Annotated in this window: 43 protein-coding genes and 1 tRNA gene (2 of these 44 cut by a window edge); 32 read left to right on the top strand and 12 right to left on the bottom strand. The window is 58.8% G+C overall.

Features of this window, described 5'->3' with window-relative positions:
* The 4 genes from F5897_RS03365 to F5897_RS03350 form a co-directional block, all read right to left on the bottom strand.
* On the bottom strand, positions 1-62 hold the 5' portion of the coding sequence (locus tag F5897_RS03365) for an MFS transporter (RefSeq protein WP_221221274.1). Its footprint begins 1,240 nt before the window's first position; 62 of the gene's 1,302 nt are visible here — the first part of the coding sequence; the start codon lies at positions 60-62; its stop codon lies off the left edge, out of view.
* Between the two features lie 160 nt (positions 63-222).
* Positions 223-786, bottom strand: a complete 564-nt coding sequence (locus F5897_RS03360; protein ID WP_183304462.1) for an NADPH-dependent FMN reductase — start codon at positions 784-786, stop codon at positions 223-225.
* Positions 787-886: 100 nt separating this feature from the next.
* The gene (locus F5897_RS03355; protein ID WP_183304461.1) at positions 887-1,180 is read right to left on the bottom strand and encodes a type 1 glutamine amidotransferase family protein; all 294 of its coding nucleotides are present in this window, start codon (positions 1,178-1,180) and stop codon (positions 887-889) included.
* A gap of 150 nt (positions 1,181-1,330) precedes the next feature.
* On the bottom strand, positions 1,331-3,721 hold the full coding sequence (locus tag F5897_RS03350; RefSeq protein ID WP_183304460.1) for an HtaA domain-containing protein: 2,391 nt from the start codon (positions 3,719-3,721) through the stop codon (positions 1,331-1,333).
* 406 nt (positions 3,722-4,127) lie between these two features.
* Between F5897_RS03350 and F5897_RS03345 the strand changes: the two genes are divergently transcribed.
* The gene (locus F5897_RS03345; protein WP_183304459.1) at positions 4,128-5,576 is read left to right on the top strand and encodes an amidase family protein; all 1,449 of its coding nucleotides are present in this window, start codon (positions 4,128-4,130) and stop codon (positions 5,574-5,576) included.
* Here the strand turns inward: F5897_RS03345 and F5897_RS03340 are convergent.
* Together F5897_RS03340 and F5897_RS03335 are read right to left on the bottom strand one after the other, a co-directional pair.
* Positions 5,573-12,040, bottom strand: coding sequence for a ZmpA/ZmpB/ZmpC family metallo-endopeptidase (locus F5897_RS03340; protein WP_183304458.1), 6,468 nt, complete (start codon positions 12,038-12,040; stop codon positions 5,573-5,575). The genes F5897_RS03345 and F5897_RS03340 overlap by 4 nt on opposite strands.
* Positions 12,041-12,316: 276 nt before the next feature.
* Positions 12,317-14,056 carry an SGNH/GDSL hydrolase family protein gene (locus F5897_RS03335; protein WP_183304457.1) on the bottom strand — a complete coding sequence of 580 codons (1,740 nt, stop codon included), beginning with the start codon at positions 14,054-14,056 and terminating at the stop codon, positions 12,317-12,319.
* A gap of 295 nt (positions 14,057-14,351) precedes the next feature.
* Here F5897_RS03335 and F5897_RS03330 point away from each other — a divergent pair, with 295 nt between their 5' ends.
* The 11 genes from F5897_RS03330 (at position 14,352) to F5897_RS03280 (ending at position 28,523) form a co-directional block, all read left to right on the top strand.
* Complete coding sequence (locus F5897_RS03330) at positions 14,352-14,939, top strand: 50S ribosomal protein L25/general stress protein Ctc (protein WP_124825053.1); 588 nt, start codon at positions 14,352-14,354, stop codon at positions 14,937-14,939.
* Between the two features lie 221 nt (positions 14,940-15,160).
* Positions 15,161-15,751 carry an aminoacyl-tRNA hydrolase gene (pth, locus tag F5897_RS03325; RefSeq protein WP_183304456.1) on the top strand — a complete coding sequence of 197 codons (591 nt, stop codon included), beginning with the start codon at positions 15,161-15,163 and terminating at the stop codon, positions 15,749-15,751.
* Complete coding sequence (gene mfd, locus F5897_RS03320; protein ID WP_221221273.1) at positions 15,748-19,482, top strand: transcription-repair coupling factor; 3,735 nt, start codon at positions 15,748-15,750, stop codon at positions 19,480-19,482. Before pth ends, mfd begins: the two co-directional genes overlap by 4 nt.
* Before the next feature lie 294 nt (positions 19,483-19,776).
* On the top strand, positions 19,777-20,772 hold the full coding sequence (dhaK, locus tag F5897_RS03315; protein WP_183304455.1) for a dihydroxyacetone kinase subunit DhaK: 996 nt from the start codon (positions 19,777-19,779) through the stop codon (positions 20,770-20,772).
* The gene (gene dhaL / locus F5897_RS03310) at positions 20,773-21,408 is read left to right on the top strand and encodes a dihydroxyacetone kinase subunit DhaL (RefSeq protein WP_183304454.1); all 636 of its coding nucleotides are present in this window, start codon (positions 20,773-20,775) and stop codon (positions 21,406-21,408) included.
* Positions 21,409-21,514: 106 nt separating this feature from the next.
* Positions 21,515-24,055 carry a phosphoenolpyruvate--protein phosphotransferase gene (ptsP, locus tag F5897_RS03305; protein ID WP_183304453.1) on the top strand — a complete coding sequence of 847 codons (2,541 nt, stop codon included), beginning with the start codon at positions 21,515-21,517 and terminating at the stop codon, positions 24,053-24,055.
* Positions 24,052-24,768, top strand: coding sequence for a MazG nucleotide pyrophosphohydrolase domain-containing protein (locus F5897_RS03300; protein WP_183304452.1), 717 nt, complete (start codon positions 24,052-24,054; stop codon positions 24,766-24,768). The genes ptsP and F5897_RS03300 overlap by 4 nt, the downstream gene beginning before the upstream one ends.
* Before the next feature lie 37 nt (positions 24,769-24,805).
* On the top strand, positions 24,806-26,101 hold the full coding sequence (gene hisS, locus F5897_RS03295) for a histidine--tRNA ligase (RefSeq protein WP_183304451.1): 1,296 nt from the start codon (positions 24,806-24,808) through the stop codon (positions 26,099-26,101).
* A 68-nt stretch (positions 26,102-26,169) separates the two neighbouring features.
* Positions 26,170-27,450 (top strand): phosphopyruvate hydratase, encoded by a 1,281-nt coding sequence (gene eno, locus F5897_RS03290; protein WP_124825061.1) that lies wholly within the window; start codon positions 26,170-26,172, stop codon positions 27,448-27,450.
* Positions 27,451-27,523: 73 nt separating this feature from the next.
* On the top strand, positions 27,524-28,027 hold the full coding sequence (locus tag F5897_RS03285) for an FtsB family cell division protein (RefSeq protein ID WP_124825062.1): 504 nt from the start codon (positions 27,524-27,526) through the stop codon (positions 28,025-28,027).
* A gap of 4 nt (positions 28,028-28,031) precedes the next feature.
* Positions 28,032-28,523: a DUF501 domain-containing protein gene (locus F5897_RS03280; protein ID WP_124825063.1), complete on the top strand. Its 492-nt coding sequence runs from the start codon at positions 28,032-28,034 to the stop codon at positions 28,521-28,523.
* A gap of 51 nt (positions 28,524-28,574) precedes the next feature.
* On the opposite strand, the gene F5897_RS03275 is transcribed toward F5897_RS03280, so the two are convergent.
* The 4 genes from F5897_RS03275 to F5897_RS03260 all read right to left on the bottom strand — a co-directional run bounded on the left by F5897_RS03275 (position 28,575) and on the right by F5897_RS03260 (position 31,468).
* Entirely contained in the window at positions 28,575-29,357 is a 783-nt protein-coding gene (locus F5897_RS03275; RefSeq protein WP_183304450.1) for an SdpI family protein, read from the bottom strand.
* Positions 29,350-30,048 carry a hypothetical protein gene (locus F5897_RS03270; RefSeq protein ID WP_183304449.1) on the bottom strand — a complete coding sequence of 233 codons (699 nt, stop codon included), beginning with the start codon at positions 30,046-30,048 and terminating at the stop codon, positions 29,350-29,352. The genes F5897_RS03275 and F5897_RS03270 overlap by 8 nt, the downstream gene beginning before the upstream one ends.
* Before the next feature lie 218 nt (positions 30,049-30,266).
* Positions 30,267-30,827 carry an SdpA family antimicrobial peptide system protein gene (locus F5897_RS03265; protein WP_183304448.1) on the bottom strand — a complete coding sequence of 187 codons (561 nt, stop codon included), beginning with the start codon at positions 30,825-30,827 and terminating at the stop codon, positions 30,267-30,269.
* Positions 30,828-30,832: 5 nt separating this feature from the next.
* A complete protein-coding gene (locus F5897_RS03260) occupies positions 30,833-31,468 on the bottom strand; it encodes a sporulation delaying protein family toxin (protein ID WP_183304447.1) in 636 nt (211 codons plus the stop codon).
* Positions 31,469-31,691: 223 nt separating this feature from the next.
* On the opposite strand from F5897_RS03260, the gene F5897_RS03255 reads away from it, so the two are divergent.
* The 13 genes from F5897_RS03255 (at position 31,692) to F5897_RS03195 (ending at position 50,244) form a co-directional block, all read left to right on the top strand.
* A complete protein-coding gene (locus tag F5897_RS03255; RefSeq protein ID WP_183304446.1) occupies positions 31,692-33,035 on the top strand; it encodes an FAD-dependent oxidoreductase in 1,344 nt (447 codons plus the stop codon).
* Positions 33,036-33,346: 311 nt separating this feature from the next.
* Positions 33,347-34,834, top strand: a complete 1,488-nt coding sequence (locus tag F5897_RS03250; protein WP_183304445.1) for a DUF1846 domain-containing protein — start codon at positions 33,347-33,349, stop codon at positions 34,832-34,834.
* A gap of 113 nt (positions 34,835-34,947) precedes the next feature.
* Complete coding sequence (gene leuS, locus F5897_RS03245; RefSeq protein ID WP_183304444.1) at positions 34,948-37,446, top strand: leucine--tRNA ligase; 2,499 nt, start codon at positions 34,948-34,950, stop codon at positions 37,444-37,446.
* Between the two features lie 175 nt (positions 37,447-37,621).
* The gene (locus F5897_RS07860; protein ID WP_183304443.1) at positions 37,622-38,770 is read left to right on the top strand and encodes a ComEA family DNA-binding protein; all 1,149 of its coding nucleotides are present in this window, start codon (positions 37,622-37,624) and stop codon (positions 38,768-38,770) included.
* Positions 38,771-38,776: 6 nt separating this feature from the next.
* Entirely contained in the window at positions 38,777-41,398 is a 2,622-nt protein-coding gene (locus tag F5897_RS03235; RefSeq protein WP_183304442.1) for a ComEC/Rec2 family competence protein, read from the top strand.
* A gap of 26 nt (positions 41,399-41,424) precedes the next feature.
* Positions 41,425-42,723: a mannose-6-phosphate isomerase, class I gene (gene manA / locus F5897_RS03230; RefSeq protein WP_124825071.1), complete on the top strand. Its 1,299-nt coding sequence runs from the start codon at positions 41,425-41,427 to the stop codon at positions 42,721-42,723.
* Positions 42,724-43,716, top strand: a complete 993-nt coding sequence (holA, locus tag F5897_RS03225; RefSeq protein WP_124825072.1) for a DNA polymerase III subunit delta — start codon at positions 42,724-42,726, stop codon at positions 43,714-43,716.
* 250 nt (positions 43,717-43,966) lie between these two features.
* On the top strand, positions 43,967-44,227 hold the full coding sequence (gene rpsT, locus F5897_RS03220; RefSeq protein ID WP_124825073.1) for a 30S ribosomal protein S20: 261 nt from the start codon (positions 43,967-43,969) through the stop codon (positions 44,225-44,227).
* A gap of 146 nt (positions 44,228-44,373) precedes the next feature.
* A complete protein-coding gene (gene lepA, locus F5897_RS03215) occupies positions 44,374-46,227 on the top strand; it encodes a translation elongation factor 4 (protein ID WP_124825074.1) in 1,854 nt (617 codons plus the stop codon).
* The gene (locus tag F5897_RS03210; RefSeq protein ID WP_183304441.1) at positions 46,224-46,982 is read left to right on the top strand and encodes a DUF1990 family protein; all 759 of its coding nucleotides are present in this window, start codon (positions 46,224-46,226) and stop codon (positions 46,980-46,982) included. Before lepA ends, F5897_RS03210 begins: the two co-directional genes overlap by 4 nt.
* Positions 46,982-48,214 carry a radical SAM family heme chaperone HemW gene (gene hemW / locus F5897_RS03205; RefSeq protein WP_183304440.1) on the top strand — a complete coding sequence of 411 codons (1,233 nt, stop codon included), beginning with the start codon at positions 46,982-46,984 and terminating at the stop codon, positions 48,212-48,214. Before F5897_RS03210 ends, hemW begins: the two co-directional genes overlap by 1 nt.
* A 122-nt stretch (positions 48,215-48,336) precedes the next feature.
* Positions 48,337-49,440 carry a molecular chaperone DnaJ gene (gene dnaJ / locus F5897_RS03200; RefSeq protein ID WP_183304439.1) on the top strand — a complete coding sequence of 368 codons (1,104 nt, stop codon included), beginning with the start codon at positions 48,337-48,339 and terminating at the stop codon, positions 49,438-49,440.
* A 33-nt stretch (positions 49,441-49,473) separates the two neighbouring features.
* On the top strand, positions 49,474-50,244 hold the full coding sequence (locus tag F5897_RS03195; RefSeq protein WP_183304438.1) for a 16S rRNA (uracil(1498)-N(3))-methyltransferase: 771 nt from the start codon (positions 49,474-49,476) through the stop codon (positions 50,242-50,244).
* 149 nt (positions 50,245-50,393) lie between these two features.
* Here F5897_RS03195 and F5897_RS03190 read toward each other — a convergent pair whose 3' ends face one another.
* Both F5897_RS03190 and F5897_RS03185 read right to left on the bottom strand, forming a co-directional pair.
* The gene (locus F5897_RS03190) at positions 50,394-50,546 is read right to left on the bottom strand and encodes a zinc transporter permease (RefSeq protein WP_124825079.1); all 153 of its coding nucleotides are present in this window, start codon (positions 50,544-50,546) and stop codon (positions 50,394-50,396) included.
* The gene (locus F5897_RS03185) at positions 50,543-51,022 is read right to left on the bottom strand and encodes an ArsR/SmtB family transcription factor (protein ID WP_343048775.1); all 480 of its coding nucleotides are present in this window, start codon (positions 51,020-51,022) and stop codon (positions 50,543-50,545) included. The genes F5897_RS03190 and F5897_RS03185 overlap by 4 nt, the downstream gene beginning before the upstream one ends.
* Before the next feature lie 60 nt (positions 51,023-51,082).
* Here F5897_RS03185 and F5897_RS03180 point away from each other — a divergent pair.
* The 7 genes from F5897_RS03180 to F5897_RS03150 all read left to right on the top strand — a co-directional run.
* Positions 51,083-51,167: transfer RNA gene (locus F5897_RS03180), tRNA-Leu, on the top strand.
* 148 nt (positions 51,168-51,315) lie between these two features.
* On the top strand, positions 51,316-52,392 hold the full coding sequence (locus F5897_RS03175; protein ID WP_183304437.1) for a branched-chain amino acid aminotransferase: 1,077 nt from the start codon (positions 51,316-51,318) through the stop codon (positions 52,390-52,392).
* A complete protein-coding gene (locus tag F5897_RS03170; RefSeq protein ID WP_183304436.1) occupies positions 52,392-53,192 on the top strand; it encodes a fumarylacetoacetate hydrolase family protein in 801 nt (266 codons plus the stop codon). Before F5897_RS03175 ends, F5897_RS03170 begins: the two co-directional genes overlap by 1 nt.
* A 61-nt stretch (positions 53,193-53,253) precedes the next feature.
* The gene (gene rlmN / locus F5897_RS03165) at positions 53,254-54,717 is read left to right on the top strand and encodes a dual-specificity RNA methyltransferase RlmN (RefSeq protein WP_246332218.1); all 1,464 of its coding nucleotides are present in this window, start codon (positions 53,254-53,256) and stop codon (positions 54,715-54,717) included.
* A gap of 7 nt (positions 54,718-54,724) precedes the next feature.
* Positions 54,725-55,675 (top strand): LysR family transcriptional regulator, encoded by a 951-nt coding sequence (locus F5897_RS03160; RefSeq protein ID WP_124825082.1) that lies wholly within the window; start codon positions 54,725-54,727, stop codon positions 55,673-55,675.
* Positions 55,676-55,751: 76 nt separating this feature from the next.
* Complete coding sequence (gene gltX, locus F5897_RS03155; protein WP_183304435.1) at positions 55,752-57,266, top strand: glutamate--tRNA ligase; 1,515 nt, start codon at positions 55,752-55,754, stop codon at positions 57,264-57,266.
* A gap of 40 nt (positions 57,267-57,306) precedes the next feature.
* Positions 57,307-57,671: the beginning of an NAD(P)/FAD-dependent oxidoreductase gene (locus F5897_RS03150; protein WP_183304434.1), read on the top strand. It continues 586 nt past the right edge of the window; only the first 365 of its 951 coding nucleotides appear in the window; it begins with the start codon at positions 57,307-57,309; the stop codon falls past the right edge of the window.

Below are 57,671 nucleotides of genomic sequence, written 5' to 3'. Positions count from 1 at the left end.
ACAACCGTGCCAAAGGCCGCAACTGCCATAGAGCGTCTTCTAGCGGTTTCGGCTTTGTGCATTGTCTCTCCTGGATTTGAGGTATTCGTTGTAAAAATCCTAGAGAAAGAAAATTAGGTTTAGCTGAGCGCAGCCAGCCGTAGCGGCATATCGATTTACCTGCCTTGGAAAGCTGAGGGGAGGAAACAGCGTGCTGCTTCCTCCCCGGCATTGCGTGAGAAGTTAGTTCTTCTCGAGCAGCGCTACCACGTTGTCAACGTATTTCTGCAGGAACTCTACAGTTGATTCGTTGTTGATTTTGCCGTTTTCGTCAAGCAGGGTTGGGCTTTGGCCGAGGAACACCTCAGGCTGGCCCGGCAGCACCATGTCGAAGTAGCTCAGCGCCAGACGCAGAGTTTTCTGCGAAGAGTAACCGCCCATGCGCCCGACAGAGTGGCTAATAATGCCGGCAACTTTGTTCTTCCAGGCAACGTCAGAGTTCGGCTTAGACCCGATGTCAACCGCATTTTTGAGGCACGCTGGCACTACACGGTTATTCTCCGGGGTGACAAAAAGCACGCCGTCTGAAGCTTTAATGGTCTCGCGGAACTCAGTGTATTCCGCAGGTAGCTCAACATCGGTAACCTCTGGGTCATCGTAATCGAAGTTATAGAGAGGTAGATGTCCGATCTCTACGATCTCAACCTCGTAATCGGCAGGGAACATCTCGATAACGTTGTTAGCAATCTGCCGCGCGAAAGAACCACGACGCAGAGAGCCGATTAGCACACTAACTTTTTTTGACATATGAAATCTCCTTCCACATCCAGTGTAGAGATTTTTGCTCAGATGCGCCTGACAACACAACACAAAATGCTGCCAGTCTTACAGTTGGGTGCTGCCAGTCTTACAGTTGAGTTGAGACCTCAATGGTTTTATGCGCGGTTGCTTGTGCTGAAGCCGGATTCTGTCCGGTTACTAGCCTGCCGTCAACTTTGACGTAGGGAACAAAAGGCAAAAAGTTTTTAGAATATTTAGCGCCGAGCGTTTGCATTCTCTGCTCCACATTGTACGGCACCAGTTTACTGACTCCCGCCAGCACCTCCTCCGTCCACGAGAATCCAGTCAGATTTTTACCTGCAACTAAAAGGGTGCCGTCAGAAAGTGTGGTTTCAAGCAGACCGCAGTAGCCGTGACACACCGCAGCTACGACACCACGCTTTCATAGTGATCAACATTCGTTGTAACAAGCAGAATAGACTTCGATTTCATTGCTTCAGTTTAACGCCATATTCGCATATATGATTGGGGCGTGGTCGCAACAGCGCCAAGCCCCAATCAGTGGTTTGCTCTAGCGAGATGCTGTTTTGCTGCGGCTAACGGTGAGCGTAACAGCGCCAGCCAGCAGCACAACTGCCAGCAACAGCAACTGTGAGGTGGTGTTGTCTGTGCCAGTTGCCGCGAGCTTATCGTCAGCCGTTGCAAGCTTAGCGCCGTCAGCGGTTAGCTTAGCCTGCTGTCCGGGGCTTGCGGTGCCAGGATTTTGTGGCTGCACCGGAACATCCTGGTTGCCGGCCGCTGCGCCGGTGCCCGCACCTGCGTCCGCTCCGCTGCCGGTGTCGCTTGAGCCTGCGCCGGCTGATCCACCAGCAGCAGCCGTCACGGTAAAGGCGAGGCTCGCGGTGAGCGCGGTGTCAGCCTGGGTTGCGACCACGGTGTGCGCGCCAGCAGGAGCCGCGTTTGGCACCTTGGTCTGTAGGGTTGCAACGCCCGCATCGTTCGCGACCGCAGTGCCCAGTGGCAGCGGGTCAGAGTGCAGCTCGAAAACTACCTCTTTGCCCGCGACAAAACCACTCGCGGTGAGAGTAACAGCGTCACCCGGGGCGGCGCTCGTCACGGTAGCGGTGAGCTCCTGGGCGCGAGGGCACACCGAATCGGCAACCTTGCCACCGACAAAAATTGCCTTCGGTGGCTTGTTAGCGTCACCCGCGGCGCCGCTCGCATACCACCACGGCCGCATTGACGGATCAAAGTTGTCGATAAACTCAGCTGGCCAAGAAGACGCCGCAACTGAGCCGTCGGCCCGGGTGTAAGGTCGATCTTGCCACTCTGGCTCACCGTAGATGACCAGTTCACCGTTGCTCTCCATCACATCTACGCTCTTGAAGGTCGCCACCGGCACTCGCTTGAAACCCTCCGAGTGGGTGTCTGCGGCAACCGCCCAGTAAATGTCCATGGTGAGGGTCGCAGTTTTATCTGCCTTCACGGTCAGCTGCGGGTTACCCCAGGTGCTGACCAGCTCTGGTACCAGGGTTTCGTAGTGTTGAATGTGGAAGCCGGAGCCCCAGCTCAGCTGAGCCTCGCCAGTGAGCGGGTTGTACCAGCCAGATCCACCAGCCCATACGTATTCGCCCTGCTCGTTTTTGGTGACACCCTCACGTGCGCGTACTTTCCAGGCAGCGGTGTAGTCGTTGACACCCCAGCTCAGGGTCGGCTCAGTTACGTTCACCGCGCACACCGCGGCCGCAGTGTTAGGTGCTGCTGCCGGGCCGCTCCACGGCTCTGCAGTTTCTTCTGGAACAACCGGGGTCTGACCCGGGGTTTGCGGACGCTCCATGAAAATCGGTACAGCTCCAGAACGGTTGAGCACTGAAATACGGGAAGTATCTGTGAAAGGGTGTGAAACGTAGAGGCTTGTGCCAGCTGCGTTAGTTGCTAGGCCCCAGGTGTTTGCAGCTCCCGCACCGGTGCCAGCAGTAACTCCGGCCTGGTTGAAGTCAATGATGACGCGCTCGTCCCAGGTGTCAGGGGAAATCATGCTGACGGTGTTGTCGTGGCCGTTGCTAGTATAGAGCTCACCGGTGGCAGGATTGACGCTGAGATCGTAAACATTTTTACCTACGGTGAGGAAGTTTTCGCCCACAAACAGGCGCAGCTTGGTGTCAAAGGTGAGAATGCGATCCCGCTCCCACTGATCCGCTAGAGTTGCACGCATCAGAATGTATAGTTTGTGATGTTCCGTGTCAAGCTCCAAGCTCAGCGGGCGGCCGCCGATTTCAACATCGTCAAATACCTGGCTTGCTAATGGGAGTGCGAGATCTTGCACCCAAGCGTTGGTTTGAGTGCTGAAAGCAGTTAGTATTTTGGCGCGAGCCTCGGCAATCCAAAATACTTTATTTTGAGAATCGTAGACCACATCTCGCACAGAAGGGTATTTCTCATTAGAGACTGAAATCAGCGGTGCCACAGTTTTAGTAGCAACATCTACCGGATAGAGGCCTTTAGAGTCGTAAACGTAAACCGCACCGGTGTCGGTGTCAACTGTGACACCGCTAACAAATTTCGGAATGCCGCTGAAAGTTTCGGAGGCGCCAGTCGCGGTATCGATAACGCTAAAAGCACTGTTGCGGTAGTGTGCAACGTAAATCTTTGAAGCATCTGGGCTGAGCGCAAGTGAGCTTGGCGCAGCAGCAGGGAGTTCCCAGAGTGTGGTGCTTGGTTGATTAGTGGTGGTGTCGAGCCAGGTGATAGCGCCGTTGGTGCCTTCGCCGCGATCCACCACAATATAGGCGCGGTTCTTCGCGTCATCGAGCACGATATCGCGTGATACGCCACCGGCCGCAACCGTGGTCTCAAGGCTAAATTGTACTTCGTCAGATGCTTGCGCTGGTGTCAGCGTCATCAGCGCAGTGCAGCAGGCAAGCAGCACAGCCGCAAACTGCTTTTTTCGCCGAGAAAACATGCAAAACCTTTCATTAGATTATGTTTAAGCTCTCTCACAATACCCCAACATCAGATGAATGTAAATCTTGCTTAAATAAAATATGCTTTACTGCGGCGAGGCGGTATATTCACGCTAGTGAACAGACACGCTCGCATAACGCTTTTCGGGGTGTGGATCGCGCCGCCTGCTCTACGCCACCCGTACCGTGCAGGTTATCGCGCCGGCCCCTGCGGGTGTGCCCGCCTATGCTGCGCTCTCGCTTGCAGAGTACTTTCCGCTTGCAGGCGGCCCGCTTCGCCTTCCTCTGCCACCCGTGGCTTAGCACTTGCGTGCGCCTTCGCATACCTTTATGTACTTGCCGGTGGCCGCACTTGCGCGCCGTCTGCGGAACCGGCAAAATACTACCCAAGAGGAAGGAGCAGCGATGCCTAACTGGGGTGAGCTTGATATTCCGGGGTGGCGTGCCGCTGTGGCGGAGCGCGGCGCCGCAGCTGGGGTGGAGTATGCGCTCAGGCGGATTGCCGAGACGCAGGAGCTGAATGCCTTCACCGTGGTGCTGGATACTGCCGCCCGGGAGCGCGCCGCCCAGCTTGACGCGCTGCCCGCGGTAGAGCGGGGCGTGCTGCACGGAGTGCCGCTCGCGCTGAAAGACGAAAACGACCTCGCCGGCACCGTCACCAGCTTCGGCACAAGCGCCAACACCACACCCAAAACCGCGAACTCGCTGTTTGTGGATCGCCTGCTCGCTGCCGGTGCAATCATCATCGGCAAAACCACGATGCCTGCCTTCGGGGCGTTCTCGATAACCGAGTCGGAGGCTTTCGGGGTGACCCGCAACCCGCACAACCTGCGGCGCACGCCGGGTGGCTCCTCGGGCGGATCAGCGGCGGCGGTTGCTGCCGGGATTGTGCCCGCGGCGATCGGGGGAGACGGCGGAGGGTCGATCCGCATTCCCGCAGATCGCTGTGGTTTATACGGTTTGAAGCCGGAGCGTGGCAGTGTGCCGACCGCGCCGTATCCGCATCTGTGGCATGAGCTCGGGGTCGCGGGGCCGCTTGCGAAAACCGCGGCTGATGCACTGCTGTTGTGCCGGGTGATGGCAGGCGTCGAGGTGGCTGCACCCGCGGTGTCTGATGCTGTCGCGCCAGATGCTGCCGCGTCGCAGCCCTTGCCGCTTCCTGCGGAGTCGCAGTCACAGCCGCTTGCCGCACAGCCGCTTCCTGAACCGCCGCGGCTGCGTATCGGGGTGCAGCTGCGCCCCACCAGCCCGGGTGTGCGCTTGGCGCGGTCACACCGAGACGCGGTGCTCGCGGCGGCCGCCCGGCTCGCGGAGCGCGGGCACACGGTGGAGCAGGTTGCAGCGCGGCTGCCCGACCCGACGCTGCCTTTTATCGTGCAGTTTTTCCGCGCCATCGCCGACGAGATAGCGGGGCTTGATAACCCTGCAATGATTGAACGCCGGCACCGCTTCACCGGATTTGTGGGCAGGCTGATACCTGAACGACTGCTCGCCTGGGCGAAGGCGCGCAGCGCCAGTTTCGGGGCGGATCTCGCCGCCCAGCTGGGCCCCTACGACGTGCTGCTAACCCCAACAACCGCGGGCCGCCCGCGCCGCGCCGACAGTAACCGCGGCAAGAGCGCGCTCGGGGCGATGCTCGCCGCAACCCCGGACGTCGCCTACACCGCGGTGTGGAACGTCGCGGGAAACGCCGTGCTCGCCGTCCCCTACGGGCGCGCCACTGACGGGCTGCCGGTAAGTATTCAGCTGATTGCGGTGCAGCAGGAGCGCGCGGCTGAACCCGAAGCCGCCAGAGAAATCACTCTCGCTGCCGAGACGCTGTTGGTGCAGCTGGCACAGGAGCTCTCTGGTTAAGCCTCCGAGTCTTTCCCGCGTCGAGAGCCGAGTAACAGCCCGCCAAGCGCTAGTCCAAACACTGCTAGCAGCGGTAGCTGCGCTGCGGTGCTGCCGGTAGCGGCAAGCTGGGCAGGCGCCCCGCTCTGCTGCGCGCCAGCAGCGCTAGCCTGGGTAGCCCCAGGCTGAGCCGCGTCACCGGCTAACCACTCCGCTGGAATCTCGAAGTGTGGCAGCGCCTCTGCGGTTGGTGCGTTTTTTGGTGATTGTGGGAGCCACTCCGCCGGAATTTTGAAGTATGGCAGCGGTGCAACGGTTGGTGCGGTCTGCGGCACCTGAGAGATAAGCTGTTGGTTTGCGCCGGCTTCCTGCTGCAAGCGTAGCAGCCGCGCCAACTCCGCTTCAGCTTGCTTAAGCGCTGCCTCAGCCTCGGTCACGTGCAGCTGGCAAGTAGCCAAAGCCTCCCGACGTGCCGCAATCTCACCCTGCAACACCGCGACCTGCGCAGCTAACGCGGTGGCTTGCTGCTGTTGGGTGCGCAAATCGGCGACAAGCTGCAACAGGTGCGGATACCCCGCCGCAGCAGTGTCATCAGCCAAAAGTGCCGGCACCGTTGTAGCGCGTAACACGTCACGCTGCGAGGCTAACTGCTCTGCAACACGCGTTGTCTGCCGCAGCTGCTCCAGCGCTGCTTGCGCTGCTTCCCGGCGCATAGCAAGTTGTTTAGCCGCAGCCTCGGTGGCCTGCTCTGCAGCAGTAAAAGCCTCCACCGCCCGTTGGGCAGCCGCAGCTAATCCTTGCAATTTCTCAACCCGTGCAGTTTGTTCGGAATTCTCTGCCATGGCGAGGTCAGCCGCGGCAAGCTGCTGCTCCAAATGCATGAGTTGTGTGCGCAAAGTAGCTAGTTGCTCCCGCTGCTGCTGCACTGTCGCAGTTGTCGCGCTAGTGTGGTCAGCAACATCAGCAAGCTGCTTTTGTGCCCGCTCATTAGCGGTGGTGTGCTGCCGTAACTCCTGCTGCGCCGCAGTCACTGCTTGCTGAGCTTCACTAATCTCTGTCTGCAAAGCAGTCAGCTGCTCACGCAAACGCTGCTGCCGGGCAGTCGCAGTATCCTTCAGTCGCTGCTGCGCAGTAATATCTTGTCGCAGCTGCTGGTGCTGGAGAGTGCGGCGGGAAACCTCAGCTGTCACCCGCTCTAGCTCACGGGTAAGCCCAGTGTGCGCCTGCTGCAACCGCTCCAGAGCAGCGGCTGCCCCAACTTTGTCAGCCCGCAGCTGGGTGCGAGCCTCAGAAACCGCGGCTATATCATCGGTAATCTGCTGCAAGCGGGCATCCAGCTGATCACGTTGCTGACGCAACTGCGCTAAGCGTTCCTCATCGCGCGGCTCCGGCAGTGCTGCGGTCGCAAAACGTGGATCGCTAACCTCCGCGGTTGGTCGCGGAGCCAAAGTCGCCACATAAGGCGCCTCAGGAGCCACCTCGACAGGAGCCACCCACGGGGTCAAAGCAGCATCACCGTCAGTGAAAATTGAAGACTTAAACTCGTCAGTCTGCCGCATCAGCGCAGAAAACACCGCAGCCTTAAAAGCGTAAACTCTTGACTGCCGGCGATTGTTTTGACGCTTCTTATTAAAATCGTCGGTCAGGAGTGCACGGAAGTGATCCACAATCTCCTGATAGTTAGTGAATCGCAGCTGCTGGCCCTCAAACTGCACCGTGATTGGCTTCAAGTGGGTTTGTGCGCGCTCTTTGTTAGCCTGATACGCGTGTTTACGGTAATCCTTCAAAGAATTAAACTGGCCGTTAAAGATTTTCGGCATAATGAAAGTGTCTGGCAGGTGCGGCTGCCCAGCGGCCCGCGCTGCTGCGCCGTATTTATCTGAGGTGTAAGGCACAAACCCCTCATGGTAGCCCTTCGCGGCTAGCAGTTCAAAAGCGTTACGCTTAAACGCGCTTTCCCCGGTGATACCGAGATTAGACTCTGCCGTGCCATACTGTGGCTCCAAAACCGGCACAGACCAGTAACCGTTTGCGCCCAAAACACCCGTCTGATTTTGACCGCGACGAATCATCAGCTCGTTCTCAATCAGATCGTTGATGCTGCGCAAATTCATGTTTGCGATTTCATCAGCAGTCAGCTTCTGATAAGAATTCAAATGACGGTTACCGTTAGCCTCATGGTTGCCTAACCGCATCAGAATGCTGGCGTGCTCTGCAGAGTTGCGCTCTAATAGCACCTCGGCTTCGGCGTTGTCGAGCAGGTACAGGGCATCAAAGTAGCCTTTATAGTACTGGTTTAAATCGGTGATTGTTTGGAACCGGTTTGGATTCTGGTTGTGCAGATAAGCCTGACCCTTATCAGTAAAGTAGGTCGACTGGTTAAACGCCCACCCGTCGTGACCGATAGTCCACGGATTTTGCAGCAGGTCGTTGGGGTAAACCTCAAACGACGCATTGGTGCGCATGCCCTCACCACCGAGGAAAATATAACGCTCCATATTGTGCACCATTTCGTGAGTGTAGGTCACAATACTGCCGTCACCACCGAGCACCGAAGCGCCTTCCATAAAAGTGCCCACGCGGAAAGAAAACCCGAGTGCACCGTAACCTTTAAACCAGCGTCCAGTAGGTCCGTAAAGCTCCTCGATCGCGCGAGCAGCATCTGGGCCGTACTCTTTGGAAGTGTGAAAACCATCCCACACCGGAATTGTGTTCACCAGGTTTTTACGCATGGTTTCGTTACCGATGCGATACCACATATCGTAGTATTCGCGATACTTCTGGGCATACTCGTGCACCTGCTGTTTCAGCTGCGCGATGCGAGCAGGGCGGTCGGCCTCAGAAACTTTTTTCTTGTCAATATAGCGATCAAAAAAGCCGAAACCGATTGCCGTAATATGCACCATAATAAACGCGGTGTCGGGGCTCACCGTCAGAATCGGCAGCAAATGTGATTTGTACTGGTTCACGTCACGCAGTCGCTGAGACAGTTGCACGTTAGTGTCAGGGGTGGCAAGCGACTTGGACTCAACCAAATAAACTTTAGTGGTTGCTTTAAACCAGTCATCAAAAGAGGTGTACTTTGTAAACTGCTGCCGCAAATCATCAAGCGCGTCAGCCAGTTCCTGCCTTCCGGTAGCCGCACCCAGCGCGCTGCGGTAGGTTTCAATATTGCGGCGCGGGTTCAAGAGATTGTAATTGCTGCCCAGCTCAATGAGCGCATCCAGCGGGCTCTTTTCAACCCCGTAAAAGTCACTGCGGAAAACAAAGAAATCTTGCAGATTGTTTACGTCAAAAGCAACGTCATACCATTTATTAACATAGGCTAACCCCAGCAGCAGCGCATGCTGGTTATCAAGCACTTTCCGCTCCAGCTCAGCTCGTGCAAAATCAGAGCCCGCTAGCACACTCTCACGCGCAATCAGCTTTGCCAGCTGTGCCGCCAACACACTGTGCTGTTTTTTAAACGGTTCGCGCAAGTATAGGCGACCCTGGTGCGCTTCCAGCACTTGCTGTTCCACCTCAGCGCGAGATGGTGCAGCAACACCTTTCTTCGCAGCCTCTTTGACGGCGCTATCGTAAGCACGATCAACTTGTTGTTGCCAAGCAGGTGTCGTGACTGTCACAGTGCCCGGAATTGATTCAAAAGTAATCTGCTGCAGCTGCTGTGCTAAACGCTGTGCTAGCTGCTCATCCGCGGCATCAAACTGTGCCGTAGTAAACGGTAAACCACCCGCCATATAGTAGTGCGTTAACTGGCCAGCCCTAGCATCACGGGTGTCACGTGCCAGGGCGCGGCGATCCACTGTACGATCCGCAAAATGCAGCAGCAACCCGTCAATCTGTGCCGCGTCACGCACAGTATCGATCGACACTCGACCCTGTACAGTGGCTAGTGCGGCACGTAACTCTTTGGTTACAAGCGGGTCATCATCGGCAAGCATATTGCCAGCTCGTACCAGTACATCGAGCGAAGCATAAGGCAGTAGTTTCGCGTAGTTACGGTATGCCTGGTAGCGTTCTGCCCGCGCCTCGGCGGAAGTAAACTCTTGACGCTCTGGCATTGTGCGCAGATTCGGCGCGGCACTGGTGCCATCTCGTAAAATAATCGCGTTATAGTACGAGGTTGCGTATTCTCCGTCAATATCGCGGTTATCGACTCTGTTGTCGGTGTCGCCACTTGACTCTCCAGTCACCGTAAACACCTGGCTGAGGTTCGCTTTAAACCCGCGGTCACCGTTGACTATGTGGCCGCCGGTAACTTGCATGACACTCACTGCGCGGCTAATGCGGCCGTGGCGGTTGCTTGACCAGGTAGAACCAACTAAGCCACCGACTTGACCATAGGATTGCGGGTTGTGGATCCGGCCTCCCGCGAAAGCCCCTTGCATGTTTGCGCCATCAATCAGGCTGCCAACCACACCGCCAACCCGGTTTGCTGTGCTATTGGCGAAAGATACGGTGATATCGCCCCGGTAAGCTACCCGCTGCATCCGCCCACCGGACAGAGAACCGACCAGGCCACCGGTGTTGGAACGCTGTGCGTCGTGGGTGGCGTGGATGTCAGCTACAACCGTGCTATCAGAGATGGTTGTGTTAGTCGCATCAGCGATTAGACCGCCCACGTTAACTCCGCCACGAATAGTGCCGCGGGTGATGTGCACCTGTGACAGGTTGGCGCCGTTGGCTCGCTGTGCGAGTGCCGCAGTGTTTTGTGTTGCGGTGGCGATATCCACGTTGTTTAACCGTAGATTTTGCACTGAGCTGCCGGCTGCGAGCGAGGCGAACAGCGGGCGTGACAGGCCACTGATTTGGAAGCCGCCGCCGTCTAGCGCACCGGTGAATTCTCGCTCTACATAGGCGGTAGCCGCACTCTCAAGAGCAACCTCATCGGCGTGCATATCGGCGCCGAGACGTAACTGGGTGGCTCCTGACCGCAGCGCTTCAAGAAGTGATTTGAAGTTGGTGTAAACACCCTGTTCGGCGGCGGGTTGTTCGCGCACCGCAACGGTTACTGTGCGGAGCCCAGCCGCAGCGAAATTGGCAGTAGCTTGAAAAACTGGGGTGCTGCCGCTGGTGTCGTGGGTGATGGCAGTGACATCGAGGGTGATGTCTTTGCCGTCACGGCTTTTTGCATGCAGCACATAGCCGCTGAGGTCTTGTGGCACCGAGGCGAGCTCAGTGACCCGGGTGAGGGTGCCGTTATCGTTGCGGTACAGTGCCAGCGGGCTGCTTGCGGTTGCTAGCGGTGCAATCAGCTCGGCTCTTGTGAAACTAGAATCACCAGGTTTGTTTTCTTCCGCCGCAATTTCTGCTTGTAATGCCTCTAGTTGTGAGGTGATATTTTGTTCAGCGGTTTCCAAATCGGCAATTTCATCGGTGAGCGCCTGAATCTGTGCTGTCAGGTCAACATCATGCTGTCGGGCAGCGGCGAGTTCTGTGGCTTTTTCCTCTAGCTGCGATGTGAGCTTGTTTAGCTGCTGTTGCGCCTGCTCCAGATGGGTGTTTTGCTCCGCTAGTGCGGCGTTTAATGCGGTCAGCTGCTGCTCCGCTGCTGCTGCTTCATGGGTGGCGGCGGTGAGCTCTTGGACTGTGGTGGTGGTTGCAGCCTCGTTGGTGTTTGAGATTTCGGCCAGGTGTTGCTGCGCAGCGCTCAGACGCTGCTCTGCCGCAAGCTGCTCGGTGGCTGCGGTCGCGGCACCCGCACGCGCCTGCTCCAGCGCCTGGGTGGCTTGCGCTAGCTCGGTTTCCGCGTTGGTTACTTGCTGTTGCGCTGCCGCAATTTCACCCTGCAACTGGTTGTGCCGGGAGTTGGCCTGAGCTTGCTGGGAAAGTAGATTTTCACGCTGTGTGGCGAGCTTGGAAAGGCGCTGAGTGAGCTCTGGTGCGGTTGGTTTGCGACCGTCAGGGAGGTGATCTTGCGGGGTGAGAGCAGCATCGTATGCGGAGGTTTTTTCGTCACGCTGCTGTGCTGCTTCTTGCTGGGAGGCTGTGTGATTATCGTGCGCTGTTTTAGCTTCGTCCGCGGCGCGCTGTGCCGCAACCGCAGCTTGCTGTTGCTGTGCTTGCTGCGCCGCAGCCGCGGCTGCCTGCTGTGTCGCCTCCTGCTGTGCGGCAGCCAGGTCGGCTGCTGCAGCATTTGCTGCTTGCTTTTCAGTTTCTCGCTGCGCTGCCTCTTGTTGCTGCAGTGTTTCTAGCTGTGCTGCAGCTGCTTGCTGTGCAGCTAATTTTTCGTCACGCTTAGTGGTAGCCGCGGCAAGCTCTGCTGCTTTGGCAGCAACATCTTCGCGAGCTGCAGTGATTTCCGTTTCGGTAGGGGTGCTGCTGCCGGAGTTGGTGTGAGTTACAGGTGAAAGTTCCTGAGCGGTTTCTGCAGTTGTCGCTACAGCGCTAGCGGAGCCTGCGGCGAGTGATGCGGTGACTACACTGCTAGCCAGCCCGAAAGACGTAAGTTTTTTAACCGGGCTAGATTTTTGGCTTGACAAAATACTTCCTCAACGGTTTCACACGTGCTTTTGAAACATAATTTTATCAGAATAAAAGCCTTCAAAACGGGTTCGCGGGCTGCCACACCAGACGCCTCAAAGCTGCCGCCAGCCTATGTGCCGCCAGCGACGTGGTGCGGCCTCCGTACCGCACCCGACCCCAAAGTTCGCGCGCTAAAATCCGCGCGCTAAAATCCGCGCGCTAAAATCCGCGCACTAAAGTTCGTGCGCCCAAAATCCTGGTGCCAAAACCGCGCGCCAAAAGGTGAGGTGGCGCTAGAGCGCAGCCAGCACCTCGCGGAGCTTCTGGGTGTAAAGCTGCCCCATCTGGTTGTGGCCGTGCTGGGTTAAGTGCACATAGTCTGCATACTGCGCGGAGCTGCCCCAGCCCGCAACCGAGATTGCCGGGATGCCGAGTGCGCGGGCGTGCGAGGTGACCAGCTGATCAATCTCGCGGCGGCGCGCGTGCGAAGCATCATCACGGCTCATTACCCCGTTTACCACAATCTGCACTCCCGGGTTGCGCTCCTGCAGAGTATTAACCAGCAGGTTAAAGTTCGCGATAATCTCCGCATCGCTCCTGCCCTGTGAAGCGTCATTGCCGCCAAGCGTCAAAACAATCAAATCATCAGCTCCCAGGCCGCGCGGTAGCAAAATCCGGTCACTGTGGTAAGCGCTTGGGATATTGTCGCCCAGCCACCCTGATCCAGCAGCGTAACCAACACCGCCATAGGCGCGCTCAACGGTAGCAAAACCGTTACCACGCACGCCCTGCTCTACCCAGGAATCCCAGTCAAGCTGCGAATCACCGAGCAGCACCGCAACTGGGCCCCCGGTGACCATCTCAGTGGAATGCACTCCCTGCCCGTCAGCATAAATGTTCTCGCGTTCAAAACTGTTTAACACGTGTCCTTCATCGGTGGCATAAGCGTCCTGAGTTGCCGGGCCAAACCGCTGCGGATCACGCTCCCACAGCCGAAACGCCTCATGCGTCACAGACGCGGCACCGGTGCGCGGATGCCACAGCAGCACCCCATGTTCAAAATGTTGCACATAAGAGCCTGCATAGGCATATTCGTCAGAAGTTGGCAGCCCTAAAACACTGTGCTCCGCACCCAGCTGCGAGTAGTGCGCCCACATCCCGTTGCGCACCCCACTAACTGCGCCGCGGCTGTCAACCCAAAACAGGGCACCGTTTTGGAAAGTCTGCTTAAACCCGCCCGGCACTGCTTGCTCACTCGCCGTCGGATAGCCATACTGGCTGCGTTCTGAACCGTGCCAGCTGTAATACTGATTCATGCCGAAAATCACCGGGTGTGCGTTAGTGCGAGGTGACCAAAAAATTCGACCGTGCTGAAAATTCTGTGCATAGCCGCCGGCGACCGGATACTCCCAGCTAGTGGGAAGCCCGAAACGGCTGCGTTCTGATCCAGCGGTGGAATATGCAAGGTGGATCCCGTTGCGCACCCCGACCGCACCGATACTGGCGCTCCAAAACAGGGTGCCGTTTTGGAAATTCTGCCGCATCACCCCGCCAGCGCCAGGATATTCATTGCTGGTGGGCAGCCCGAGCGGCCCGCGCTCACCACCCTGCGTCGCGTAGCCGCCGTGCATGCCTCGCGCCACTGCCCAGGCGGTGCCGGCTCGGGACACAATCACACCGTGTTCAAACCGCTGCACGCGCGAGCCGCGAGCACTGTCATATTCACGGCCGACTACCAGACCCAGCGACCCCTCTGCACCGCCACGCTCCCGGTAGCGGTCAAGTGTCGCGCCCGACTGTAGCGCGCCGATACCGTGACGGAAAGAAAAAGTGATTATGCCTTTTTCAAAATTTTGCGACCAGCGGTTGCCGCCGTGATTAAACTCTGGGCTCGTGGGTTGCCCGAATGTGCTGCGGTGTTGCGCATGGTAGGCGCCAATGGCGCCGTGTGTGGAGTGGTTTGCAGCAACCGCGGGAATCACGAAAAGCGAAGCCGCGGCCAGAGCGGCCAGAGTTTTGTTGAAAGAAATCATAAGCACCGCTTTCCTCGCAGCTAACTGCTTTAAGAATAACAAGCAGATTTGGACAACGCCAGAGAACCGCAGAAAGTGTTAAAGCGGATACCGGGCGGGTGTGCGGCGGCGGGCGGATCCACCCCGGCAAAAGTGGCTTGCAAAGCCGGCGGCAACCCAGTAAAATACATGGAGTACTTCGGCGAGGGAGGCTTTATAGCACTCCGTTATCGACGCGGGCGGCCTAAACTTTGGCAACTCGACTTCGCCAAAGGCGTAAACACAGTTTGGGCCCCGGCCCGTTAAGGAGTAAAACATGAGCAACGCAACTAAGCTCGTCGCGGAAGCACGCGAGTCATTCGGTAAGGGCGTAGCACGCAAGCTGCGCGCAGTTGGCAAGACCCCGGTGGTGCTTTACGGCCACGGCATCGAGCCAAAGCATCTCACCATCGAGACCCATCCGCTGAGCCTGGTAGTGCGTCACGCTAACGCTCTGGTTGAGCTTGACATCGCAGGCGAGACTCAGCTGGCACTCGTTAAAGACGTGCAGAAAGACCCAGTGCGTCAGGTAATCGAGCACGTAGACCTGCTGGTTGTTTCAAAGCGTGAAAAGGTTGAGGCAAGCATCCCAGTTGTGGTTGAGGGCGAGCCATTCAGCGGCACCATCGCGCTGCAGGAAGCAGCAAGCCTGCTGGTAACCGTGCCAGCTGTTGCTATCCCAGAGCACATCGTTGTAGACGTTGAGGGCCTCACCGAGGGCACCCAGATCCTCGCGAAAGACCTCAAGCTTGACGCTGACGTAGAGCTCGCGGGCGACCCAGAGGAGCTCGTAGTGCACGTGGCAATCCCTGAGATGGATGCCGAGATGGAAGCAGAAGAGGCAGCTGCAGAAGCAGCCGAGTAATCTGCGACATGCTTTCAAGAAGCCCGCGCTGCGTTTGGCGGCGTGGGCTTCTTACCGTTTATCTGTCTCTTTTAATCTTCAACCGCTGAAGCTGTGCGGTGCAGTTGCTACCCGGCCGTCGGGCCTGCGCGCAGCACATAATTAGTAGCGCATTAGCGCAGCAGCGGCACCCTATCAGCGCCCGCAGCGGCACCGTCCGCAAGTATTGCCAAGGAAGTAACATGAGCGACACCTGGTTGGTAGTTGGGCTCGGCAACCCCGGGTCAAAATACGAGGCAACCCGACACAACATCGGCGAAATAGCCGTCGACGAACTGGCGCGCCAGTGCGGCGTGAGCTTTAGCTCGCATCGCAGCAACAATCAGATAGCCTCCGGATGGGTACGGCCTGGCGGCGCCAAGCTGGTGCTGGCAAAACCAAACAGCTACATGAACACCAGCGGCGGGCCGGTGGCGGCAGCAGCAAAATACTTTGACATCGCACCTGAGCGGATCATCGTGCTGCACGACGAACTAGACATTCCTTTCGACACAGTACGGCTGAAACAGGGCGGCGGCCACGGCGGCCACAACGGGCTGCGCGACATCGCCAAAGCGCTCGGCGCCCCTAATTTTGTGCGGGTGCGGATCGGCATCGGCAGGCCGCCAGGCCAGCAGGATGTGGCAGACTTCGTGTTGAGCCGCTTTAGTAAACAGGAAGCTGCAGCGGTGCCGCTGCTGGTGAGGGATGCGGTGGATGCCGTAATTACCACCGTCGAATCGGGGCTGGTAGCGGCGCAACAGGAGTTTCATAGCAGAGGCGGTGCGCGATGACACTTGAGCGGCTGCCCGAACTGCTGCTGCGCGACAGCGCCTACGCTAACGCCGCGAGCTACACCGAAACCAGCTGCGATTTCAGTGCTCCGGAAGGGCTGAAAGCGCCGCTTTTGGCAACCCTCTATAGGGCGCGAAAGGCTGCGGGGCTTAACGGCGCCATGCTGTTAATCGCCGCTACCAGCCGTGAAGCTAACACCCTTAAACGCTCCCTGCAAACACTGCTGCCCGCAGCAACCGTGATGGAACTGCCGGCGTGGGAAACACTGCCGCACGAGCGACTCAGCCCCTCCCGCGAAACCACCGGTAAACGCCTCGTCACCCTCGCAGCGCTGCGTCACAAGCAGCCGCAGCAGGAGATGATTGTGGTGGCGTCTGTGCGCGCCGTCTTGCAAGCCATCTCGCCAACCGCAGCCACCGCTGAGCCGCTGCTGCTGCAGCCCGGCAGCGACGTCGGAGCCCTGTCAGAATTCGCGGCGCAACTTATCGCCCTCGGGTATGAGCGCGTCGACATGGTCGCCAAACGCGGCCAATTCGCGGTGCGCGGCGGCATCCTAGACATTTTTGTGCCGAGCGACAAAAGCGCCACCCGCATCGACTTCTTCGGCGACGAGATCGACACCCTGCGTAGCTTCGCGGTCAGCGACCAGCGTAGCCAGGCGGAGCTGCAAGAGCTCGCAATCTGGCCCGCCCGCGAACTGCTTTTGACCCCCGAGGTGCAGCACGAAGCGGCGCAGCTGGCGTTAAAAACCAGCGGCAAGCTGCAAGAAATGTGCAGCAAAATCGCCGCCGGGATCAGCTGTGAAGGTATGGAGAGTCTGCTGCCGCAGCTGGTGCCGCAGCAGTTCGCGCTGCCACAGCTGTTGCCGGCAGACAGTTTCACCGTGGTTCTGGCGCCGGAAAAAGTCACCAGCCGTGCGGTAAGCCTGGCACAGGCAAACGCTGAGTTCCTGGCAGCTGCCTGGGAGGTTGCTGCCGCTGGCGGTGACGCCGGTCTGGCCGCTGCGCTTGGCGCTGAGCATGACGGCGAGCATGGCGCTGACACCGCCGCAACGACCGCCGCAAAGCCACCAGTAGCCGGCGCGGCAGACGATACGGCGGGCGGATCCACCCCCCAAAACAGCGGGCTTTTCACGCTCACCGAGGTGCGCCAGCTGGCACCCACAACCTGGCACACCATTAGCCCTTTTGCGGTGGATCCAGCAGCCGCCACCGACTCCGACGCAACCGTGCAGATTCCCGCGACGCAGCTGCCCGCGGCCGTCGGCGGTGACCCCACGGCAAACCTGCTGCAGCTAGCCGCCGCCAAAACCGCCGCCGGATACACCGTGGTGTTAATCGCCGGGTCTGCCGGAGCCGCCCAGCGCGCCGCCGAACTGGTGCGCGAAGCCGAGCTGCCGCTGGAGACAGACAGCGAGCTGCCAGCCGCTCCCGCCGCCGGCAAAATCTACCTGGTGCAGGGCGAGCTCAGCGCTGGCTTCGAACTGCCGGAAGCAAAAATTTTGGTCATCGCGGAGGCAGAGTTCTTCGGCCGCAGCGTCTCCGACCGTAACCTGGCAACCGCAAAACCGGTGCGCCGCCGCCAAATGGTTGATCCGCTGGCGCTGAAACACGGCGACTATGTGGTGCACGACACCCACGGCATCGGTAAATTCTTGGAGCTGACACAGCTGGAAGTGCCCGGCGGCAACCGTGGCGAACAAACCACCCGCGAATACCTGGTGCTAGAGTATGCCGCAAGTAAGCGCGGCATGCCCGCAGACACCCTCTACGTGCCAACCGATCAGCTCGGCCAGCTCAGCCGCTATGTTGGTGCTGACGCCCCGACGCTCAGCAAAATGGGCGGCAGTGACTGGGCGAACGCGAAGAAGAAAGCCCGCGGCGCGGTGCGGCAGATTGCGATTGAGCTTGTGAAACTCTATGCTGCGCGGTCGAACGCTCAGGGCTTTGCGTTTAGCCCCGATACGCCCTGGCAGCTGGAATTGGAGCAGGTGTTCCCGTACGTTGAAACCGTCGATCAACTGCAGGCAATCGCCGACGTGAAACGCGATATGGAAAGCCCGCGCCCGATGGATCGCCTAATCTCCGGTGATGTCGGGTTTGGTAAAACCGAGATTGCGGTTCGTGCCGCGTTTAAAGCCGTGCAAGACAACAAGCAGGTGGCGGTTTTGGTGCCGACCACGCTGCTCGTGAAACAGCATTTTGAGACTTTCCAGGAGCGCTTCGCCGGATTTCCGGTGCGGCTGCGTGCGCTGAGCCGTTTCCAGACCGACAAAGAAGCAAAAGAGATTCTTGCCGGGCTGAAAAGCGGCGAGGTCGATGTGGTAATCGGCACCCATCGGCTGCTCGCCAAGGGCGTCGCATATAAAGACCTCGGGCTGATTATCATCGACGAGGAGCAGCGCTTTGGTGTTGAACACAAAGAATCCCTGAAAGATTTGAAACACAACGTCGACGTGCTGTCGATGAGCGCGACCCCGATTCCCCGCACTCTCGAAATGGCGGTGACCGGAATCCGCGAAATGTCGCAGCTGCAGACCGCGCCGGAAGACCGCCACCCAATTCTCACCTATGTTGGCCAGCGCAACGATGCACAGATTGCGGCGGCGATCCACCGCGAAATGTTGCGTGACGGACAGGTGTTTTATGTGCACAACCGGGTCAGCTCGATCCACCGTGTCGCAAAACGGATTGCCGAGAGTGTGCCCGAAGCCCGCGTGGCGGTGGCGCATGGCAAGCTCAGTCAGAGTGAGCTGGAGCAGGTCGTGGTTGATTTCTGGGAGCGCAAATATGATGTGTTGGTGTGCACCACGATTATCGAAACCGGCCTTGACATTGCGAACGCCAACACGATTATCGTTGACGGTGCCGACAAATACGGTCTGAGCCAGCTGCACCAGTTGCGTGGCCGCGTCGGGCGCAGCCGGGAACGAGCCTACGCCTATTTCCTGTACGAGCCGGAGCGGATGCTGACCGAGCACGCGCATGAGCGCCTGGAGACCATCGCAACCCACAACGAGCTTGGCAGCGGCATGCAGGTGGCGCTCAAAGATCTGGAGCTGCGCGGCGCCGGAAACCTGCTCGGAGGCGAGCAGTCGGGGCATATTTCCGGCGTCGGTTTTGACCTGTATCTGCGCATGATTGGCGAGGCAGTTGATGCTTTTAAGGGGCACGAGGCGCAGGAGGTGAAGGAGCTCACGATTGAACTGCCGGTCGACGCGCGGATCCCTGAGAGCTATCTCGACAGTGAGCGGCTGCGCTTGGAGGCGTATCAGAAGCTGTCGGCGGCGGCGAATCCGAATGCGACCCCTGACGGCATCAATCTGGTGGTTGAAGAGCTGGTGGATCGCTATGGCCCACTGCCGCCAGCCGTGTCACAGCTGGTGCAGCTCACCCGGTTGCGGCGGCTCGCGGCGGAGCATGGTGTGCAGCGCCTGTTGCTAGTTAATAATGAATTGCGGATCGAGCCGCTCGAGCTGCTAGATTCCCGGCAAATGCGGTTGCGCAGGCTCTACCCCGGCGCAGAATACCGGGCGTTGCCGCAGCGGGGTGCGACGGCCGACGCGCCACGGCACCACGTGGTGACGGTGCCGCTGCCGGAGGGGCTAAGCGGCGGCGGCCGTGGCAGTAGCCCGTTTGCGCGCGGCGCGAAGGCGGCGGATCAGGCGCTTGACGGTGACTTGGTGGCGTGGGTGCTGCGAGTTTTTGCGGCGCTGGTCGGTGAAGCCTGAAGCGGGGCGCGGCCTGGCTTGACCTCGGCGCTGTCTGCGCGCCCGCCCCGCCTGAGCTGAGCCCGAGCTCCCGTGCCGCCCACCGCACTCCCGAGCCGCGCCTGAGCGCAGCCTGAGTTGCGGCTTGGCAAAAGCTCCGTGAAAGCTGCTGATTAACCGCTAATTTTTGCGTTTGCTTGGCACTTGCTGAGAAGCTGCACAGTTTTGGTGCGTGCGGTTGCACAGCGCCGGTAAGGCGCGGGAGAATTGAGGTGCGAGCCACTTAGGGCGCTGCACTATTGCTAAGGAGACGCAATGAAAAAACTAATTAATGATCCAGATCGCGTCGTCGCGGAGGCGCTTGCCGGGGTAGCGGCTGCGCATCCGGAGGTGCGGGTAGATTTCGATAAACAGGTAATTTTCCGCGCTTCAGGGCCGAAGCAGGGCAAGGTTGCGATTATTTCTGGCGGTGGCTCAGGGCATGAGCCGCTGCACGGCGGCTATGTTGGCACCGGCATGCTCGACGCTGCGGTTGCGGGGCAGATGTTCACTTCGCCAACTCCTGACCAGGTTGCGGCTGCGATCACTGGTGTTGACGGCGGCGCTGGGGTGCTGCAGATTATCAAAAACTACACCGGCGACGTGATGAACTTCGAGATGGCGGCAGAGCTCGCTAACGCCGAGACTGGGGTAGAGGTGGCCAGCGTTATCGTAAACGATGACGTCGCCGTGAAAGACTCTCTCTACACTGCTGGTCGCCGCGGCGTGGGTCTCACCGTACTGCTAGAGAAGCTGGTTGGGGCCGCTGCGGAGCAGGGGCAGAGTCTGGCTGAGGTGCAGGCTTTGGCTGAGCGGATCATCGCGAGCGGGCGTTCTATGGGCGTGGCGCTGACCAGCTGCACGGTTCCAGCTGTGGGCCACCCGACCTTCGACCTTCCAGAAACCGATATGGAGATGGGCGTCGGTATTCACGGCGAGCCAGGCCGGTCACGGGTGCCGCTGGCAAGCGCGAAGGAAATCGCGGCGCAGATGGTTGAAGCAATCTGCGAAGACTACGATTTCGACGGTGACACTATTGTGATGGTTAACGGTCTGGGTGGCACCCCGTTGATTGAGCTGTACCTGATGTACGGTGAGGTGGCGCAGCTTTTGGAGGCGAGAGGCATTAAGATTGCCCGCAACCTGGTGGGTAACTACATCACCGCGCTTGATATGGCGGGCTGCTCTGTGACTGTACTGCAGGCTGACGAGGAGCTGCTTAAGCTGTGGGACGCTCCGGTTAATACCCCGGCGCTGAAATGGGGTAACTAAATGACTCAGACTCTCGATTTGGCAACGCTCACCGCGTGGTTTACCAACTTTACCGCGGTGGTTAACGAAAAACGCCAGTATCTGACTGACCTTGACGCTGAGATTGGCGACGCCGACCACGGCAGCAATATGGCGCGCGGCACCCAGGCGGCTTTGGAGAAGCTCACCGCTGAGCCTCCAAGCAGCGTCGCGGCCTTCGGTAAAACCGTGGGAATGACCCTGGTGAGCACTGTCGGCGGCGCCAGCGGTCCGCTGTTTGGCACGCTGTTCTTGCGTTTCGGAGTGACCGCGGGTGACGTCACGGAGCTTGATGGCGCCGCTTTCGCGGCTGCCCTAAAAGCCGGCATCGACGGTGTGGTGGCGCGCGGCAAAGCAGAACTGGGCGATAAAACCATGGTTGATGTGCTGCTGCCGGCGCATGAGGCATTCGCGGCTGCGATTGCTGCCGGAGATGATTTCGCGGCGGCCCTCGCTGCTACCGCGCAGGCAGCGCAGCAGGCGAGTGAAGCAACCGTGCCGTTGCTCGCGAAGAAGGGTCGTGCCAGCTATCTCGGGGAGCGCAGCGTGGGGCATCTTGACCCCGGTTCTGCCTCAACCGCGATTCTGTTTGAAACTCTCGCGGCTACTGTGAAATAAACTGCGGTGGCCGTCACTGGGGTTTTACCGGTGGCGGCCATCCTCTTTTTTCGGCGCTGAATCTGGCGCTAAACCCCTGTGGTTTTATTTTTAAGGAACTAACATTATGACAGTCGGAATCGTAGCGGTATCACACAGTTTGCCCTTGGCTGAGGCCGCATTGCAGCTGGCGTTAGAAATGATCCCGGGCGAGAAACCGCCGGTGGCGCTCGCGGCGGGCACTCCCGACGGCGGCTTTGGCACCGACGCGGTAGCGGTTTCCGAGGCGATTGCGACAGTGGATCAGGGCGACGGCGTTGTGGTGTTGGTGGATCTCGGTTCCGCAGTGCTCTCCGCCGAGATGGCGCTGGAGTTCTTGCCTGACCCTGAGGTGCAGGTGCAGATTGTGCCGGCGCCGTTCGTGGAGGGACTGTTAGCAGCCACCGTCCGTGCCGCAACCGGCGGGGATTTCGCCGCTGTTGCCGCAGCGGCACGCACCGCGCTGGAGCCAAAACTAGACCAGCTGGGAGCTGCAGATCCTGCGGCAGAACCGGCCGCCGTGCCGCAACACAACGCTACCGCCGAATCCGGTGCTGAGGCTGCCGTGACACCGGCGGCTACGCCCGAACCAAGCGCTACCGCCGAGGTGCGGCTGGTAAATCCGCTGGGCTTGCACGCGCGCCCGGCGGGTAAAATCGCGGCTCTCGCGGGTGGTTTTAATGCGCAGGTGCAAATCATTAACCAGCGCGGCAAGGTCGCCGCGGCGCTGAGCCCGCTCGCGGTTGCCGGGTTAGCGACGAAAGGGGCCGAAACCGTCACAATCACCGCAAGTGGCGCAGATGCTGCGCAGGCGGTGAAAGAGGTTGCGGCGCTGATTGCCGAGGGTTTTGATGAGGCGGATCCGGCGCTGCTCGCGGCAGCCTCCACATCGGCTGCAACCACGGCCGAGGTGATGCCCGGCGAGCCGGCCGGTGCTCCAGCAGCCACACAGCCCAAGCGCCGTCGCCCGCTCGGCGTGAGCGCGGGACGCGTCTACGGCCCGGTGCTGCGCATGGGAGAACCGCTGCGTGAGCCCGCAGCAACCACAATTGCTGACACTGCGGCGCGCGAAGCGGCGGCGCAAAAACTCGGTGCAGCGTTCACCGAGGTGCAAACCCAGCTGACCGCGCAGGCCGCCGCCGCCAGCGGCCACACCGCAGAAATTTTGCAGGCGACCGCGATGTTTGCCGCAGATCCTGCGCTGCGCGCCGCGAGCGAAGAGATGGTGCTCGGTGACGGGCTGAACGCAGCTGCCGCAGTGTGGCGGGTAGCGTCTGAGATTGCGACAGACTACGAAAAATCTGGCGGTGCGCTTGCGGAGCGCGCCAGCGATGTGCGCAGCGTGCGTGATCGGGTGGTTGCCGGGCTCACCGGGCAACCGCTGCCGGTTGTGCCGCAGTCGCCGCAGCCGTTTATTCTCGTGGCGCGTGACCTCGCACCCGCCGACACCGCCCAGCTCGACCCGCAAACTTGCCTCGGCATGATTTTAGGGGAGGGTGGGCCGACCAGCCACACGGCGATTCTGGCCCGCAGCTACGGCATTGCCGCGGTGGTTGATCCACAAGCATATGCGCAGCTGCAAGACGGTGACCAGGTGCTGCTCGACGGCAGCAGCGCGGAGGTTGTGCTGCGCCCGGACGCTGCGGCACAGCGCACCGCTCGCACCGAACCGCAGCTGCTCACCGAATTGCAGCCGCTGCAGGATCCCGGTGCCCTGGCATCGGGCGAACGGGTGCTGCTGCTCGCCAACGTGGGCGGCGCTAATGATGTGCCGCTGGCGGTGGAGCGCGGCGCCGAGGGGGTCGGGCTGTTCCGCACGGAGTTCTGCTTCCTGGGGCGCACCACGGCACCGACCTTCGCTGAGCAAAAAACCGCGTACGGCGAGGTTTTTGCCGGCTTTGACGGCGCAAAAGTTGTGGTGCGCACCCTCGACGCGGGCAGTGATAAACCCCTGCCGTTTGTCACCAATACCGCCGAAGAAAACCCGGCGCTCGGGGTGCGCGGCTGGCGCATCTACGCAGAGTACCCAGAAATTTTGGAGCAACAGCTGGCGGCTATCGCGGCGGCTGCTGCTGAGCATCAGGCCGAACCGTGGGTGATGGCGCCGATGATCTCAACCCCGGCCGAGGCCGCAGAGTTTGTTGCCGCCGCAACAGCTTCCGGGCTGCCAGCAGCCGGCGCGAAACTCGGGGTGATGGTCGAAACTCCGGCAGCAGCGCTCAGCGCGGCAGAAATCTTTGAAATCGTCGACTTCGTCAGTATCGGCACCAACGACCTGGCGCAGTACACCCTCGCCGCAGACCGCATGCTAACCGAGCTCGCTCACCTGAACTCTGCGTGGCAGCCGGCGGTGCTGCGGGCAATCGCGGCTGTCGGCGAAGCAGCTGCCGGGCGCCCTGTCGGGGTGTGCGGAGAAGCGGCGGCCGATCCACTACTTGCTGCTGTTTTTGTGGGTCTCGGCGTCAATAGTCTGTCGATGACCGCCACCGCGCTGCCGATTGTGGGCGGTGCCCTTGCGCAGCTAGATCTTGCAACCTGCCAGCGTGCGGCCGCGGCCGCGATCGCGGCGAATGATGCAGGCGCGGCGCGGGAGGCTGCGGCGGCAGTGCTGCAGGGCGCGCAAGCATGACGGCGGAGATTTCAGGGGTTGCGGAAGCAGCCGAGGTGGTGGCGCAGCTGGTCGCGGCTGATGGCTGCGCCTGGCATCGGGAGCAAACACACGCCTCGCTGATCCGCTACCTGCTTGAAGAAGCATACGAGGTTGCTGACGCGGTCGATCACGAGCTGGGGCCACAGGCACTGGCGGAAGAGCTCGGTGACGTGCTGTATCAGGTGCTGCTGCACAGCGCCCTCGCGAGCCAAGCTGAGGCGGGGTTTGACATTAACGCCGTGGGGGAACGGCTCGCGGCGAAATTGCGGGCCAGGCATCCGCACGTGTTCGGTGACCTCGGCCCGAAAACCGCTGCTGAGCTGACTCAAATGTGGGAGCAGCTAAAAGCCAGCGCGGCTGCGGGGGAGGGTGTGGCTGCGGGTGAAACTGCCGCCCCTCGCTCCGCCGCAGTTGGCGAGAGCGCCGCAGCCGCGCCGCAGTCTGTGCTGTTTCGCGGCATCCCCGCGGCGCTGCCAAGCCTGATGAAAGCCCAAAAGGTAGTGGAGCGGCAGCACCGTGCCGGGTTGGAGCCGCGCGCCGCACTACAAAACCTTGAAATTGACAGCGCTGCGGCAGCTTACGGCGCTGAAATATATGAGCTGGTGACGCGCGCCGCCGCAGAAGGCGTAGATGTTGATCAGGCGCTACGCGCAACCCTCGCCCAGGTAATCGTGGCAACCGCTGACGGTTAACCGGCGATGTCAGGCCCGGTTCTGGCAGAATAGAAGCATGGCTCAACAGGTAAATGCTCCGCGCGGCATGCGCGATTTTCTGCCCGCACAAAAAGCTAAGCGGGAACGGGTATTAGCGATTATCCGCGAGGTCTATGCGGCGCACGGTTTCGACGAGATTGAAACCCCTGTGATTGAGGATTATGCTAGGCTGCACGCCGGGCTCGGCGGCGATAACGAAAAGCTGTCGTTTTCGATTTTGAAACGCGCCTTGCAGCCGGCAGACTTTGCCGCTGCGAGTGATGCGGCCGAGCTGTGTGATTTAGGGCTGCGGTTTGATCTCACCGTGCCGCTGGCGCGCTACTACGCGACTAACCGAGCGCAGCTGCCGAGTGTGTTTCGCGCGGTGCACATCGGCCCGGTGTGGCGTGCCGAACGCCCGCAAAAAGGCCGCTATCGCCAGTTCGTGCAGGCAGACATCGATATTATCGGCGAGGCCGGGCCGCTCGCGGAGGCTGAGCTGATTACGGCCACCAGCACAGTGCTGCATCGGCTCGGACTAGCGGGCTGCGTGATCCGCATCAATGATAGAAGGCTGTTGCTGGCACTGCTTGGTTACTGCGGTTTCCCTGAGAGTGCCGCGGAACAGGTGCTAATAACAATCGATAAGCTCGACAAAATCGGGGTTGCTGGCGTGATCGCGGAGCTGACAGAGAGCGCCGCAGAGTTCGCTGCCCCCGCCGCGAAATTACGGCCGCTGTTGCAGGCTGTGACGGAGCAGCAGACCGCAATTGAACTCAGCGCCGCAGGGATTGCGGCGGTGTTGCCAGCAGATCTCGCGCCGGAGGTTGTTGCTGACCTGGTGGCGCTCGGCGAGATGGTTTTGCCGGGGTTGCCGAGCGGCGTGAAAATCGCTTTCGACCCGACCTTGGTACGCGGTATGGGCTACTACACCGGCACAATTTTTGAGATTGCGCACCCCGCATCCGGTAGTTCTGTCGGCGGTGGCGGGCGGTATGACGGCATGATTGGGCGCTTCTTGAGCGAGTCGGTGCCGGCGGTTGGCTTCTCTATTGGCTTTGAGCGGATCATCGACCTGGTGGCTTTGCCTGACGCCGCGGCCGATAACACCGTGGCGTTAATCGCCGATAAAGAATGTGCGGTGCGGGATCTGCTGGCGCTGAAACAGCAACTCCTAACGGCCGGCAAAACCGTGCGGATTGTGTGGCGACAAAAGAATATGAAGCCACTGTTTGCGCAGTTGCGCGCCGACGGTGTTACAACTGTCGCCAGTGTGCAGCCGGAAATGCGAGACAGCGCCGAGTTGAATTACCGGGAATTAGCAGCCTCCTAACACCTGCCGAGACGTTAAAGCATATCTAAATAGTTATTAGGCCTATTTTCAACTGTAAGGAGCAAATAGTGGCATTGATTGACGTGGTCATTGCGCGTGAGATTCTGGATTCACGCGGTAATCCAACCGTTGAGGTTGAAGTCGGGCTGTCAGACGGCTCAGTGGGCCGGGCTGCTGTGCCGTCAGGTGCTTCAACCGGGGAGTTTGAAGCTTACGAGCTGCGTGACGGCGACAAGTCACGCTACCTGGGCAAGGGCGTCACCAAGGCAGTTGATTCTGTGCACCGGGTACTGGGGCCAGCAATTGAGGGTATGAACGCAGACGATCAGCGCGCTATCGATCAGGCGCTGATCGAGGTTGACGGCAGTGAAAACAAAGAAAACCTCGGCGCTAACGCGATTCTTGGGGTGAGCCTGGCGGTTGCTAACGCCGCTGCGGTTGCCGCTGACCTGCCGCTTTTCCGCTATGTTGGGGGGCCAACCTCTTGCACTCTGCCGGTGCCGCTGATGAACATCATCAACGGTGGTGCACACGCAGACACCGGGGTTGACATTCAAGAGTTTATGATCGCGCCGCTGGGCGCAGAGACTTTCTCTGAGGCGCTGCGCTGGGGCGTTGAGGTTTACCACGCACTGAAAGCACTGCTGAACGAGAAAGGCCTCAGCACCGGTCTCGGTGACGAGGGTGGTTTCGCCCCTGACCTGGCAAACAACGCGCAGGCGCTTGATCTGATTCTGGAGGCGATTCGTCGCGCCGGTTTCACCCCGGGCACCGACATTGCGCTGGCGCTTGATGTGGCATCAAGCGAGTTCTGCAAAGACGGAGTTTACAGCTTCGAGGGTAAAGACCGCACTGCCGCCGAGATGACTGCCTACTATAAAGAGCTGGTGGCAAACTACCCGCTGGTGTCTATTGAAGACCCGCTCGATGAAAACGACTGGGAAGGCTGGGTGCAGTTGACCGAGGAGCTGGGCGACAAAGTGCAGCTGGTTGGTGACGATCTCTTCGTAACTAACCCGGTGCGTCTGGCAGAGGGCATCGCGGCAGGCGCAGGTAACAGCCTGCTGGTGAAGGTAAATCAGATCGGCACCCTGACCGAAACCGCTGACGCTATCAAGCTGGCACAGCGCAACGGCTACACAACCATCATGAGCCACCGCTCAGGGGAAACCGAAGACGTCACAATCGCAGATCTTGCGGTTGCTTTCGAGACCGGCCAAATTAAGACCGGAGCACCAGCTCGCAGCGACCGTGTTGCGAAATACAATCAGCTGCTGCGCATCGAAGAGGAGCTGGGCGAGGCAGCAGAGTACGCAGGCACCGCTGCGTTCCCGCGCTTTATCGCTTAATTAAACAAATATAACCTGCAAGAGAGCGGCGGCGCTGCCGTCGCTCTCTTCGCACTTTCACAAGGACACCGCAATGAGTTCAAAAGCTGAAAAGCTAGGCAAAGATATCGCCGAGTGGGCGCGCAGCTTGCGCTTCGGCTGGTACACCCTGCTCTTTTTCGGTGTCTTTGTCATCGGTATGGTGACGCTGTCGCACACTATGAGTGTTTACGTGCAGCAGCAGCAAGAAATTCGCACCATGCGCGAATCACTGCAGCGCGCCCAAGAGCAGGTTGCTGCACAAACCAAAAGCCTCGAAAACTGGCAAGACCCAGAATTCATCAAAGCCCAGGCTCGCGACCGGCTGTTCTACGTGCTTCCCGGAGAGTCGCAACTGGCAATCATTAAAGACATCGAGATTCCACGGGTGCGTGAGGGCGTGAGTAGCGCTGAGCTGACCCCTGCGAAGCAGCAGTGGACAAACAACCTGCTAGCCTCAGTTGTGGTTGCCGGGTTGGCGGCCGATCCCGCAGTGGAAACGCAGCAGGCGCCGCAAGCGCCGGCAGAGCAGCAGGAAGAAAAGAAGCAGGAAGAGTAAAGCCTTGAGTGACAAAAAATTTATCCCGCCTACCGCGGCTGACATCGCAGTTGTGAGTGAGCAGCTGGGGCGCCCCGCGCGCTCGGTGGTGGCGATTGCGGCCCGCACCGCGCAGGGTGTGCCAACAGTTGTAGCAACCGCGCCACGGTTGGAAGACGGCACCCCGTTTCCCACCTTTTACTACCTCTGCCACCCAGACGCTGTCGCTGCAGCATCACGCCTCGAAGCCGCGGGCTTCATGACTGAGCTCAACCAGCGCCTGCAAGAAGATGAAGAGTTGCGCGCCGCGTACGAGAAAGCGCATCACGCTTATATTGCGGATCGCGACAGCGTCGGCCAGGTGCCCGAGCTCGCAGGTGTCAGTGCAGGGGGTATGCCGGTGCGGGTTAAATGCCTGCACGCCCTCATCGGGCACGCTCTCGCAGCCGGCCCCGGCGTGAACCCGATCGGCGATATTGCGTTGGCTGCAAGTGGTTTTGACCCTTCGCGACTGTAGTTAAACCGTGTATGCCCGCTGCCAGGCGGCTGCAGAAGCGGTTGCGGGTATCTATCGCTCTTTACTCTTGGAGAGATTGAATTTAATCCCGTATGGGTTGGGCAGCAGCGGCGCCAGGGCGTAAAGCGCCGAGAACGAAGGTAACACGGTAATCAGGTTATAGCCGTTGCTGCCGTTGAGCAGTACGGCGATAATGAGAGAAGCGGTGGCTCCCGCGATTAACGCTGCAAAAGCCAGCAGCACAGTGCCAGCAATCTGATTTTTGAGGAACTGTAGCGTAAGACAACCAGCGACCGCAGCAGCGAGCACCATTAGAGAGCCGATGGTAAAGAAAGTGTTGGTCTGTGCAAAACCATCAGCTGTGCCGGCACTATTCCAGTGGATTGCGACCGTTGCTGCGACACTGTCGCCTAACAGGTAGCGGACGATTACCACCAGCAGCGGGTAGCTGAGGATGATGGCACCCGCGGCTAACTTCCTTCCTTCCAGGTTTGGCTTTGCGGCGCTGTCATTGCCGGCGGCACGCAGTGCGGTGATGATGTACAGCACTAGCAGGACTGCGATTACACATAAGAAAACCGCAAATGCCCAGGCGAAGTTAACCGTCAAAATCAACGTTAAAAGTGTGGTTGCTACCACAGCGACTGCGAACCGCAGACTGTGGGGCAGCAGTGCGGCGTGCACCTGTTGCCAAGCTGCTGCAGAAGCAGTGGTGCGGGCGGTGCGCAAACCAAAAAAAGGGTTTTGCCCTAGTTTCAACGCCAGCAGGTTAGCGATAAAAGGAAAAACTGCGAGCAACCCGATAACAATGATATATAAAAAGTTGTTATACAAGGTGAGTCTCCTCTTGTAGTGGGTTTTTAATTTTCAGATAAAGTGGTGTACTGGCGACTAGCAATAAAGCACCAGTCATGGAAATGAAAAATGTGGTTAAACCCATAATTATTGCGATAATAAAATGAAAATTAATAGCACAAGCGACCATAGTATATCTTAGAAGCTGATTTTTAGCAGCTAAAATTGAGAAGCTAAAAAGTAGTTCCAATAAAATTGTTCCCCAAGTTGTTATCGCGGAAACTATCGGCATTGATAGTATGTTAAGGAACAATCTCTCGGCATCAGCGGATATACCGAATCCGTCATTTTGCACCCAATACCACAGGGCAGTCCCATCGCCCCAGATAGGGTTGACAGCTTTGGCAATTGCTGCTTCGAAATAAACATATGATACTTGAATGTAAATAAAGCAATATAAAATGTTTATTGGAATGTACCGAAGTCTAGGGATATTTTGTTTAATAGTTAACCATGTGGTTAATCTATAATCGCAAATGCTCGAGATTGCTAATAGGGTAATCAGATTGACAATTAGTTGATCACCGCCTTCTATCCCAAGGGTGTTATTTGATACCGAAAAAGCAGCGTAGAGATGCAATAGGCTGCTTACAGCAGGCAATAATCCAAAAATTGCTGGAACGGTAATGATTAATAAAATTATTCGTGCGCCTTCTAGGTTGTTTTGCATTAGGCAAAATAATCCTAAGCGGGTGGCATCATGACAGTTTACGTAATAGTTCTCGTTTATCTGTGTTGAATGAAATAGTACACTCGAATCGTTTATAAGAAGCGTGAGAAAAGTGCTAAGAGCAAGAAGTGACCGTCCAGCTGATATAAATAAGTTGCTGTATGGTTGCCACCCGAAGTTGTTAATGATGAAATCTGCTATTTTTCGTCGGGTTGAGATCAGGGGCATGTTAGCTCCCCTAGGATAACTGATTGTTGCTTGGGAGTGTCAAAATACCTATAGGCGAAAGGAATTGGTTCTTGTTTTATCATTAAAAACTGTTTTCCGCAGGCTGTCTTGAATGCTATGGGGTTAATAGTTACTTGCACTGGTGTCGCATTTGTGACACATAAATCTAGGTTTTTCGTTAATGCGCAATCTTTCCAAGCCGATTTAGCAGTCATCTGTGAAACTATTTCGGTGGTATCACTAATAATCAAGCGAGGAGTTCTGTTCAAGCCAAATTGATATGCTGAACTGAACGTTGGGTTTTGAGTCCATTGCGTGAACTTGTTTTCGTTATCTTTGAAAGCTATTGAGAAGCTTGGTTCTCTTGCGTCCCTAGTGAAAAATCCCCATCCTTGCGGAAAGGCGCGGGAGATGTGATATGCGGGATTTGATTCGGGCTTAGGGAATAGAACATTTGAGGGGGCTTTGTTCGAGATGAAGAAAACCGCAGATAATACGGTAGTTGCAATGATAGTGCAGAAGAAAAAAGCTATCGCTAAGTTATCACGCATGGCGGTTAATTCAATGCTTCAGTTAATCTTTTTACAAATTCGTTCTCGCTTAGGGAGTACTTGTCGTCATAAAAAGGGTCTTCCGTGTTTTTGCCAATGCCGTTTTGATTGAAAGCGATGTTGTATCCGACGACAAGGTTACCTACCACAGCAAAAATAGCTGCGCCGAGAGCTGCAAAGGCGACAGAAACAACTGCGCAAACGGCGGCAAATCCGCACGACGGATACGTTTCTTGGTTCATAGACATATGTTTCAAATCTTCTTTTACGATGTCAAGTGTTGATGAATGTAGCGCTTTTATACCCTCTGCCACTACATAAGGGTTGCCTGAGCGAATTTTCATTATCGATTCAGATGTTGATTCAGACTCTTGCGTGAGAAGTGTATTTACCACGTGTTTCTCGAATGCTTCGTACCTTTCGAGTTGCTCTGCGCTAAGAAAATCCTCAATATTCACACCGTAGTCAATCGCTTCAGATAGAACACCTCTTTGAAAAATGACAGCTGTGATAATTTCAGAATCGCTGTAATTGATGTTTTGGTTTGCTTTACCAGGGGAGCTCAAGCTGTTGATTGCGACGACAGAGAGCAAACAAAGAGTGAGTAGTGTTGATATTAATTTAGAGAAGGTAGTAATCATGATATTCTCCTTTGAAAGACTGTGATTAAAAAAAATTATACAAAGGAAATGTGTAATAAATCAACAAGCATTTCGATGAATTTTGTAACTGTTTAATTGTCAGCGTGAAGCATAGTTTTCAATCAGAAATAGAACGTATGTTATGGCTTTTCCGGTAGGTCATGTAAACAGGTAAGATGGGAGTGTTATTGCTGTTTTGCACACGGAGATTTCAAGGAGTATCGTGAAGCAGATTCTTATTGTTGGTGGCGGCTACGCTGGTTTCTACACCGCTTGGAAACTGGAGAAGCACCTGCGCGCAGGTGAGGCAGAGGTGACGATTGTTGATCCACTGCCATACATGCAGTATCTGCCATTCCTGCCAGAGGTTGCTGCCGGTTCAATCGAGCCGCGCCACGCTGTGGTTTCACGCCGCCGACACCTGAAATCAACCCGCGAAATCAGCGGCAAAGTGGTTGGCATCAACCACGCCACCAAAACCGCAACCATCGAGCTGGTTGCCGACGGGTCACAGCAGGAATTTGCCTACGACGAGATTGTTATCACCACTGGCTCTGTGTCACGCACCTTCCCGATTCCGGGCATCGCTGACAACGCCATCGGCATGAAAACCATCGAAGAGGCAGCAGCCGTGCGTGACCGCCTCGTGGGTAACTTCGAGCGTGCAGCATCACTGCCAAAGGGCTCTGCGCTGCGCGACCGCTTGCTGACCGTAACCGTTGTGGGCGGTGGCTTTGCCGGCATCGAAACCATTTCTGAGCTGCGCGACTTCGCAACCCGCCTGCTCAGCCGCTACCCAGAAATCGACTTCGCAGAAACCAAGTTCCACCTGATTGAGGCTATGGGGCGGATCATGCCAGAGGTGAGCGCTGAGCTCGCCGAGTGGGTGGTAAAAGACCAGACCCGTCGCGGCGTTAATATTCACCTCGACACCCAGCTGCAGGATGCCACCGACGGCAACATCAAACTCTCAACCGGCGAAGAATACGAATCAGACTTGATCGTGTGGACCGCTGGCGTGATGCCACGTCCGTTCCTGCGCGGCACCGACCTGCCTATTGGACCACGCGGCCATGTTATCGGCAGCCCAACCCTGCAGGTAACCACCGAAGAGGGTGTTGTGGTGCCAGGTGCCTGGACAGCAGGCGACACCTCACAGACCCCAGACATTTCAAGCACCCCTGGCCCGGGCGGCTTCTGCGTGCCAAACGCGCAGCACGCTGTCCGCCAAGGCAAGCTGCTCGCGAAAAACATCGTGGCGAGCCTGCGTGGTGAAGGCCTGACCGAATACAACCACAAGAACGCCGGCGCAGTAGCAGGTCTCGGCCTGAACACTGGCGTGTTCCAGTCAGGTAACTTCAAACTCAAGGGCTACTTTGCGTGGCTCGCGCACCGCTTCTACCACGGCCTCGCAATCCCGACCTGGGAGCGCAAGCTGCGTGTGTTTAACGGGTGGATCGGCCACTTCTTCCTGAACCGCGACGGTGTCGGGATCGAAGCCAACAAGACCCCGCGCGCTAGCTTCGAAGAATTCGCGGCACGGCCGAAACCACCGGTTAGCGAGTAAATAACCGGTAGCAGACGAGAGAGGGCGGTTAAGCTGCGGCTTAGCCGCCCTCAGCCTTACCCGCGCCGAAAAATGCCGGCGCCAGACGCGAAGGAAAGCTTGAAGTTAGCTCGAAAGCAAAAAGAGAGAGATACGAAAACAATCTTAGCCCCATTTTTTGAGCGTCAACTGTGACTTTTAAAGACAAGCAGAAAAATACCGGTTTGGGGTGATCCGCCGCCGCAATAGTGCGTATTATTGATACGTTCAGTGCCAGGAAAACGGCTTGAATCAGAGCCGCAACAGGCACATCGGGTTAAGAGAGATACAAGATGCGCAAACAGGGTTTTAACCGAGACAAATACATCGCTCTGCAGTCAGAGCACATCGCGAAGCGGCGCCAAGAAATCGGCGGCAAACTCTATCTCGAAATGGGCGGTAAGCTGTTCGACGATATGCACGCCTCACGGGTGCTGCCGGGGTTCACCCCCGACAACAAAATCGCGATGCTGCACCAGCTCGCCGATGAGCTAGAGATCCTCATCGCAATTAACGCCAAAGACATTCAACGCAACAAAGTGCGCGCTGATTTAGGCATCACTTACGAAGAAGATGTGCTGCGCTTAGTTGATGTGTTCCGCGCCGCCGGGTTTTTGGTGCAGAACATTGTAATCACCCAGTTTGAAGATGGAAACAGCGCCGCCAAAAAGTTTAAAGAGCGGCTGCAGCGCCTTGGGCTGCACGTCGCGGAACACCGCGTGATTCCGGGATACCCGCTGGACACAGATGTGGTGGTTTCAGAATCCGGATTCGGGCAAAACGACTGGGTTGCAACCACCCGCGATCTCATCGTGGTCACCGCTCCTGGCCCCGGCTCTGGGAAACTCGCAACCTGTCTGTCGCAGATTTACGGCGATCACAAGCGCGGCATCACGTCCAGCTACGCGAAGTTTGAGACCTTCCCGATTTGGAATCTGCCGCTTGACCACCCGGTGAACCTCGCCTACGAAGCCGCCACCGCAGACCTTGACGACGTCAATATGATTGATCCGTTCCATCTGCAGGCGTACGGCGAGTCAGCGGTTAATTATAACCGTGACATCGAAACTTTCCCGCTGCTAAAAACCCTGCTCGAAAAACTCACCGGGTCTTGCCCGTATCAGTCGCCAACCGATATGGGCGTAAACATGGTGGGGCTGTGCATCGAAGATGACACCGCCTGCCGCAGTGCCGCGGAGCAAGAAGTGGTGCGACGCTACTATAAAGCGCTGGTGCAGGAAAAACGCCTCGAATTACAGCCGGAAGAGTCGGCGCGTGTCAGCCTGGTACTGACGAAACTTGGCATCACCCCGCAGATTCGCCCGGTTATCGAGCCCGCACAGCAGATTGCGGCCGCCACGGGCGCTCCGGCAGCCGCGATTGAGCTCGCCGACGGAACCATCATCACCGGTAAAACTAGCGAGCTGTTGGGCTCCTGCTCGGCTATGCTGTTAAACGCCCTGAAACACCTGGCTGGCCTGCCAGACGAGGCGTTGCTGCTGTCACCCGAGGTGATCCGCCCCATTCAAAGCCTGAAAGTTGATCACCTGGGGTCGAAAAACCCGCGGTTACACACCGACGAGGTGCTGATTGCGCTGAGCGTTTCTGCGGGCACTGACCCTGCTGCAGCGGCGGCGCTCGCCGAGATTAAAAACCTGCGCGGCTGCGACGTGCACACTACCACAATTTTAGGAACCGTCGACGAAACCGTGTTCCGTAATCTCGGGGTGGAGGTCACAAGCGAGCCGGCGTACCAGTCTAAAGCGCTGTTCCGCAAATAACAGCGCAGATTACCCGCTACGATAGAGATATTGCGTGTGTGGATCCGCGGCAGCGAAGCTTACCTGTCGCGGGTCTGCAATTTTTAGTTGAAGCAGCTGCAGCAAGAGGATACATGAACGAGCAAATTGAGTATGATTTTCAAGCCATCCAAGATAAGTGGCAGCCGGTTTGGCAGGAGCTGAAACCTTTCGAGGTGCAGAACGAGCCCGGCGACAAGCCGCGCAAATACGTGCTTGACATGTTCCCGTACCCTTCCGGCGATTTGCACATGGGACACGCTGAGGCGTTCAGCATGGGAGATGTTTTAGCGCGTTACTGGCGCGGCCAGGGCTGCGAAGTGCTGCACCCAATCGGGTGGGACAGCTTCGGGCTGCCAGCTGAGAACGCGGCAATTAAGCGAGGGGTGGATCCGAAAGAGTGGACCTACGCCAACATTGCGCAGCAAAAAGCGAGCTTTAAAACCTACGCGCCGAGTTTTGACTGGTCGCGTGTGCTGCACACCAGCGACCCGGAATACTACCGCTGGAATCAGTGGATCTTCCTGCAGATGTTTAAGCGCGGCCTGGCGTATCGCAAAGACAGCTGGGTGAACTGGGATCCGGTTGATCAGACCGTGCTGGCGAACGAGCAGGTGCTCGCTGACGGCACCAGCGAACGCTCTGGCGCTGTCGTGGTGAAGAAGAAACTGACGCAGTGGTATTTTAAGATCACAGAATACGCTGACCGTTTGCTTGACGATCTCGACAAGCTGGAGGGGCGCTGGCCGGCGAAGGTGCTGCAGATGCAGCGCAACTGGATTGGTCGCAGCCGTGGTGCTGAGGTTGATTTTGAGGTTGAGGGCCGCGCCGAAAAAGTGACGGTTTTCACCACCCGGCCGGATACCCTGCACGGTGTCACCTTTATGGTTGTGGCGCCTGATAGTGATCTCGCCGCGGAGCTGGCAGCCGGGGCAAGCGCTGAGGTGCAGCAGGCGTTTAGCGCATATTTGGAGCAGACACAGCGGCAAACCGAGATTGAGCGGCAGGCTGCGGACCGTGAAAAAACCGGGGTGTTCCTGGAGCGGTGGGCGATAAACCCAGTAACCGGGGAGCGGCTGCCGATTTGGGCGGGCGACTTTGTGCTTGCGGATTACGGGCACGGCATGGTTATGAGCGTGCCGGGGCACGATCCACGAGATATGGAGTTTGCGAAGAAGTTTGGGTTGCCGATTCGTCAGGTGCTGGCGGTGCGGGACGCTGACGGAGAGCTGCTGCCAGACCCTGCTGAGAGTTTCGAAGCGCTTGTTGGTGACGGTGAAATGATTAACTCTGGTGCGCTCAACGGGCTGCGTAAGGATGCCGCGATCGCGCAGCAGATTGCTGAGTTGGAGGCGGCGGGCACTGGCCGCGCCGCAACCACTTACCGGTTGCGGGATTGGCTGATCAGTCGGCAGCGTTACTGGGGCACCCCGATTCCGGTGCTGCACGGCCCTGACGGGCAGATGCAGCCGGTTGCGGAAGACCAGCTGCCGGTGCGTCTGCCAGACGCTGCGGGTCTTGATTTGAAGCCGAAGGGCAGCTCACCGCTGGGTGCTGCAACCGCGTGGGCGACCGTGACCATGCCTGACGGTACCGAGTGGCAGCGGGATCCAGACACCATGGACACCTTTGTGGACAGCTCTTGGTATTTCCTGCGGTTCTTTGATCCACACAACAGCGAAAAAGCCTTTGACTCAGCCGTTGCTAACAGTTTCGGGCCGGTTGACCAGTATGTTGGTGGCGTGGAGCACGCGATTTTGCACCTCCTGTACGCGCGGTTCGTGACCAAGGTGCTGCACGACCTGGGACATATTGACTTTGATGAGCCGTTCACCGAGCTGCTAAACCAGGGCATGGTGCTGCTTGACGGCGCGAAAATGTCGAAGTCAAAGGGTAACCTGGTGGAGTTTGCGGAGCAGCTGCAGCAGCACGGCGCAGATGCTTTGCGTGTGGCGCTGGTGTTTGCCGGCCCTCCTGAGGACGATATCGACTGGAAAGACATTTCGGTGCAGGGCTCTGCGAAGTTCTTGGCGCGCGCGTGGCGTTTGAGCCGTGACGTGACGAGCGCGGCGGGCGTTGATTTTGCGGCTGGCGACAGTAAGCTGCGCAGTCACACTCATCGGCTGCTCGCAGAAGTGCCAGAGCTGGTTGAAAACTTTAAGTTCAACGTGGTTGTGGCGCGGCTCATGGAGCAGGTAAACGTGACTCGCAAGGCGATTGACAGCGGGGCTGGCGCGGCTGATCCGGCGGTGCGAGAATCGGTTGAGGTGATTGCTCTGATGCTGAACCTGTTTGCGCCATACTGCGCCGAGGATATGTGGGCAAACCTGGGGCACGAGCCGACTGTCGCACTGGCTACCTGGCCACAGGCTGATGAGAGCTTACTGGTTGAAGACACTGTGACCGTTGTAGTGCAGGTTGATGGCAAGGTGCGCGACCGCTTGGAGCTCGCCGCTGCCGTGTCTGAGGAGGAAGCTACCGCGGCGGCGCTCGCGTCGGAGCGGGTCGCGCAGAACCTTGAGGGCCGCGAAATCGTGAAGGTTATTGTGCGCCTGCCGAAGATTATCAGCATCGCGTCAAAACCGGCCGCGTAGCGGCGGGGCGCCGCGGGGTGCTGCGCTGTGGTGCCGTGGCGGGTCGCGGTTGTGGTTGCGGCGGCGCGCCGCGAAGTGGTTGCGGCGGGCTGTGAGTAACCGCGAGACCTGGTAGTTATGCACAGGGGAGGGTGGATCCACCCTCCCTTTTGTGTATCCGCGGCAGACTGGCGATATGAGTAAGATCAGTCTGCTGCCGGAGCAGCATAAAAGCGGCTGGAATTTAAAGCAGCATTTTGAGAATTATCGCGGTGTGCGGTCGCCGGAGCAGGTGCGGTCGCCGGAGCAGGTGCGATCGCCGGAGCAGGTGTCGGCAGCGGATGCAGCCTTGCCTGGTGTGGCAGATGCTGCCTTGCCGGGTTTAGCTGCGTCAGGTGTAGGGGTGCCGGGTGCTGTAGTCGCGGGTGCGGTGTCACAGCATACCGAGATGTATCCGACCACAGACGGCATCACGCCCGATTTGCCAGAGCCAGACTGGGATGCGGTGGCGGCGCAGCTCGCAGAAAAAACCAGACTTGCCGCTTATGATGAGACTGAAATTAAACAGCTGCGGGAAATTTATCCGCCCGAAACTGCGGCGGCGCTGCTGCGCCCAGCATATACGCTGCGTGAGAGGATAGCGCTGCTGCCGCGGGGCGTGCTGGTGTTGATGGCGGCGTTGTTGAGCACGGTTATCGCGCTCGGAGTGTGGGTTGCAACCACACAGCTTACAACTCCTGCTGCTGAGGGGCAGGGGACCGCGGTGCCAGCAGATTCCGGCGGTGTAAGCGCCGGGTTTGCCGCTCCCGGAGAGTTTACCGAGCAACAAGGCGCCGCTGCGGCTAATGGTGGGGCGGCTGGTGTCGCTGCCGCAGGTAGTGCGTCCACGCCTGAGATTGTGGTGCACGTGGTTGGCGAGGTGCACCAGCCCGGGGTGTACACGCTGCCCGCGGGGAGTCGAATTACCGCTGCGTTGGAGCAGGCTGGTGGCGCCACGCCAGCAGCCGCGGTGGAAGCGTTGAATCTCGCGCGAGTGCTCGTAGACGGCGAGAAAATTACGGTGCCTAGTGCCGCACAGGTTGCGGAAGGCTGGGTTGCCGCAGACGCTGCAGGCGAGGGTGCGGGAGGTGGATCCACCACCGGCAATAGCCCCGGCAAAATCAATTTGAACACCGCCACCGTGCAGCAACTAGAGCAGCTGCCTAAAATCGGTGCCGTGACCGCGGCAAATATCGTTGCCTGGCGTGATGCGCATGGCGGGTTTCAGAGCGTTGAACAGCTGCTGGAGGTCGGCGGGATCGGGGAGAAAACCCTGACGCTGCTGCGAGAGCATGTCACCCTGTGAGCTGTGATGCATGCTTTTAAAATGTTGCGGTGGCTGAACCCGGGGGTGCGGCGACTGAACCCTGGGTTGCGAAGGCTAGTTTTCTTAGCTGTCACTGCCTGGGCACTGTGTCTTGCCGTGCTGCTGGGTGCTGATTTTGTGGCGCAAGACGCTGCCTGGGTGACTCGTGCCGCGACGTTTGCGACTTTTGCTCTGGGTGCGGCAGGGATCAGCGCGGCGTGCTTGTGGGTGCGACAACGCAGGCAGCTGCGATGGTTGTTGCAGCCTAGTGGAGCGCCGGTTAAAGGCAAACGATACCGTATCGCGCGGCTTGCAAAAACCAGCAAACTTGCCTCGGTTGCAACGGCTGTACTCCTGGGGGCGGCGCTTGTGGGGGCGCAGCTTGCCACCGCTTTGCAAGCGCGCAGCGAGTTTCTGGAGCAACATCGTGGCAGCACAAAAATCACCGAATTGCGGCTGCGGGTGAGCGGGTATCCGCAACACAAAGGCGAAAACTTTGCTGTGCTGCAGGCGGAAACAGTGCAAGAGCCTCGGGTCACGGTGCGGCTGCACTATGTTCCGGTAAAGATAGCTGCAGGGAGTGCGGGGCATGAGCTTTCAGGCCAAAAATCGGTTGGAGCTGCGCAGGCTGGTGACAACATAGCTGGCGAATTAACGCCGGGAGCAGAGATTACCGTCAGCGGCAATCTGCAGCCAGAGCCGGTATCGCGCGCTGCCGCGGCCACCGTGCGGGTATCTGAGCTGCGTTTAACAGTCGCCGGGCCCGCGGTTTTCCGCGGCACGCAGGCACTGCGACAGGGGCTGCTTGACTTTGCGGCGCAGCAACCGGGGCTGAAACTGTTGCCGGGGTTCACCTTCGGCGACACCCAGCTGCTTGATCCGGCAGACACTGAACAGCTGCGACGAGCAGGGTTGCTGCATTTAACCGCGGTGTCGGGCGGTAACTGCGCGCTGGTAATCGCGGCAGCCATGAAAACCCTGCAATGGTGCGGTGTCGGGCGGCGGCTGCGGCTCGCCGCCGCGCTTCTCGGGCTGGGCGGCTTCGCGGCATTGGTGGGGCCAGATCCATCACTGCAGCGCGCCGCCGTGATGGCGGCAATTATGCTGAGCAGTCGCTTCGGGACACAGCGCAGCGTTGGTATCGCGCATTTAGCGACAGCGGTGCTGGTGCTGCTGTGGTTAAACCCGTGGCAGGCGGTGCAACTGGGATTCGTACTGTCAGTTTTTGCGACCGCCGCGATTCTCAGCTGGGCACCGGCGCTGACCCGGGCACTGGGCGGCGAGCGGCTAAAAATTATTTCCCTGCCGCTCGGCATCACGCTGGCAGCGCAACTCGGGGTGGCGCCAATCCTAATTCTGCTCACCCCCGAAATTACACTCGCCGCGGTTCCCGCAAACTTAGCGGCGGCGCCGCTAGCCCCGGTGCTAACCGGTGGCGGGCTGCTTCTGCTGTTACTGTTACCGTTGCTTCCCGGCGCCGCAAACCTCATCGCCTTGCCCCTGCAAGCGGTCGCCTGGTTGCTAGAACGGATCGCCGCCGCGGTGACACAACTGCCCTTCGCAACGCTGCCCTGGGTGCCCGGAGTTGCGGGTGCGGTGCTGCTCGCCCTGTTAGAAATCTTGGTTGCGGCGCTGCTGCTGCACAACAGAGCGAGAAAGCGCGCCGCCTGGGGAGCGGCGTGGAAACCAGGCAGCTCTGCTCGCCGCTATTTACCAACCGTGCCGGTGGCGGCGGCGTTGACGATGCTCGCGCTGCTATTCACCCCACGGGTTTTCGGAGCCGCGCCTCCGCCAGATTGGGCGGTCGTAGCGTGTGACGTCGGGCAGGGCGACAGCCTGCTGATCCGCAACCCCGCACATCCAGCCAGCGTGCTGCTGATTGACACCGGAGACAATCAGCAAAAACTGCAGCGCTGCCTGCAGCAGTTCGGGGTAACTCACCTGGCTGCGATGGTTTTAACGCACGATGATAAAGACCATGTGGGGGCGGTGGATCTCGCCACAGCCTACACCGAGCACGCGATTATTGCGCCTCAGCCGGGAGGTGCTAAACGTAAGCTGTTGCGGCGGCTAGAGCAGGACGCAGTTGCCGAGGTCACTGCGGGAACAGAGATTACCGTCACCGCAGCCGGGCAGGTGAGTGTGGCCCCGGCTGTGAGTCCGGCAGCGACTCCAGAGAACACGCCGGTAGCCACTGCGGAAAGCGCTTCTGCAACAGCTGCGGTTAGCTGCCAGGTGCTGTGGCCCAGAAGCCGTGTTGTGACAGGCACTAATGAAGCGAGCCTGGTGCTGCACTGCAACCTCGGGCAATTGCGAGTGCTGCTGCTAGCAGACACCGGAGCCGCCCAACACGCCATGCTGCTCACCGAGTATGGTGCTGCGCTGGAAGCGGAAATCGTGAAGGCTGCGCATCACGGCTCGCGAGATCAAGACCCGCGACTGCTGCAGCTCAGCCGCCCAAAATACGCTATCTACAGCGCAGGAGCGGGAAACAGTTACGGGCACCCTACTCGCGAAGCGTTACAGGCGGGCATCGCCGCCGGCGCCCAAAACCTGCGCACCGACACGCAGGGCAGCATTGCAATCACTAATACCACGGTATGGACTAGCGCAAATGCAGCACAATAAAAGCTGAAAGAGGTTAAAGTAAAGGGGTGAGTTTAGAAAATCCGACCGGCCTATTGCAGCTTAAGAACAACGTTCTTAAGTATCACTGGGGTGTTCCCGGCGGAATCAGCAGCAAACTTGGTTACGCTCCGGAAAACAGCCCTGAAGCAGAACTGTGGATCGGCGCCCACCCCAAAGCGCCCAGCATTATCGCGACAAGCGCTACCACCGCGCAGCCGCAGACTCTGGAAGACCTAGAGCGGCTGAGCGGTAAAAAAATGCCGTACCTCTTGAAAATGCTGGCTGTCGGCGAAGCCCTGTCGATTCAAGCGCACCCCACCCTGCAGCAGGCAACCGCCGGTTTTGCAGCTGAAAACTCTGCAAACATTCCGCTTGATGCGCCGCACCGCAACTATCGTGACACCAATTCCAAGCCAGAGCTAATCGTGGCTCTCGCCGACGGTTTCGCGGCGCTGTGTGGATTCCGCAGTCCGCAAGAGAGCAGTCAGCTGCTGCGCTCGCTGTGCGACACTGCGCTCGCGGTCGATCCACACCTCGCAGACGCGGCAGCGGCGGTAACCAAGTTCTGTCAAAAACTGACGCACGAATCACTCAAAACGGCGGTGCTGTGGGCACTACGTGAAGACGCAGAAACCGCGGCATTCAAAAAAGATTTGCTGCTATCGCTGCAAAAACTGGCAGCTGCTGTAACCACTGTCGCGCCTCAGCAAGCACCTAAAGCGATTAAAAAATTACACGGTTTAGCGGGACTGCTGCAAAACCTCAGTAAGGGGTATCCGCAAGACAGTGGGATTCTGGTTGCGGCGCTGCTTAACGAAGTGCAGCTGAAAAGCGGCCAGGCGCTGTGGCTACCGCCAGGCACTCCGCACGCGTATTTGTGCGGGTACGGGGTAGAGATTATGAGTTCCAGTGACAACGTGCTGCGTGGCGGGCTGACTGAAAAACATATCGACCCGAACGAGCTGGCGAAGGTGCTGAATTTCAAGCACGGTGGCGCCCACCCTTTCACTCCGGTGGTTATCGGCTCCAACTACCGCTACAACCCCGATCCGGAGGGAATTTACGCGGCGCCGTTTGAGCTGGTGCGTGTGGTTTCCGAGTGCGCAGTGCAGGGAGTGGATCCGCTCAGCGTGCTGGTGGTTTCCGGCAGTTTTGAGCTTGCCTCGGGTGAGCACCGCGTCACTGCCGAGCGCGGCGACAGCTACTTTGTGCCCGGCGGCGAGGTGCAGCTGCGCGGCGCCGGCGAGGCGTATATTGCGGGAGGCGCATTACGTCGGGTCACCGCAAAAACTAGCCTGCTGCAGGGCGCAGCTAAGGAGGCTTAGATGGCCGCGAATAAAACCACAGCGGTGAAGTACAGTCAGGCCGCGCCGGCGCGTGTGGTATTGCTTCTGGGTAAGGCCGAGCCGTTAGCACAGCGCGCCGCCCAGCAGGTGCGAGACCAGCTACGGCAGCAGCACGACGCTTTAGAGGTGCATGATTTAGCGGCGGATCAGCTCGCCGCGGGAGAGCTGCTCACGCTCGCGAGCCCCTCACTGTTTGGAGAGCCACGGCTGCTCAGAATCACCGGGTGCGAACGCGCCAGCGCAGATTTTGTGGCGGATTTCACTCGGGTCGTGCCGCTGCTTGATGAGTTTACCTGCCTGCAGCTGCGGCACAGTGACCCGGTGCGGGGCAAGGAAATGCTGAAGTTGGCGCGCGAAGTTTCCGGCGTGCTAGAGGTAGACTGCGCTGAGCCGAAAAACCAGAACGAGAAATTCGAGGTGATGCGGCTCGAAGCGGCGCGCATCGGGGCGCAGCTTGATAGCGCTGCGGCGCAGCAGCTGTTACAGGCTTACAACGCTGACTTGGGGGAGCTGCTGGCGACAATCGCGCAGCTTGCCAGTGATGCTGGGGGGCGGATTACCGCACAAACTGTTGCGGAGCTCACCGCGGGGCGAGTGGAAACCACTGCTTTCGCGGTAGTGGATGCGGCGCTTGCCGGGAACGCGGCGCAGGCTTTGACACTGCTCAGACAGGCACTGTTGGCTGGTGCGGAGCCGATTCCGGTGCTGGGGGCGCTGGGTAAGGCGGTGCGTGACATGGCGCGAGTGCATGGGCGGCGGCAGAGCGCGGCGCAGCTCGCGAAAGAACTCGGGATGCCCCCGTGGTTGGCGGAAAAAGCGGTGCGGAACGCAGGAAGATGGCGCGAAGTAGACCTGGCGCGCACGGTGCAGTTGCTTGCCACGACTGACTTGGCGTTGAAAGGTGACGCGCGTGATCCGCAATACGCGCTCGAAAAGCTGGTTTTGACGGTGGCCCGCCGCGGCCGCGCCTAACTGGGGCAGTGGCGGCGGCCTGTCGCTATCTCTGTTGTGAAAAAACTGTACTTAACGCAGGTGGCCTAAGCGCCGGCACCCCAAAATATGACCCGACTCGGGCCAAAATCGCAATTGCTCTTAGCCCCTAATCTCTGCTAGAGTTATTTATTGACTTGCGTGTGGTCAAACCACACCACCGCGTTGGCCGCCCTCTCTAGCCGCGTGGAACGAGTAAAAAGTAAACCAACTTTAAAAGGACTACATAAACGTGGCAAATATTAAGTCGCAGATTAAGCGGATCCGCACCAACCGTAAGGCTACCGAGCGTAACCGCGCTTACAAGAGCGAGCTGAAGACCTTTGTTCGCAAGACCCGCGAGGCAATCGCGGCTGGTGATAAAGACGCAGCAGTAGCAGCTCTGCAGGTTGCAAGCCGCAAGCTTGACAAGGCAGTTTCTAAGGGCGTTATCCACAAGAACCAGGCTGCTAACCGCAAGTCAAAGCTTGCTAAGAAGGTAGCTGCGCTGTAAATAACCAGACAGACTGGTTTTTGCGCAAAGCGTAAAGTTTATAAAACCGCTCCCGGGGTGACCCGCGGGGCGGTTTTGGTTTTGGGGCAGTTTTTGCCGCCTGGCAGGGTTTTTTAGCAGTCTGACATGGCATAATTAGAAACAGTATGTCTCCGCGTAGTGTTAATCCACCAGTACCGTCCCAGACGGATCCAACCCGGATCCGTAATTTCTGCATTATTGCGCATATCGATCACGGCAAGTCCACGCTTGCTGACCGGATGTTGCAGATTACTGGCACCGTGCCAGAGCGTGAAATGCGCGCTCAATATCTTGACCGGATGGATATCGAGCGGGAGCGCGGCATCACCATTAAATCCCAGGCGGTGCGCATGCACTGGGATGTTGCCGGCAACAGCTACGCACTGAACATGATTGACACCCCGGGGCACGTTGACTTCAGCTACGAGGTTTCACGCTCGCTCGCCGCCTGCGAAGGCGCTATTTTGCTGGTTGACGCGGCGCAAGGCATCGAAGCGCAAACCCTGGCAAACCTGTACCTGGCGATGGAAAACGACCTGGAAATTATTCCGGTTATGAATAAGATTGATTTGCCGGCGGCTGATCCGGAGCGCTGCGCGGCTGAAATTTCCGCGCTGATTGGGTGTGACCCCGCTGATGTGCTGGCGGTTTCAGGGAAGACCGGCGTCGGCGTGGAAGCGTTGCTTGACCGGGTAGTTGAGCGCATACCGGCACCTGTTGGGCAAGCTGACGCCCCGGCCCGCGCCATGATTTTCGATTCGGTTTACGACCCTTACCGCGGGGTTGTCACCTACGTGCGGATGGTGGACGGCAAACTCACCCCGCGCGAAAAAATTCAGATGATGTCCACCGGAGCAGAACACGAGGCACTAGAAATCGGTGTTTCCTCTCCTGAACCTGTGGCAACTAAGGGACTTGCTGTTGGCGAGGTGGGCTACCTGATTACTGGTGTGAAAGACGTGCGGCAGTCTAAGGTTGGCGATACCGTGACCACTAAGCACGGCGCAGCCACTGATCCGCTACCAGGGTACACCGACCCGAAGCCAATGGTTTTCTCCGGGTTGTACCCGATTGACGGCAGCGACTATCCGGTGCTGCGTGAAGCCCTTGATAAGCTGAAGCTGTCTGATGCGGCATTGCAGTACGAACCAGAGACCTCGGTGGCGCTCGGCTTTGGTTTCCGCTGTGGTTTCCTGGGGCTTTTGCACCTTGAGATTATTAGCGAGCGGCTGCGACGCGAGTTTGACCTTGACCTCATCGCCACTGCCCCGAGTGTGGTTTACCGGGTAGTGCGCGAAGACGGCAAAGAGGTTATAGTCACCAACCCGAGCGAGTATCCCGACGGGAAAGTGTCCGAGGTGTATGAGCCGGTTGTGAAAGCCGCGATTCTGGCGCCAAAAGACTATGTCGGGGCGATTATGGAACTGTGCCAGTCACGCCGCGGCACTATGCTGGGCATGGAATACCTCGGCACTGACCGGGTAGAACTGCGCTATCAGATTCCGCTCGGAGAAATCGTGTTTGACTTCTTTGACCAGCTCAAGAGCCGCACCCAGGGTTACGCCAGCCTCGATTACGAGCCAGCAGGGGAGCAGGCAGCAGACCTGGTGAAGGTAGATATTCTGCTGCAGGGTGAAAAAGTTGATGCCTTCAGTGCGATTGTGCACCGCGACAGCGCTTATGGCTACGGCACCAAGATGGCCGAGCGGCTGCGTAAACTGATTCCGCGGCAGCAGTTCGAGGTGCCGATTCAGGCGGCTATTGGCGCTCGCATCATTGCCCGCGAGAACATTCGCGCAATTCGTAAAGACGTGCTTGCGAAGTGTTACGGTGGTGACATCAGCCGCAAGCGCAAACTGCTCGAAAAGCAAAAAGAGGGTAAGAAACGCATGAAGATGGTGGGCCGCGTAGAAGTGCCACAGGAGGCGTTCATCGCGGCGTTGTCTGGTGATATAGAGGGCAAAGAGAAGAATAAATGACACCGGCACGTCGCAGCAGCTACCGCCGCGGTAAACTCAGTTACGCTGAGGTTGGCGCGAGTCAGCTGCCTGATTTGCTACAGTTTCCGCCAAACGGCGCGGCCGCGTTTTGTGACGCGGCGAAGCTTGGCAGTGGGACGCAGCGTTTTGTCGCGGCGCAGGCGGCCCTGCTTTCGGGCGACGCGCTGCTTGCGGTGGGGTGTGAGCTGCCTGAAAAAGGCACCACACCAGTGCGGCAGGGGCAGCAGGAAGTGATTTACGGCGCAGACGGAGAAGCTTACCTGGCAACCGGCGAGCAGATAATCACAGCAACCGGGGCGCAGCGCCGCAGCTTTACGGTGGTGCGGATCGCGACCGGCGCACAGCAGGCTGTGCTGGTGCTGGGTACCGCAGACGAGGGTTCTTACACCGGTGAGGTCAGCCTTGCGGTGGAGCTGCGTGAAGACGATTCCGTGTGGGCTTTTGCGCGCGGCTTTTGGCACGATCACGCGAAACGCTTCCTGGGATTGGGGGAATCCGGTGCGCAGCAGGGTGCTACGTTTTGTGAACAGATTTTGCGGGCGCTGAGTCCTACCGCGCAGCTCACCTCCCGCGGTGAAGTTGATGCCGCGACGCTGGCGCGGGCGGGCATTACCCAGCTAACGGGACGGCACGAGATCGGGGTTGCCGCGGCAGAGCAGGATCCACAAATTATCGGATACGCTAAACGCACCACTGCCACGATCCCAACAACCGACGAAGCGGTGACACCCTAGTGCCGAGCGTGATGCTGCCCGGTGACCCGGTGCCGCGCGATGGCTCCCTGCCGCCGCAGGTTTTAGTGGGCGCAGCCGAGCGGGAGTTTTGCGCGTACGTGCACGTGCCCTACTGTCGCGTGCGATGCGGTTACTGCGATTTCAACACCTACACCGCAACCGAGCTCGGCACCACGAACCGCGCCGCATACGCTGGCGAAGTGTGTGCAGAGATAGATTTCGCGGCTGTAGCCCTTGACCGCGCCGGATTGCCGCGGCGCAACTTAGCGACTGTGTTTTTCGGCGGCGGCACTCCAACCCTGTTGCCCGCAGCCGACCTGGTGCAAATGCTGGCAAAGCTGCGTGACACTTGGGGTCTTGCAGCGGGAGCCGAGGTGACGACCGAAGCGAACCCCGATTCGGTCGACTACGAATACTTGCAGGAGCTGCGAGACGGCGGCTTTACCCGTATCAGCGTCGGGATGCAGAGTGTGGTGCCCGAAACGCTGCGTACTCTTGACCGCACCCATAATCCGGAGCGGGTGCCGCAGGTCGTTACCTGGGCCAAACAGCTCGGCCTGCAGGTCAGCGTGGATCTCATCTACGGCGCGCCCGGCGAAACTTTTGCGCAGTGGCAGCAATCGGTCGCGGCGGCGCTGTCATATCAGCCCGACCATATTTCCGCTTACGCGCTCATAGTCGAGGAGGGCACAAAGCTGGCGGCGCAGATTCGTCGTGGTGAGTACCCGCAACCTGACGATGATTTGCACGCGCAAATGTATGAATATGCGGATCAGGCCTTCGCAGCTGCCGGCTACACCTGGTACGAAATCAGTAACTGGGCTCGCGGCGAGGCTTACCGTTCGCGGCACAATCTGGCCTACTGGCAGGGTGCAGACTGGTGGGGCTTTGGTCCCGGTGCGCACAGCCACGTTGGCGGGGTGCGGTGGTGGAATGTGAAGCATCCGCGCGCCTACGCAGATCGCATCACCGCCGGCAACTCACCCGGGCACGCTCGGGAGGTGCTAGACGCGCAGACGCGGCACATGGAGCGACTACTGTTGGAGACGCGCATCAGTGAGGGGCTGCCGCTGAGCGCTCTGACCGTGCAGCAGCGGCAGCGGGTTGCGGAACTGGTTGCTGCCGGGCTGGTGGAGCCGCAGGCGGTGCTGCGTGACAAGCGGCTGGTGCCGACACTGCGCGGGCGATTGCTCGCTGATACGGTTATTAATAAGCTTATTGCTTTAGACTAGCTGTGGAGCTTTCTAAAGCAAGTGCTTGAGATTCATGCCGGGTTTAAGGCTGATTTTCGGTGCTGCACAGCAAAATTTAGGGCGCCGTTGCAAGCGCTCATCGCAGATCAGAAGAGGTTTAAATGGCGGATCATTACGAGACACTGGGCGTGAGCCGTGACGCGAGCGAGCAGGAGATTAAAAAAGCGTATCGAAAGCTCGCGATGCAGCTGCACCCGGATCGTAATCCCAGCCCGGAGGCCGCAGAAAAGTTTAAAGAGGTAACTCACGCCTATGATGTGCTGAGCGATCCAGAGCAGCGCCGGATGTATGACATGGGTGGCGACGGCGCGATGCCGGGGTTCGGTGACCTCGGTGACTTCTTGGGCAACATGTTCGGTGGTTTTGGTGGTTTTGGTGGTGCCGGGAAACCGCGCAGTCGTGTGCAGCGCGGAGAGGACGCGCTGATCCACCTCGAAGTGGAGCTTGCCGATATTATCTTTGGCGCGAAACGTGAGGTCAGCATTAACACCGCCGCGGTGTGCCCTACCTGTAACGGTTCTTGTTGCGCGCCTGGGACACAACCGCGCACCTGCGATATGTGTCAGGGGTCTGGTCATGTGCGTCGCGAGGTGCGTTCGATTCTTGGCACTGTGGTGACGAACCATCCGTGCAGCGCCTGCCAGAGCTACGGCACCGTGATTGATAACCCGTGCCACGATTGCGGTGGTAAAGGTCGGGTGCGCGAGCGGCGCACTATCGAGGTGGAGGTGCCGAGCGGCATCGAAGATGGCATGCGGTTGCAGATGCGCGGTGCCGGTGAGGTCGGCTTGGGTGCTGGGCCGAGCGGTGACCTGTTTGTGGAGTTTGCGGTGAAGCACGATAAGCTGTTTAGCCGCGACGGCAAAGACTTGCTGGCGACCGTAGAGGTCACTATGACTGATGCGGTTTTTGGCTGCGCCACCACGCTGCCAGGGCTTGACGGTGATGTCGCGCTTGAGATTCCCGAGGGCACACAGGCGGGCGATGTGATTACGGTGCGCGGCCGCGGCATTACAGAGCTACAGGGGGAGCGGCGCGGTGATTTGCGGATCGCGGTGCAGGTTGTCACCCCGACCAATTTGAGCCGGAAACAGCGGGAGCTGCTGGAGCAGTTTGCTACTGAGGTGGGCAATGTGCCGCCGCGTTTTGGGCAGTTTAAGCAGAGTTTCTTCGATAAGCTGCGCAACAAGTTCTTCGGGGCATAAGCGCGGGTTAAAAGCGGGAATACGAGCGGCAAAATGGCGCACCTTTACTATCATGAGCAACTGCCGCAGGGAGTTGCTGTTGGCGACACCGTGGTGGTGGCTGGCGCGGAGGCGCATCACGCGGTTAATGTGTCACGGCTGAAATCTGGTGAGCAGGTTTTGCTGAGCGACGGGCGAGGGCTGCGGGCCGCGGTTGAGATTGCTGCGGTGTGCGCTGGGAAAACGCCAGAGTTCAGTGCGGTGGTGCGGGATCTGGAGGTGTTGCCGCAAGAGTTGCCGCAGCTGGTGTTGGTGCAGGCGCTTGCGAAGGGTGGCCGCGATGAGCGGGCGGTGGAGTTGTGCACGGAGCTCGGCGTAGACGTGATTGTACCGTGGCAGGCTGCGCGCTCGGTCGCGGTGTGGCAGGGTGCTGTGAAGCAAGAAAAAGGCGTGCAGAAGTGGGCGAAAATTGCGCGGGAGGCGGCGAAGCAGGCGCTGCGGCCTCGCTATCCTGAGGTCACCGCGCCGTGCACGCTGCGTCAGCTTGAGAGCTGGGCCGGTGAGTCTGACACGCTGCTGCTGGTGCTGCATCCGTGGCAACAGCAACGCTGCACAGAAATTGTGCGGGAGGCGGTTGCGGCGGAGACTGCGCTTAAACGCATTGTGGTGGTTGTGGGGCCGGAGGGTGGCTTAACCGCTGCCGAGGTCGCGAGCCTTGCTGCTGCTGGGGCCCGGGTTGGGCTGCTGGGGGCAGAGGTGCTGCGCACATCTTCCGCGGGGGCGGCTGCGCTGGCGGTGGTGAACACTGTGCTTGGTCGCTGGTAGAAACTGGGTGCTGCTGGGGGCCGGTGCGCTGCGCTAAATGGCAACTGGGCATGAGCCAAGCGCAGTGTGATGCCGTGCGCTGCGACTGCTATAGCGGCATAAAAAATAGCGCAACCACCGGGTTTGATGGTTGCACTATTTTGAGTTTTTTAGTGCTCGTCGTAGTGGTCACCGTGCTCGGCGTGACGGTGGCCGTCGTGAATGTAATCCACGTGGTCGTCGTGCTGCACGGCCTCGTGGCCGCAGTCGGTGCCGTGCTCGTGCTCAGCTACGGTGTGCTCGCTGGTCTCGTGTTCAGTCATTTTGGGTTCCTTTCTAGAGTTTCCGCGGTGTGCGCTAGCGCATCGCAGACAATGTGGGTAACGTGGTCATCCGCCAAGCGGTAGATCACAACTTTGCCGTGTTTCTCTGATGCCACCAGGTCACTCTCGCGCAGGCTGCGCAGATGCTGTGACGCCAGAGGTTGCGAGATGCCGAGGTTTGTGACCAGCTCCGTGACGCTCGCGGGCGCCTGTGACAGTTGCAGCAGGATCCGCAATCGCGCCTCGTTGCCGAGCTGTTTAAAAAGAGCAGCCGTTTTCTGAATGCCCAGCTGGGTATCGACCTCGGTATCGGGGTGCGCTGTTGTGTTGTTTGGGGTTGTCACATCTCTAAGCATAGCATCATATAAATAAATTGCAATATGTTTATTTGTTGTTTTGCCGAGCATCTTCACCAGAGCGCTGGGAAAATGTTTCCCTCCAATTACCGCGGGGTTGTGCGGTGCGGGTTGATCCACACCAAAAATACTGACACGCCAGACTTGCGCCACCGTAGCTAAGCGTCTAAGCTTGCTTTTGCGGGTGTGGTGGAATTGGTAGACACGCAGGATTTAGGTTCCTGTGCCGCAAGGCGTGAGAGTTCAAGTCTCTTCACCCGCACCACTAAATAGGTGATGTTTAAGGCATCACCTATTTTGTTTTCCCCGAGGCGCCGCTCATCGCAGCGGGTGTCGGAGTGGCGCGGTAGTATTACAAGTAATAAATTCTGTCGCGCCAGTTCCTGGCAGCACCGTATTTCGCGAGGACTAAAATGCAATTTTCAATCACACAAGCGTCTCAGGTGGATCCGGCTCGCCGCAGCTCCGCACTCGCTAATCCCGGGTTTGGCACGCACTTCACCGACCATATGGTGAGCATCGTGTGGGAGAAAGAGACCGGGTGGCAAACCCCCGAGGTGCTGCCGTACGGCCCGCTCAGTCTTGATCCGGCGAACGCGGTGCTGCACTACGGGCAGGAAATCTTCGAGGGGTTGAAAGCCTACCGTCACCCTGACGGGAAAATTGCGCTGTTCCGCCCAGAGCGTAACGCGCAGCGCTTTAACAAGAGCGCACGGCGGCTTGCGCTACCGGAAATCCCGGAAGAGCTGTTTGTGGCGGCCTGCGCTGAGCTTGTGAAAATTGATCATGAGTGGGTTTCAGACACCCCCGGGCACAGCCTGTATCTGCGCCCGTTTATGATCGCCGACGAGGTTTTCCTCGGGGTTCGCAGCGCGCAGCGCGCCCGCTTTATCGTGATTGCAAGCCCGGTCGGGCACTACTTCCCTGAGGGTGTAAAGCCTGTGAAACTATGGCTCGCAACTGAGATGAAGCGCGCTGGCCACGGCGGCACCGGTTTTGCCAAGTGCGGGGGTAACTACGCCGGCTCCCTCGCTGCCACTGATGAAGCCTACGCGAACGGCTGCCAGCAGGTGCTGTTTACCGACGCCAGCGACAGTGACCGCATCGACGAGCTCGGTGGCATGAACCTGTTTCTGGTGCGCCGTGACGGCACCGTCATCACCCCCGAAACCAACGGCAACATTCTGGAGGGCGTCACCCGGTCGAGCCTGATCGAGCTGCTACGTGCAGCGGGGCACACCGTGGAGGAACGCCGTGTCACCGTGTCAGAGTGGCGAGACGGCGCTGCCAGCGGTGAAATTCAGGAGGCCTTCGCCTGCGGCACCGCCGCGGTAATTGCCCCAATTGGCAGTTTGCACGGGCTTGATGGCTTCGAGATTGTGTTGCCGCAGCAAACCGGCGAGGTTACTATGCGGCTGCGCGAAGAGCTCACCGGCATTCAGTTCGGGCTGCTACCAGACACTCGCAACTGGGTACAGCAGGTACGCTAATGAAGGTTGTTCGCTTTCGCGCCGCCGACGCGATTACCTTCGGTATCGTTGATGAGTCAGCCGACGGCACTGAGCTGGAGCTGGTCGAGCTGGTCTCTGACCCGATGCTGGGAGATTATGACACCACGGGAAGACGTTTCAAATTCCCGGAGGTGACAGTTTTAGCGCCGGTTATTCCACGCTCAAAAGTCATTGCGGTCGGGAAAAACTACCGGGAGCACATCGCTGAAATGCAAAACGTGACCGGCGGTGGGCAAACCGCGGAGCCGTTGCTGTTTCTGAAACCAAACACCAGCGTCATCGGCCCAGGAGACGCGATTGTGATTCCGCCGGTTTCTGAGCGGGTGGAATTCGAGGGAGAGCTGGCGCTCGTGATTGGCGCAGTCGGTAAAGACGTTCCTGAGGAGCGGGCGCTGGAAATCGTGTACGGTTTCACCTGCGCAAATGATGTGACCGCCCGGGATTTGCAGATTGCTGACGGGCAGTGGGCAAGAGCCAAAGGCTTTGATACTTTCTGCCCGCTCGGCCCGGTTATCGAAACTGACCTCAGCTATGACAACCTGCGACTGCAGACGCGGGTTAATGGTGAGGTGAAACAGGACGGTAACACTAAAGACCTGATTCATTCTCTGGCGCGCATTGTGTCTTACGCCTCTAGCGTCTGGACGCTGCTGCCGGGAGATGTGATTCTCACCGGCACTCCGGCGGGTGTCGGGCGGTTGCACCCGGGCGACACCGTAGAGGTTGAAATTGCCGGTATTGGAATTTTAAGAAACCCGGTGGTGGCAGCCACGGCATAACGGCTGCGCGGTAGTGGTAAAAGCCACGAGCGGGCGAGGAATTGAGAGACAGTAGAAAATTATGGATCCGAGCAAACTTAACCATGACACCCCTGGGGTGCGATATGTCCAGGGCGAGCTGCGCCAGACTAAAAAGCGCACCCGCACTGCGCTAACCGGGGCAGAGCGGGAAGCGATGCTTGCCAAAATGGCGCAGCGGCAACCAGCTGCTAAAGCCGCCGCCAAAACCGCTGCTGCGCGGCAGCCTGGCGGGCGCACAGCCGGGGTGCGCCCAACCCCCGCGGGGGAAGCCGCACGCCCGCAGATCCGCCCCCAGACAGAAGGGTGGAAGCAGCTGACCAACCCGGACGGTCGCCCAACTCTGCAGTTCGCCGAGCCAAAGGTTAAACAGCCGCCGCAACACCTTGCAGACCTCACCCCGGAAGAGCGGGGAGCAAAGCTGAAAGAACTGGGCTTTCCGGCATTTCGTGCAAAACAGTTAGCAACGCACTACTTCACCCACTACACCAGTGATCCAGCGAAAATGACTGATCTGCCGAAGCAGGGCCGTGAAGAGTTGGTTGCCGCAATGCTGCCACCGCTTTTGACAGAGGTGAAACGCCTCGTCACAGACGACGGCGCGACCGTCAAGTTCCTGTGGCGCCTGTTCGACGGGGCGCTCGTGGAGTCGGTGCTGATGCGTTACCCGGGCCGCATCACCCTGTGCGTGTCTTCAGAGTGCGGCTGCGGCATGAACTGTCCATTCTGCGCCACAGGGCAGGCGGGTCTAACCCGCAACATGAGCACCGCTGAGATTGTGGATCAGGTGGTGCAGGCCAATCGCATCATCGCCGAGGGCGGCCTCGGTCACGGGCGGCAGGCCGGAGGAGGCACCGATCCGGAGCGCGTCACTAACATCGTATTTATGGGCATGGGTGAGCCGCTCGCGAATTACAAACGGGTGATGCAGGCGGTGCGCACCATGATTGCGCCGGCTCCGGCAGGGCTGGGGATGAGCGCTCGTGGTATCACTGTGTCGACAGTGGGCCTGGCTCCGGCGATCAGAAAGCTCGCGAAAGAGGAGCTCCCGATTACTTTTGCGTTGAGTTTGCACGCTCCAGATGATGAGCTGCGCGATGATTTGATTCCTGTTAATAGCCGATGGAAAGTCGATGAGGTGCTTGACGCGGCGAAGGGATATTTTGATGCGACAGGGCGCCGAGTTTCGATTGAGTATGCGCTGATTAAAGACATGAACGATCACGCCTGGCGTGCTGATTTACTCGCCGAGAAACTTAATCAGCGCGGTAAGGGTTGGGTGCACGTGAATCCGATCCCGCTCAACCCCACTCCGGGCTCAATTTGGACCAGCTCAGAGCCGGAGGTGATGGCAGAATTTGTGCGGCGGATCAACGCAGCGGGGATCCCCACCACCCTGCGAGACACGCGCGGCAAAGAAATTGATGGTGCCTGTGGACAGCTGGTGGCAACAGAAGCAGATAAGCAGGCTGCGCTGGAGATAGCCGCGGCAACAGCTGTGAAGTAAGGTGGAGATGCAAATGGTTGAGCTGCAGCATTTACCAAACATTGATGTTACAGATTTGCGGATTTTGCACTCTTTGGAGTGCTGCGGTTCAATCGCCGGCGTCGGGGAGCAGCTGGGGATTAGTCAACCCGCGATTAGCCAGCGTATTAAGCGGCTGGAGGAACGGCTCGAAATGCCGCTGAGCGAGCGCGCAGGGCGCACAGTGCGTTTGACTCCGGCCGGAAAAATTCTCGCGGCGAGCGGGGAGCGCGTGGTGGCGGAGTTCGCGAGCGCCTTTGACAAAATCGCTGCGCTGCGAGACGATAAGGGCGGTTTTCTGCGACTTGTCGGGTTCCCATCAGCATCAGCCACCGTGGTGCCGGAGATGATGCGTGTGATGCGACAGCTGGCTCCGGGCGTGACGCTGCAGTACCGGGAGTCGGAGCCTCCCGGAGCACTAGAGCTGCTGCGCGCCGGGGAAGTTGATTGCGCGTTGATTTTTGATTACCAAAACACGGTGCCGCTGCCCGCGGGCGCAGAGTTTTTGCCGCTGTGGCAGGAAGAGCTGCGCTTAGTTGCTGCCGCCGATGATCCGCGTATCGGTGCGAAACAGACGGCACAGCTGCGCCGGTTCCGCCAGGACCACTGGATCGCAGGCTGCGAAAAATGCCGCGGCAATCTGATGACTGCCGCAGCTGAAGAAGATTTTGTGCCCGATGTGGTGCAGGAAACAGATAACATCCCGGCGATGGTGGCGATGGTTGCCGCTGGTGGTGCGGTGGCCTTGGTGCCGCAGCTGGCGCTTGCGGGAATGCGGCTGCTGCCACCGGAAGCGCAGGCGGTGCCGCTTGATCCGCCGCGGCGCCGCACCATCGGTCTTGCTTTTATGCACACCACGCACCAGAACCCCGCGGTGCGTTTGGCACGAGCGTTAGCGGCGCAGGTGGATCCGGCGCCCTGGCAGCTGCGCGCGGTGTAGTGTCGCGTCGCGTAACTGCGCAATCGCTGGCGTTTGTAGTGTGATTTCCAGCAGCTTTCGATAAAATGAACGAGTTATGGCTACACAGATTGAACCTCGTTTTTCTACCGCTACCGGCAGCGACGTCCGTGTGCGTTTTTGCCCGTCTCCAACTGGCACTCCACACGTGGGGATGGTGCGCACCGCCCTTTTTAACTGGGCCTATGCGCGCCACACTGGCGGCACTTTTGTTTTCCGTATCGAAGACACCGATGCTGAGCGCGACAGTGAAGAAAGCTACGGTCAGATTCTAGACTCCCTGCGCTGGCTCGGCTTGAACTGGGACGAGGGTATCGATGTTGGTGGCCCGCACGAGCCTTACCGCCAGTCACAGCGTGGCGAGATTTACGCCGAGGTTATCGCGAAACTGCAGGAGGCAGGTTACCTGTACGAGAGCTTCTCAACTCCGGAGGAGATTGAGGCGCGCAACATCGCAAACGGTCGCCCGAAGCAGCTCGGCTACGACAACTTCGATCGCGATCTCACCGCTGACCAGAAAGCCGCTTTCCTTGCTGAAGGGCGGCAGCCGGCGCTGCGATTCCGGGTGCCTGACGTTGACCTTTCTTTCACCGACCTGGTGCGTGGCGACATCACCTTCCCTGCTGGCTCGACGATTGACTTTGTGGTGGTACGGCCAAACGGTAAACCGCTCTACACCCTGGTAAATCCTGTTGATGATGCTTTGATGGGCATCACCCACGTGCTGCGCGGCGAAGACTTGCTGAGCTCCACCCCGCGCCAGATTGCGCTGTACCACGCTTTGATTGAGATTGGAATTTGCAAAGAAATTCCGCGCTTCGGGCATCTGCCGTATGTGATGGGTGAGGGTAACAAGAAGCTGTCTAAGCGTGATCCAGAGTCAAATCTGCTGCATCACCGCGACCGTGGTTTCATCCCAGAGGGTCTGCTGAACTACCTGTCGCTGCTGGGCTGGTCTTTGGCGCCCGACCGCGATGTGTTCACTGTTGACGAGCTCACCGCGGCGTTCGATGTTGAGAATGTTAATCCGAACCCGGCACGTTTTGACCAGAAGAAAGCCGATTCGATTAACGCGGACCATATTCGGATGCTCGCGCCGGAAGATTTCGAAGAGCGCATCCTGCCTTACCTGATTACCGCTCACGCGCTGCCACTGGAGCCAACTGCTGAGCAGCGGGCTACGCTGCGTGCTGCTGTGCCGTTGGTGCAGAGCCGGGTAACCGTGCTGAGTGAGGTTGTGGGGATGCTGAGCTTCCTGTTTATCCCTGCCGACAAGGTGGTGTACGAGGAGGATGCATTGCGGGCACTGGCTGATAACGCCGGCGAAGTGGTTGCCGCGAGCCGCGACGCTCTGCAGCAGGTGTCTGCGTGGCAAACCGAGAACATCCAGCAGGCGTTGTCGCAGACTTTGGTTGAGGGTATGGGCATTAAGCCACGTTTTGCTTTTACCCCGTTGCGGGTTGCGGTGTCTGGGCGTCGCGTCTCACCGCCGCTGTTTGAGTCGATGGAATTGCTCGGTAAGGCAGAGACGATGCTGCGTTTGGAGCGCTTTGCGCAGCAGCTTGACAGCTAGCGGTGGCACTGAATCAGTCAGTGGATAAACTGCAATAAATATGGTTGCTGCAGGGTCAGAGTCGGAATCACACACAGCGCTTTATGACGCTGTGGTGATTGGCGCTGGCCCTGCCGGCCTCTCGTGTGCCTTAAATCTGGTGCGTGCGCACGCGCGGGTGTTGCTGGTTGATGCTAATCGGCCGCGGCACGCGGCCACTTTGCAGTCGCACGGGTTTTTGACTCGCGATGGTGTGGCACCGGCGCAGCTCAGGCAGCAGGGCCGGGAAGAGGTACTGGCTTACCCCACGGCATCGTACGTCATGGGGGCGGTGACGGCGGTGACCCCCGCCACCGGCACGGTTATCGACAGCTCCGCAGGCACACCGCCAGAGCCGGCAGCCGCCTTGGGTTTCGCCGTCACGGT

It is taken from the genome of Canibacter oris (assembly GCF_014197205.1).
GTDB lineage: Bacteria > Actinomycetota > Actinomycetes > Actinomycetales > Microbacteriaceae > Canibacter > Canibacter oris.
This window is presented reverse-complemented; position numbering and strand designations above follow the sequence as displayed.

Bases quoted from the DNA above. Each gene is read 5' to 3' on its own strand.
- F5897_RS03360 (WP_183304462.1), bottom strand. From the start codon at position 786: ATGTCAAAAAAAGTTAGTGTGCTAATCGGCTCTCTGCGTCGTGGTTCT.
- F5897_RS03350 (WP_183304460.1), bottom strand. From the start codon at position 3,721: ATGTTTTCTCGGCGAAAAAAGCAGTTTGCGGCTGTGCTGCTTGCCTGC.
- F5897_RS03345 (WP_183304459.1), top strand. From the start codon at position 4,128: ATGCCTAACTGGGGTGAGCTTGATATTCCGGGGTGGCGTGCCGCTGTG.
- F5897_RS03335 (WP_183304457.1), bottom strand. From the start codon at position 14,056: ATGATTTCTTTCAACAAAACTCTGGCCGCTCTGGCCGCGGCTTCGCTT.
- F5897_RS03330 (WP_124825053.1), top strand. From the start codon at position 14,352: ATGAGCAACGCAACTAAGCTCGTCGCGGAAGCACGCGAGTCATTCGGT.
- pth (WP_183304456.1), top strand. From the start codon at position 15,161: ATGAGCGACACCTGGTTGGTAGTTGGGCTCGGCAACCCCGGGTCAAAA.
- mfd (WP_221221273.1), top strand. From the start codon at position 15,748: ATGACACTTGAGCGGCTGCCCGAACTGCTGCTGCGCGACAGCGCCTAC.
- dhaK (WP_183304455.1), top strand. From the start codon at position 19,777: ATGAAAAAACTAATTAATGATCCAGATCGCGTCGTCGCGGAGGCGCTT.
- dhaL (WP_183304454.1), top strand. From the start codon at position 20,773: ATGACTCAGACTCTCGATTTGGCAACGCTCACCGCGTGGTTTACCAAC.
- ptsP (WP_183304453.1), top strand. From the start codon at position 21,515: ATGACAGTCGGAATCGTAGCGGTATCACACAGTTTGCCCTTGGCTGAG.
- F5897_RS03300 (WP_183304452.1), top strand. From the start codon at position 24,052: ATGACGGCGGAGATTTCAGGGGTTGCGGAAGCAGCCGAGGTGGTGGCG.
- hisS (WP_183304451.1), top strand. From the start codon at position 24,806: ATGGCTCAACAGGTAAATGCTCCGCGCGGCATGCGCGATTTTCTGCCC.
- F5897_RS03285 (WP_124825062.1), top strand. From the start codon at position 27,524: ATGAGTTCAAAAGCTGAAAAGCTAGGCAAAGATATCGCCGAGTGGGCG.
- F5897_RS03270 (WP_183304449.1), bottom strand. From the start codon at position 30,048: ATGCAAAACAACCTAGAAGGCGCACGAATAATTTTATTAATCATTACC.
- F5897_RS03265 (WP_183304448.1), bottom strand. From the start codon at position 30,827: ATGCGTGATAACTTAGCGATAGCTTTTTTCTTCTGCACTATCATTGCA.
- F5897_RS03260 (WP_183304447.1), bottom strand. From the start codon at position 31,468: ATGATTACTACCTTCTCTAAATTAATATCAACACTACTCACTCTTTGT.
- F5897_RS03250 (WP_183304445.1), top strand. From the start codon at position 33,347: ATGCGCAAACAGGGTTTTAACCGAGACAAATACATCGCTCTGCAGTCA.
- leuS (WP_183304444.1), top strand. From the start codon at position 34,948: ATGAACGAGCAAATTGAGTATGATTTTCAAGCCATCCAAGATAAGTGG.
- F5897_RS07860 (WP_183304443.1), top strand. From the start codon at position 37,622: ATGAGTAAGATCAGTCTGCTGCCGGAGCAGCATAAAAGCGGCTGGAAT.
- F5897_RS03235 (WP_183304442.1), top strand. From the start codon at position 38,777: ATGCATGCTTTTAAAATGTTGCGGTGGCTGAACCCGGGGGTGCGGCGA.
- holA (WP_124825072.1), top strand. From the start codon at position 42,724: ATGGCCGCGAATAAAACCACAGCGGTGAAGTACAGTCAGGCCGCGCCG.
- lepA (WP_124825074.1), top strand. From the start codon at position 44,374: ATGTCTCCGCGTAGTGTTAATCCACCAGTACCGTCCCAGACGGATCCA.
- F5897_RS03210 (WP_183304441.1), top strand. From the start codon at position 46,224: ATGACACCGGCACGTCGCAGCAGCTACCGCCGCGGTAAACTCAGTTAC.
- dnaJ (WP_183304439.1), top strand. From the start codon at position 48,337: ATGGCGGATCATTACGAGACACTGGGCGTGAGCCGTGACGCGAGCGAG.
- F5897_RS03195 (WP_183304438.1), top strand. From the start codon at position 49,474: ATGGCGCACCTTTACTATCATGAGCAACTGCCGCAGGGAGTTGCTGTT.
- F5897_RS03190 (WP_124825079.1), bottom strand. From the start codon at position 50,546: ATGACTGAACACGAGACCAGCGAGCACACCGTAGCTGAGCACGAGCAC.
- F5897_RS03175 (WP_183304437.1), top strand. From the start codon at position 51,316: ATGCAATTTTCAATCACACAAGCGTCTCAGGTGGATCCGGCTCGCCGC.
- F5897_RS03170 (WP_183304436.1), top strand. From the start codon at position 52,392: ATGAAGGTTGTTCGCTTTCGCGCCGCCGACGCGATTACCTTCGGTATC.
- rlmN (WP_246332218.1), top strand. From the start codon at position 53,254: ATGGATCCGAGCAAACTTAACCATGACACCCCTGGGGTGCGATATGTC.
- F5897_RS03160 (WP_124825082.1), top strand. From the start codon at position 54,725: ATGCAAATGGTTGAGCTGCAGCATTTACCAAACATTGATGTTACAGAT.
- gltX (WP_183304435.1), top strand. From the start codon at position 55,752: ATGGCTACACAGATTGAACCTCGTTTTTCTACCGCTACCGGCAGCGAC.